54 protein-coding genes, 1 tRNA gene and 1 pseudogene (2 of these 56 only partly in view) are annotated in these 55,087 nt (G+C 67.7%); 36 read left to right on the top strand and 20 right to left on the bottom strand.

The features are described from left to right. Positions 1-178: the 3' portion of a hypothetical protein gene (locus BrevBR_RS00860; RefSeq protein WP_292062178.1), read on the top strand. It extends 1,001 nt beyond the left edge of the window; only the last 178 of its 1,179 coding nucleotides appear in the window; its start codon lies beyond the left edge, outside the window; it ends in the stop codon at positions 176-178. Positions 179-194: 16 nt separating this feature from the next. Here BrevBR_RS00860 and BrevBR_RS00855 read toward each other — a convergent pair whose 3' ends face one another. Genes BrevBR_RS00855 through BrevBR_RS00845 form a run of 3 tightly spaced genes read right to left on the bottom strand, consistent with a single transcriptional unit; the run spans position 195 to position 3,170 of the window. Next, positions 195-1,985, bottom strand: a complete 1,791-nt coding sequence (locus BrevBR_RS00855; protein WP_292062176.1) for a DUF2326 domain-containing protein — start codon at positions 1,983-1,985, stop codon at positions 195-197. Then, complete coding sequence (locus BrevBR_RS00850) at positions 1,982-2,182, bottom strand: ABC-three component system middle component 8 (RefSeq protein WP_292062174.1); 201 nt, start codon at positions 2,180-2,182, stop codon at positions 1,982-1,984. Before BrevBR_RS00850 ends, BrevBR_RS00855 begins: the two co-directional genes overlap by 4 nt. A gap of 31 nt (positions 2,183-2,213) precedes the next feature. Then, positions 2,214-3,170, bottom strand: a complete 957-nt coding sequence (locus tag BrevBR_RS00845) for an ABC-three component system protein (RefSeq protein ID WP_292062172.1) — start codon at positions 3,168-3,170, stop codon at positions 2,214-2,216. Positions 3,171-3,359: 189 nt separating this feature from the next. Here BrevBR_RS00845 and BrevBR_RS00840 point away from each other — a divergent pair, with 189 nt between their 5' ends. Together BrevBR_RS00840 and BrevBR_RS00835 are read left to right on the top strand one after the other, a co-directional pair. Next, the gene (locus BrevBR_RS00840) at positions 3,360-4,154 is read left to right on the top strand and encodes a hypothetical protein (RefSeq protein ID WP_292062170.1); all 795 of its coding nucleotides are present in this window, start codon (positions 3,360-3,362) and stop codon (positions 4,152-4,154) included. Positions 4,155-4,162: 8 nt separating this feature from the next. Then, a complete protein-coding gene (locus BrevBR_RS00835) occupies positions 4,163-4,516 on the top strand; it encodes a hypothetical protein (RefSeq protein ID WP_292062169.1) in 354 nt (117 codons plus the stop codon). Positions 4,517-4,755: 239 nt separating this feature from the next. Here BrevBR_RS00835 and BrevBR_RS00830 read toward each other — a convergent pair whose 3' ends face one another. The 3 genes from BrevBR_RS00830 to BrevBR_RS00820 form a co-directional block, all read right to left on the bottom strand. Next, positions 4,756-5,856, bottom strand: coding sequence for an SH3 domain-containing protein (locus tag BrevBR_RS00830; protein WP_339999642.1), 1,101 nt, complete (start codon positions 5,854-5,856; stop codon positions 4,756-4,758). 750 nt (positions 5,857-6,606) lie between these two features. Next, a complete protein-coding gene (locus tag BrevBR_RS00825) occupies positions 6,607-6,813 on the bottom strand; it encodes a helix-turn-helix domain-containing protein (RefSeq protein ID WP_292062164.1) in 207 nt (68 codons plus the stop codon). 111 nt (positions 6,814-6,924) lie between these two features. Next, positions 6,925-7,143 (bottom strand): helix-turn-helix domain-containing protein, encoded by a 219-nt coding sequence (locus tag BrevBR_RS00820; protein WP_292062272.1) that lies wholly within the window; start codon positions 7,141-7,143, stop codon positions 6,925-6,927. A gap of 124 nt (positions 7,144-7,267) precedes the next feature. Here BrevBR_RS00820 and BrevBR_RS00815 point away from each other — a divergent pair, with 124 nt between their 5' ends. From BrevBR_RS00815 to BrevBR_RS00800, 5 genes and pseudogenes are all read left to right on the top strand, one after another. After that, positions 7,268-7,771 (top strand): RNA polymerase sigma factor, encoded by a 504-nt coding sequence (locus BrevBR_RS00815; protein WP_292062162.1) that lies wholly within the window; start codon positions 7,268-7,270, stop codon positions 7,769-7,771. Positions 7,772-7,785: 14 nt separating this feature from the next. Next, positions 7,786-8,766 carry a FecR family protein gene (locus BrevBR_RS00810; RefSeq protein ID WP_292062160.1) on the top strand — a complete coding sequence of 327 codons (981 nt, stop codon included), beginning with the start codon at positions 7,786-7,788 and terminating at the stop codon, positions 8,764-8,766. 76 nt (positions 8,767-8,842) lie between these two features. Beyond that, positions 8,843-9,133: pseudogene (locus BrevBR_RS16535) on the top strand (STN domain-containing protein); the annotation flags it as partial. Positions 9,134-9,181: 48 nt separating this feature from the next. Next, positions 9,182-11,782 (top strand): TonB-dependent receptor plug domain-containing protein, encoded by a 2,601-nt coding sequence (locus tag BrevBR_RS00805; protein WP_339999641.1) that lies wholly within the window; start codon positions 9,182-9,184, stop codon positions 11,780-11,782. Positions 11,783-11,791: 9 nt separating this feature from the next. Next, entirely contained in the window at positions 11,792-14,281 is a 2,490-nt protein-coding gene (locus tag BrevBR_RS00800; protein WP_292062156.1) for an alpha/beta hydrolase family protein, read from the top strand. Here the strand turns inward: BrevBR_RS00800 and BrevBR_RS00795 are convergent. The 4 genes from BrevBR_RS00795 to BrevBR_RS00780 all read right to left on the bottom strand — a co-directional run bounded on the left by BrevBR_RS00795 (position 14,214) and on the right by BrevBR_RS00780 (position 17,371). Beyond that, a complete protein-coding gene (locus BrevBR_RS00795; RefSeq protein ID WP_292062153.1) occupies positions 14,214-15,965 on the bottom strand; it encodes an asparagine synthetase B family protein in 1,752 nt (583 codons plus the stop codon). The two genes, BrevBR_RS00800 and BrevBR_RS00795, sit on opposite strands and share 68 nt — an antisense overlap. Positions 15,966-15,967: 2 nt before the next feature. Continuing rightward, complete coding sequence (locus BrevBR_RS00790) at positions 15,968-16,612, bottom strand: lasso peptide biosynthesis B2 protein (RefSeq protein ID WP_292062150.1); 645 nt, start codon at positions 16,610-16,612, stop codon at positions 15,968-15,970. Positions 16,613-16,667: 55 nt separating this feature from the next. Next, on the bottom strand, positions 16,668-16,790 hold the full coding sequence (locus BrevBR_RS00785; RefSeq protein WP_292062148.1) for a hypothetical protein: 123 nt from the start codon (positions 16,788-16,790) through the stop codon (positions 16,668-16,670). A gap of 95 nt (positions 16,791-16,885) precedes the next feature. Continuing rightward, entirely contained in the window at positions 16,886-17,371 is a 486-nt protein-coding gene (locus BrevBR_RS00780) for a helix-turn-helix domain-containing protein (protein ID WP_292062147.1), read from the bottom strand. 233 nt (positions 17,372-17,604) lie between these two features. Between BrevBR_RS00780 and BrevBR_RS00775 the strand changes: the two genes are divergently transcribed. The 4 genes from BrevBR_RS00775 to trbB are packed head-to-tail and all read left to right on the top strand — an operon-like array spanning position 17,605 to position 21,498. Further along, a complete protein-coding gene (locus BrevBR_RS00775; protein ID WP_292062145.1) occupies positions 17,605-18,234 on the top strand; it encodes a GntR family transcriptional regulator in 630 nt (209 codons plus the stop codon). Next, complete coding sequence (locus BrevBR_RS00770) at positions 18,235-20,115, top strand: type IV secretory system conjugative DNA transfer family protein (RefSeq protein WP_292062141.1); 1,881 nt, start codon at positions 18,235-18,237, stop codon at positions 20,113-20,115. Then, entirely contained in the window at positions 20,102-20,542 is a 441-nt protein-coding gene (locus BrevBR_RS00765; RefSeq protein WP_292062138.1) for a hypothetical protein, read from the top strand. The genes BrevBR_RS00770 and BrevBR_RS00765 overlap by 14 nt, the downstream gene beginning before the upstream one ends. Beyond that, entirely contained in the window at positions 20,542-21,498 is a 957-nt protein-coding gene (gene trbB, locus BrevBR_RS00760; RefSeq protein WP_292062136.1) for a P-type conjugative transfer ATPase TrbB, read from the top strand. The genes BrevBR_RS00765 and trbB overlap by 1 nt, the downstream gene beginning before the upstream one ends. Before the next feature lie 184 nt (positions 21,499-21,682). Here trbB and BrevBR_RS00755 read toward each other — a convergent pair whose 3' ends face one another. Further along, entirely contained in the window at positions 21,683-22,009 is a 327-nt protein-coding gene (locus BrevBR_RS00755; RefSeq protein ID WP_292062134.1) for a hypothetical protein, read from the bottom strand. A gap of 163 nt (positions 22,010-22,172) precedes the next feature. Further along, on the bottom strand, positions 22,173-23,399 hold the full coding sequence (locus BrevBR_RS00750) for a Fic family protein (protein WP_339999640.1): 1,227 nt from the start codon (positions 23,397-23,399) through the stop codon (positions 22,173-22,175). Between the two features lie 750 nt (positions 23,400-24,149). Between BrevBR_RS00750 and BrevBR_RS00745 the strand changes: the two genes are divergently transcribed. From BrevBR_RS00745 to BrevBR_RS00670, 16 genes are all read left to right on the top strand, one after another. Further along, the gene (locus BrevBR_RS00745) at positions 24,150-24,470 is read left to right on the top strand and encodes a TrbC/VirB2 family protein (RefSeq protein WP_292062131.1); all 321 of its coding nucleotides are present in this window, start codon (positions 24,150-24,152) and stop codon (positions 24,468-24,470) included. Further along, positions 24,470-24,733: a VirB3 family type IV secretion system protein gene (locus tag BrevBR_RS00740; RefSeq protein WP_292062128.1), complete on the top strand. Its 264-nt coding sequence runs from the start codon at positions 24,470-24,472 to the stop codon at positions 24,731-24,733. Before BrevBR_RS00745 ends, BrevBR_RS00740 begins: the two co-directional genes overlap by 1 nt. Before the next feature lie 7 nt (positions 24,734-24,740). Next, positions 24,741-27,179, top strand: coding sequence for a conjugal transfer protein TrbE (gene trbE / locus BrevBR_RS00735; RefSeq protein ID WP_339999639.1), 2,439 nt, complete (start codon positions 24,741-24,743; stop codon positions 27,177-27,179). Continuing rightward, positions 27,130-27,876, top strand: coding sequence for a conjugal transfer protein TrbJ (locus BrevBR_RS00730; RefSeq protein WP_291838935.1), 747 nt, complete (start codon positions 27,130-27,132; stop codon positions 27,874-27,876). The genes trbE and BrevBR_RS00730 overlap by 50 nt, the downstream gene beginning before the upstream one ends. Before the next feature lie 12 nt (positions 27,877-27,888). Beyond that, positions 27,889-29,298, top strand: a complete 1,410-nt coding sequence (gene trbL / locus BrevBR_RS00725; RefSeq protein ID WP_339999638.1) for a P-type conjugative transfer protein TrbL — start codon at positions 27,889-27,891, stop codon at positions 29,296-29,298. 1 nt (position 29,299) lies between these two features. Next, positions 29,300-29,983 (top strand): conjugal transfer protein TrbF, encoded by a 684-nt coding sequence (gene trbF / locus BrevBR_RS00720; protein ID WP_292069277.1) that lies wholly within the window; start codon positions 29,300-29,302, stop codon positions 29,981-29,983. Continuing rightward, positions 29,962-31,014, top strand: a complete 1,053-nt coding sequence (trbG, locus tag BrevBR_RS00715) for a P-type conjugative transfer protein TrbG (protein ID WP_339999637.1) — start codon at positions 29,962-29,964, stop codon at positions 31,012-31,014. The genes trbF and trbG overlap by 22 nt, the downstream gene beginning before the upstream one ends. Further along, positions 31,011-32,177, top strand: coding sequence for a TrbI/VirB10 family protein (locus BrevBR_RS00710; protein ID WP_339999636.1), 1,167 nt, complete (start codon positions 31,011-31,013; stop codon positions 32,175-32,177). The genes trbG and BrevBR_RS00710 overlap by 4 nt, the downstream gene beginning before the upstream one ends. Continuing rightward, positions 32,174-32,683, top strand: a complete 510-nt coding sequence (locus BrevBR_RS00705) for a S26 family signal peptidase (RefSeq protein WP_339999635.1) — start codon at positions 32,174-32,176, stop codon at positions 32,681-32,683. Before BrevBR_RS00710 ends, BrevBR_RS00705 begins: the two co-directional genes overlap by 4 nt. Then, a complete protein-coding gene (locus tag BrevBR_RS00700; protein WP_339999634.1) occupies positions 32,677-33,279 on the top strand; it encodes a lytic transglycosylase domain-containing protein in 603 nt (200 codons plus the stop codon). Before BrevBR_RS00705 ends, BrevBR_RS00700 begins: the two co-directional genes overlap by 7 nt. Then, on the top strand, positions 33,276-33,563 hold the full coding sequence (locus tag BrevBR_RS00695; protein WP_292026911.1) for a hypothetical protein: 288 nt from the start codon (positions 33,276-33,278) through the stop codon (positions 33,561-33,563). Before BrevBR_RS00700 ends, BrevBR_RS00695 begins: the two co-directional genes overlap by 4 nt. Next, on the top strand, positions 33,556-33,762 hold the full coding sequence (locus BrevBR_RS00690; RefSeq protein ID WP_339999633.1) for a hypothetical protein: 207 nt from the start codon (positions 33,556-33,558) through the stop codon (positions 33,760-33,762). The genes BrevBR_RS00695 and BrevBR_RS00690 overlap by 8 nt, the downstream gene beginning before the upstream one ends. Next, a complete protein-coding gene (locus BrevBR_RS00685) occupies positions 33,759-34,178 on the top strand; it encodes a helix-turn-helix transcriptional regulator (RefSeq protein ID WP_339999632.1) in 420 nt (139 codons plus the stop codon). Before BrevBR_RS00690 ends, BrevBR_RS00685 begins: the two co-directional genes overlap by 4 nt. Before the next feature lie 231 nt (positions 34,179-34,409). Continuing rightward, positions 34,410-35,987: a Fic family protein gene (locus tag BrevBR_RS00680; RefSeq protein WP_339999631.1), complete on the top strand. Its 1,578-nt coding sequence runs from the start codon at positions 34,410-34,412 to the stop codon at positions 35,985-35,987. A 319-nt stretch (positions 35,988-36,306) separates the two neighbouring features. Next, the gene (locus BrevBR_RS00675; RefSeq protein WP_291838722.1) at positions 36,307-37,197 is read left to right on the top strand and encodes a DNA-processing protein DprA; all 891 of its coding nucleotides are present in this window, start codon (positions 36,307-36,309) and stop codon (positions 37,195-37,197) included. Further along, a complete protein-coding gene (locus tag BrevBR_RS00670) occupies positions 37,194-37,829 on the top strand; it encodes a hypothetical protein (protein ID WP_339999630.1) in 636 nt (211 codons plus the stop codon). The genes BrevBR_RS00675 and BrevBR_RS00670 overlap by 4 nt, the downstream gene beginning before the upstream one ends. Before the next feature lie 56 nt (positions 37,830-37,885). Here the strand turns inward: BrevBR_RS00670 and BrevBR_RS00665 are convergent, their stop codons facing one another. The 3 genes from BrevBR_RS00665 to BrevBR_RS00655 form a co-directional block, all read right to left on the bottom strand. Further along, on the bottom strand, positions 37,886-38,110 hold the full coding sequence (locus BrevBR_RS00665) for a hypothetical protein (protein ID WP_292026897.1): 225 nt from the start codon (positions 38,108-38,110) through the stop codon (positions 37,886-37,888). A 269-nt stretch (positions 38,111-38,379) separates the two neighbouring features. After that, positions 38,380-38,454, bottom strand: a tRNA-Val gene (locus tag BrevBR_RS00660). Positions 38,455-38,510: 56 nt separating this feature from the next. Next, positions 38,511-39,194 (bottom strand): HAD hydrolase-like protein, encoded by a 684-nt coding sequence (locus BrevBR_RS00655; RefSeq protein ID WP_339999629.1) that lies wholly within the window; start codon positions 39,192-39,194, stop codon positions 38,511-38,513. 66 nt (positions 39,195-39,260) lie between these two features. On the opposite strand from BrevBR_RS00655, the gene glmU reads away from it, so the two are divergent. Both glmU and rpiA read left to right on the top strand, forming a co-directional pair. Next, a complete protein-coding gene (gene glmU / locus BrevBR_RS00650; protein WP_339999628.1) occupies positions 39,261-40,616 on the top strand; it encodes a bifunctional UDP-N-acetylglucosamine diphosphorylase/glucosamine-1-phosphate N-acetyltransferase GlmU in 1,356 nt (451 codons plus the stop codon). After that, positions 40,613-41,299, top strand: coding sequence for a ribose-5-phosphate isomerase RpiA (rpiA, locus tag BrevBR_RS00645; protein WP_339999627.1), 687 nt, complete (start codon positions 40,613-40,615; stop codon positions 41,297-41,299). Before glmU ends, rpiA begins: the two co-directional genes overlap by 4 nt. A gap of 27 nt (positions 41,300-41,326) precedes the next feature. Here the strand turns inward: rpiA and BrevBR_RS00640 are convergent, their stop codons facing one another. Beyond that, a complete protein-coding gene (locus tag BrevBR_RS00640; protein WP_339999626.1) occupies positions 41,327-42,223 on the bottom strand; it encodes a hypothetical protein in 897 nt (298 codons plus the stop codon). 264 nt (positions 42,224-42,487) lie between these two features. Here BrevBR_RS00640 and gor point away from each other — a divergent pair, with 264 nt between their 5' ends. The 4 genes from gor (at position 42,488) to BrevBR_RS00620 (ending at position 47,039) form a co-directional block, all read left to right on the top strand. Then, a complete protein-coding gene (gene gor / locus BrevBR_RS00635; protein WP_332639943.1) occupies positions 42,488-43,870 on the top strand; it encodes a glutathione-disulfide reductase in 1,383 nt (460 codons plus the stop codon). A 196-nt stretch (positions 43,871-44,066) separates the two neighbouring features. Then, positions 44,067-45,440: a class II 3-deoxy-7-phosphoheptulonate synthase gene (locus BrevBR_RS00630; protein WP_332639942.1), complete on the top strand. Its 1,374-nt coding sequence runs from the start codon at positions 44,067-44,069 to the stop codon at positions 45,438-45,440. A 1-nt stretch (position 45,441) separates the two neighbouring features. Beyond that, complete coding sequence (locus tag BrevBR_RS00625) at positions 45,442-46,023, top strand: prephenate dehydratase domain-containing protein (RefSeq protein ID WP_332639941.1); 582 nt, start codon at positions 45,442-45,444, stop codon at positions 46,021-46,023. 293 nt (positions 46,024-46,316) lie between these two features. Next, positions 46,317-47,039 carry a chorismate mutase gene (locus BrevBR_RS00620; RefSeq protein WP_339999625.1) on the top strand — a complete coding sequence of 241 codons (723 nt, stop codon included), beginning with the start codon at positions 46,317-46,319 and terminating at the stop codon, positions 47,037-47,039. 15 nt (positions 47,040-47,054) lie between these two features. On the opposite strand, the gene BrevBR_RS00615 is transcribed toward BrevBR_RS00620, so the two are convergent. The 3 genes from BrevBR_RS00615 to BrevBR_RS00605 form a co-directional block, all read right to left on the bottom strand. After that, a complete protein-coding gene (locus tag BrevBR_RS00615) occupies positions 47,055-47,837 on the bottom strand; it encodes a DsbA family protein (RefSeq protein ID WP_339999624.1) in 783 nt (260 codons plus the stop codon). A gap of 19 nt (positions 47,838-47,856) precedes the next feature. After that, positions 47,857-49,272, bottom strand: a complete 1,416-nt coding sequence (locus BrevBR_RS00610) for a M48 family metalloprotease (protein ID WP_332639938.1) — start codon at positions 49,270-49,272, stop codon at positions 47,857-47,859. A 66-nt stretch (positions 49,273-49,338) separates the two neighbouring features. Further along, a complete protein-coding gene (locus tag BrevBR_RS00605; protein ID WP_339999623.1) occupies positions 49,339-51,981 on the bottom strand; it encodes an Rne/Rng family ribonuclease in 2,643 nt (880 codons plus the stop codon). Between the two features lie 437 nt (positions 51,982-52,418). Here BrevBR_RS00605 and BrevBR_RS00600 point away from each other — a divergent pair, with 437 nt between their 5' ends. Beyond that, positions 52,419-53,642, top strand: a complete 1,224-nt coding sequence (locus BrevBR_RS00600; protein ID WP_339999622.1) for an N-acetylmuramoyl-L-alanine amidase family protein — start codon at positions 52,419-52,421, stop codon at positions 53,640-53,642. A gap of 36 nt (positions 53,643-53,678) precedes the next feature. Here the strand turns inward: BrevBR_RS00600 and BrevBR_RS00595 are convergent, their stop codons facing one another. After that, positions 53,679-53,921, bottom strand: coding sequence for a hypothetical protein (locus BrevBR_RS00595; protein WP_339999621.1), 243 nt, complete (start codon positions 53,919-53,921; stop codon positions 53,679-53,681). 682 nt (positions 53,922-54,603) lie between these two features. Here BrevBR_RS00595 and BrevBR_RS00590 point away from each other — a divergent pair. Next, a protein-coding gene (locus tag BrevBR_RS00590) for a glutathione S-transferase family protein (RefSeq protein ID WP_339999620.1) crosses the window boundary here: on the top strand, positions 54,604-55,087 show its 5' portion. It continues 170 nt past the right edge of the window; only the first 484 of its 654 coding nucleotides appear in the window; it begins with the start codon at positions 54,604-54,606; its stop codon lies off the right edge, out of view.

Raw genomic sequence — 55,087 nt, 5'->3', positions numbered from 1 at the left:
GCTGCAGTGGGTCTGGGTCTGCCCGGCTGGCCGTCGGACGGGTGTCCTCAGATCGCGCTGGGCTGCGTTTCGCGCCGAGTTCGGAGATTTCCGTGTCGAAGGCCCGGTCTCTCCAGACATGCTGGCCTTCTTGGCCGCAGTAGAGCCCGATCGACACGCGATGGAGGCCGACGACTAATGGAGACTTCCGGGCCTCACCACGAAGGCATGCGGAAGAGCCGTCCTTGCTCGCCCTCGTCGTGCAGCCGGACAATGATCTCGGCGTCGTCAAACACGGGCTCATCTTCGGTCCGCTTGGGCAGGTCGGAATCGATCAAGGTGATGATCGACTGAAGACCTCTGGCCGCGTAAGCCCGGAGCACCGTCAGAAGGAGCTCCTTCTTCCGGTCATCAAGCGATTCCAGAACGCCATCGTGATAGGCGAAGCGCGGGAAGCGGTCGCTCAGGTGCACGCGGAGAACGGCCAGGTCGAAGGCCACGCAGAGCAGCTTGCGATAGGTGAAGCCCATGTCGGCGCTGGTCGCGTTCCCGCCTTCGTCGAGGATCTCCGCGCGGAACTCCAAGTGCCCTTTGGTGTTGGGAAACACGTTCAGGAGAGCCTTGCGATCGAGCACCTCTTCAATGATCTCATTGAAGAAGAGCCTGATCTGCGAGAAGCGGGACGTCGGCTGACGGTTCTGGGCCTCGACGTCCTGTTCGATGAGTTCCTGGAGCGCGCCATGCTCGGCGACCAGGGTTCGGATGTCGTGCCGCAGTTCCTGGAGGCGGCGCAAATGTCCGCGCTGACGCTCTAGGGACGTAATGTCGGCGCGCAACGTCACCGTCTCGGCGGACATTCGCTTGTAGCGGAGGAAGGCATCCGTATCGCTCAAGGCCCGCAAGGTCTCTGACCGCCGTTTGCCAAGCGCGGTGAGCTCGGTGTTCACCGACTTGAGCTCGACGTCGATCTCACCGCGCTCTTCCTCAAGATAGCCTTGTCGCTCCTCGGTGATCGCGCGGTTGAAGCTGAGGAGCTGATCGAAATCCCGCTTGATCTGGCCTTCGAACAGCACGCCGGCCTGGGCGAACATCTCTCGCGCTTCGTCCGGGCTGAAGAGGATCTGATCCTCCTTCAGCGATTGATCGATCTTCTTGCGGTTGGCCTGCAGTGTGTAGCGTCGACCGTTGAGATGCGCGATGCGCTGATCGACTTCGTCAACGAGCGCTCGGGTCTGCGCCTTGTCGTCGGTGCGGAAATCAAAGGCGTCGAGCAGCTCCTGCTTTCGGTCGAGATCCTGCTGCTTCAACAGGAGCATGCCCTCGATCTTGCTGACATCGACGACCGTTCCGCCGAGTTCGTTCTGAATCGTCTGTTCGATCCGCACCTTTTCGGCGAGTTCGTCTTCCTTGGCATAGTGCTGGGTGACCAGATCACCGTCGAAGCCGAGAAGATGCGCGAGGAAGGGCTTCCAGTCGGCGTGGGCGTTGGCGAACCGCTTGAGCTGGAACACGTCGCGGAAATCGTCCTGGGAGCGCAGGAAATAGCCGAGGCCCTTGCGGTATCCCCACGGCTTCAACGCGCGCCAGTCTAGCAGACTGTCGAGCAAATCCTTGGCGCGGTCGAAAGGGACGTCCCAGTGATCCCAGTTTCTCTCGCCCAGCGCCGAGAAATCCTGCTGACCGACGACGGCCTTCTTGAACGCGATCCGGGTGGCGTCCGCCACGCTGCGCCGAACCGTCAGATAGCTGCCGTCCTCAAGTTCGACCTCAAGGAAGAAGACGAAGGCGCTGAACTGGGGATAGCGGAACAGGAAGAATTTGGGATCCTTTCCGGCGAGGAAGCCGAAATCCAGGAGGCGGCCGAGTGTCGATTTGCCCAGGTTGTGGGTGTCGCGCTGCTGGTTCTCGGGCAGGCGGATTTCTGCCAGCACGACATTCAGCCCGGCGACGAAATCGATCGGGGAGAAGATTTCAGGCTGATCGCTATAGAATCGGGAAAGCCTCATTGCGGCCCCAGATACTCGATCGCGTCGGTCTTGGGTCGGTACTCGACCAGACCAAGGAGGAAAAGGAAGTTCAGGGACGGTAGGAAGAGGGTGTCGCCGCCCGCCACCGCCTTCTTGGCGAATGCGCGCAGTTCGCTGTAACCCTCCAGCCGGCGCGACCGCAGCCGCGCCAAAAGCAGGATGGCGACGTTGATCACCGTTCGATCCGGGTGAGCGTGTTTGCTCGGTCTAAGCATCCGCTTCCCTGCCTATGTCGCAGTTCCAGTACATGTAGAACAGCACTGCACGGGTCAATCGCTTGTGAGGTCGCTGGCGCAGGATGGGATCCCGCCCGAACAGGAGGGCGAGCAGATGCTCCATCACCTCGTCAAAAGTTTGGTGGCCCTTGCGCTTGGCGATAATAGCCAGCTCGAACTCTTCCACCACGCTTTCATAGGCCCTCAAAATCTCCTCGTTCTCGGGCGCCGCCAGAAAGGATCGGATCTGGGCGGTGTCCTTCAGATAGCGCTTACGCAGGGCTTTGGCGTATTCGTCCGTGAGATTGTTGACGGCGTTCTTGGCCTCGTAGCTAACGCGTGGAACGGGCGGGGTGTCCACGGCGTCGCTGAAGTGATCCTTGTTGTTCGCCAGTGCGGTGACGACCTCGGCAAGCTCGTCGGGGCTCACGATGAGGGGCGAATCCACCGGGTCCAGGTTGGCTAGGTCCGCGACCCCGGGATTGGCCTTGAGGAAGAGGTCGAGGTCGTCGATGCCGAACAGCGCGATGGACGACACTGGCAGATCGCAGGCGCTGGAAAGGTGGGCGCGGATCTTGGCGGCGGCGTCCGCCGGCAGTCGGCGATTGGCGAACAGCATATAGAAGTCGAGCTCCCCGGCGGCCCGAAGCGCGATGATCCTCGGCGTCTCTTCCGCAATGACCGTGTTGGCGCCCGTGGGGGTGAAGAAATCCGACTCGCCGAAGCTCTTGTTGTAGCCGATCGTGTGCTTGGCCTGGGCGATCACCGGCCCACTCCAAGGCGAGGCCGTGCTGGGATAGAGCTGGGCCGTGCCCACGAATTTCGCATCCCGCCCACCATCCGGCCCCTTCGCGAAGCCTTGCACGCCAGCGCCCAGCAAGACCTTGCAGATCAGGACCACGAGCGTTTCGAACTGTTCGGGGCTGAGATCCTCGTAGGCGTATTTCATTCGGTGTCCGCGGGAATCGCTCTCGCTTCGTCAGAAGCCTCTGCAGCATGGTCGCTGTTGGGCTCCCGCTAGTCAAAGTTGTTCTGTCTGGCCCCGACGTGGTCGGACGTTGCACGCTCCGCTGTGTCTCGTAAGTTCTGCGAACGCCGATCGGGGTCGCCGGGCGACGCTATGCGGGGACGAGGCGCGATGACCGAGCTGGCGAAGGCGGCCTCAACCGAAACGAACGTGGACGCCTTCTTTGAAGTGTTCCAGGTTTTGCGGCTGGCCGCCCAGAAGGCGCGAGAGTGGATCAGGGCTCATGAGCCCCTGCTGACCTCGCTCGTTGAAACCTGGGCCCGCTATCATGCCCTCGATCAGAGCGGCTGGCTTCCTCATCACACCACACCTTTCCATCTTCTGGACCCCTCGGAACCGGACCCTGCTGTCGCGGGACGGTTGGTCGGCGACTACTATGATGCGGAATGGCCGATGGTTGAGGCGGCTTTTCGGTTACGTATCGAGACCTACGCTTTCGATGCGGAGACGCTCGCGACGTTCGACGAGGCTCTTGTCGCCCACCGCAACCGCTTGTTCCGTGCAACGCCGCGGACCCTGTTTCCAGACATTGAGCGCAAGGCGCGAGAAACTCTGAACGGGGCCGGTGTGACGTCGCAGGCCAGTCTTCGCGATCTGCGGAATTCGGTGGGAGCGCTGGGAACGTCGAACCTGACCCGCACGGGCGTCCTGAGCTTCAAGCTATACCGTATGTTCGCCGACCATCTGTACTCCAACGTAAAGACGCCGGAGCGGCTGGCGCAGGTCGCGGCCGATCCCGTGCCCAATCGACATGCAACGCTTCACGGGCTGGTGGTCTATGCCAGCTCGCAGTCCAGCCTGAATGCCCTGATCATGGCGGAATACGCTCACCTCTCCATTCTGGCGGTCGCTCAGACGCTGGCGGACCGTGCTGATCCGCAAACACACCGGCTCCCCGCCGCCTGAAGGTTCAAATGACTACGCTGACGCTAGACGATCTCCGGACGGCAACTGAGGCGCTGCAATCCGCGCTTGAACGCCAGGACGCCTATGACGGCAACAATCCCAACAAACATCAGACCGCAGTGCGTCTGGCCCGCGAGCGTCTCGATGAAGTGACGCAATCCCTTAAGGCTGTCGGGCTTTTGGTTCGAACAGAGCACGAGACACTCGAGGCGAAACTCGATCTGGCGTTTCCCAACACCGTCAGCAAGACAGCCGTCGAATACGAGGGTGCCCGATATGAGCGTTGGTATAGCCCCGCAACCCGATCGCTTTCGGGGCACCCTATGACGTGGGCCAAGGGCTGGACGCGGCTGGAGCCGTAGGTGACGAACGCGCAAACGTGTCCGCTGAATGTCAACTTGCGGACTACCAGCCAACGACCGCTTCTGGCGCGTCCCGGATATTATCGGTACGAGCAGGAAGACCTAGTCAGGGCAATCGGAATCCCGCTCGTCTCTGGCGTGTCACGAGCATTGCGGTACGCTTAGCCGGGTGCGTTCCGCGATGCGAAAGCAGCTTTTCTGCTAGGGTGCCCCCCTTGCGAGATTGTGACCGGGGAACTTCAGCCCTCCCGGTGGACGATATATTTACGAGGCGTCCAGCCGGTGATCACGGCGTCCTGGCCGTACTGGTAGACTTCCACCTTGACCCAGTCGCCGCGCTCGTCTGTGACCCGGATCAGTTCGTCGGGGTAGACGGTCGTGATCGCCGGAGCATCACGGTCGGGAGCCGTCCTGGCCGTGCACGGCTCAGTGACGCGGCGCAGGCTGCGGGCGTCGTTCTGAAGAGCGTCCCGCGTCTTTTGTTGCTCCTCGCGCAGGACCGCATCGGAATCCTTCATCACCGTTTCAAGCTGGGCGGCCGTTGGACCCGACATGGCGATTTGAACGGCCATACCGGTCCCGACAACACCGGCCAGGCCTAGCGCGCAGGCGACCACCGCAACGAGACCGGCATTGCGGAGCTCCTCGGTCAGGCCTTCTCTCAGGGCAAGGAACTGGTCCCAGATGGTTTCTACGACTGCGACAAGTTCCTCTGGTGTCGTCTCTTGCGACCCTTCCGATGCATCGATCTGGTGAGCGATGGCGACGGCTGCGACGAGCAGTTCGTTCTCCAGGTCCTCCGCCTCGTCGTAGGTCGCCAGCACAGCGCGGGCGGCGGGCCGGGCGTCGTCGTGCGCCATGCCGATCGCGGCCGTGGCCTGCCAGCCGGGCCGCATGAAGGCGCTCAGCTCCGGCGGATGGTTCAGCGGCGAAGCCTGTATGGACGCCGCGGCGGCGAGTATCTGGGCCGTCAATCCAAGTCCGAGAACGGCGTTGATATCTTTCAGCCAGTCCGCCGGCCTCGGGATCGAGGCGAGGGCACCGGAAGCCGACAAATCCCGTAACGCGCCGCCGAGCAGTTGGTTATAGACGCCGCCCTGGGCGAGACCGAGCATCCCCTTCTGGGGTGCGGCCAGCAGGCCGGCGCTTCTGAGGATGCTTTCCTTCTGTTGCAGTGCGCCGAGCGCGCCACTCCGAAGATAGGCCGGGATCACGTCAGACCGGATGCCTGTCAGAAGTCCGGGACGCTGGACGAGCGCACCGATACCACTCGTCTGGCTGATCAGGCCCTTCAGCCGGTTGGACGGGAGATCCGCGATCATGTTGTTCAACTGGGCCAAGACTCGTTAGGCCGCTGAGGCTCCGTGCCTGGGCGAGGATCGAGGGTGTCAAACCAATGCGTGCGGCTTTGGAGACCTCAGCTGCAGCCTTGGCGGTCCGGTTTCGGCGGCCCAGCCTGGCGTCTTCGGCCGCCAAGGCGAGAACCCGGGCGAGCCGCTGGAGTTCGTCTTCGTCAGGTCCGGCCGTGATGTCCGCGACTTCGGCCGCGGTTCGTTCGCGGACCCCGCCGGGGTTTGACGGGGCCGGGTCCCGAATCCAGCGCGGCCTAAGGTGCGGTTCTGCAGCGGCGAGGAAGGCCGAGGCGCCCTCATGGACGGCCGTCATTCCGAGCCCGGCGACTACCTCCGGATCGAGTGGAGTGTTTTCTCCGGCGCGGCGGCCATGGTCGCGCAGCATCGACCGAAAGACCCCGGCACCGTCGGTGACGGTCAGACCGGAGAACCAGTCCGCAAAGCGCGTCGACCATAGTTCGATCTCGACATCGCCGACGGTGGGAACGTTGAAGAGGACGGAAGAGGAGGGCAGGGTCATGGCCTCGTCGTTATCGACTGACGCGAGCGCGGGGAAGCCGGGTTTGGTCCCGGTCCACTTCCGACGGCGGTATCCTTGCGCGCATCACGTCATTCAGGCGCTGGCGACAGGGCTGGTGTCTGGTTTGAGGCTCAGGGAACGTCTGATTTGCAGGCGGCCGCCAATGTCTGCTCATGGCGCATATGAGCCGCGAGCCGAGCCCGGCATGCCATAGGTGCCTAGGGAGCGAGGAGTTTCAGAGGATCCACACCTAACGCAATCGCGATGCGTTCCACCACTTTGAGGGTTGGGTTACGGCGACCGCGTTCCAGTTCCCCAACGTAGCTGTACGACAGCCCAACATCGTGAGCGAAAGCTTCCAGGGTGATCCCGGCGGCCTGCCGTCGCTCACGCACATTCCGTCCGAAATCTGCCGCTAGACCCATCCCGGCTAACACAGCCAGATCGGCAATTTGGGCCAGTTACTATAGTAACTTCGCTCGCGAACGTGGTGTGGGAAGGGAAGACACCGCACATGTGCGATGTGCCCGATAGCCTTATTGGGCCTCCAATGGCCGCAGAAGCAGATGCGGCTCCACCGCCAAGCTAACCGCGAGTCTTTCGATGACTGCCAAGGTTGGGTTTCTCAGCCCTCGCTCGATCTCGCCGAGGTAACTGTAAGACAGGCCAGCGTCCTCGGCCAATGCTTCGATCGTGATCTCTCGCCAGAGCCGAGCTCGCCGAACGTTCTGACCAAATTGAGCCCGCAACTCCATCGCCATAGGCGCACGGATTTGAGCGCATCGGGCCAGTCACTATAGTAACCATTCTGGCTGTCCGCTAGATTCTCGAACGGCCAGTTGAAGTGACTCGCCGATACGCTGTTAGGCGGAGACATCCGTGTCCCACGGCTCTGATCGACTAGGTGATCCCGGACGGGGGGGCATATCGGCCTTTTACGATCGTTACGCCGCTTGGCTGAAGGCTCGGCTGGTAAGGCGATACGGCGTTCAGGATGCGGAGGATTTGTTTCAGGAAACTTGGTTGCGGGTCGGCCCGTATCAAGCCGCTCAGGCCGTTCGGCATCCCAAAGCGCTCTTGCTGCGCATCGCTTCAAATCTGGCGGCGGACCTTTATGCCGGACGAGATCGTCGGGCTCGTTGCGCCCGAGAAGTTGGTCAACTGGACGGGTGGGGCTTTGAAATGCCTGCTCAGACCGATGAGGTGCTGGCGAAGCAGCTTGTTCTCAGCTTGCCTGTGCCCCTACGCGATGTCTTTGTGCTATCCCGGTTCGGCGGTCTGACGAACACTCAGATCGGAGAGCAGCTCGGGATTTCTCCCAAAACCGTTGAGTGGCGCATGACCAAGGCCCTGGCTCACTGCGCAGCCCAGCTTCGGCGCTAGAGATGGGGCGCATCATGACCAGCCCGACGGTCCGGGTTGAAACCACGGAGACGGAGGCGGCCGCCTGGCACGCCCGGCTGGGCGCGCGTAACGTAAGCACTGGCACGATCGAGGAATTCTTCGCCTGGCGCGCGGTGCCGGCGAACGCTGAGGCCTACCGCCGTGTCGAGAAGGTCTGGGCCGATACGGGCAAGCTGGCGGACGACCCCGCCATCCTGGAGGCCCTTGATGCGGCGATGTCGCGCAAGACCGGCAGCGGTCGCTCCCGTGCGGTGCCGCGCGGTCTTCTGGGCTTGGCTGCGGTCGGCGCGGCGGCGGCGCTGGCGATCGGCGGATGGTCCTGGATGCAGAGCAGGACCGTTTTCGTCACGGCCGTGGGCGAACAGCGCGTGGTGCAGTTGGCGGACGGTTCGTCGATCCGGCTGGATACGGCCTCGCGGGTCAGGGTTCGGTTCGCGGGTGATCAACGCCTTGTGGATCTGGAGCATGGACAGGCGCTATTTACCGTGGCGCACGACCGGACGAGGCCGTTCGTCGTCCAGGCGGGCGGGACGCAGGTAACGGCGGTCGGCACGGTCTTCGATGTTCGCCGCGACGGTGCCGCCGTCAGCGTGACCCTGGTGTCCGGCGTGGTCGATGTGGCGCCGGCGGGGGAGGGCAGGGCAGTGCAGCGGTTGGCGGCCGGCCAGCATGCCCGCGTAAGCGCTGGAGAGGTCGCCCTCCGTTCTGTCGATGTGCGGGCCGAGACCAGCTGGACGGACGGGCGGATCGTCTTCCGCGATACGCCGCTGCGTCTGGCCGTGGCCGAAGTGAACCGGTATCTGACGGCAAAGATCGAACTGGACGCCACTTCGCTGGACGCGGTCCCGGTCAACGGGGTGTTCAAAGCGGGGGACCGGGACGCCTTCGTCTCCACGGCCTCGCAGGTGTTCGAACTTGAAGTCTCTCCGGGGCCGGATGGAGCCGTCCGCCTCTCGGAGCGAAAAAATAATTGAGAAACCTCTCCGGGGTTACCCGGGGTCTGAACCGTCTCTTCTCTGACGCCATGTGGCGGGGAGGGGAGCCAAGAATATGAGTCGCTCGAGTCTTTTGTCCTGCAGTGCGCTGGTCGCCTGCGTTCTCGCCGTCGGGACGACGGCCTGCGCCCAGGAGGCGCGCGAGTTCAACATCCCGGCCGGGTCGCTGGGAGACGCGTTGAACCTGTTCGCGACCCAGTCGGACCAGCAGATATTTTTCACCGGGGATCTGGTCGCCGGCCTGCGGACGCCGGGGTTGAGGGGGCGGTATGCGCCGCAGGAGGCGTTGAACACCCTGCTACGAGGATCGGGACTGTCGTGGTCCCAGACGCGTCCGGGGGTCATTTTTCTGCGGCGAGGGGAGGGCGGTGCCCAGGCCGCGGAAGGCGCGGTCTTGCTCGACGAGGTGGTAGTCACAGGGACGCTGTTGAAATCCTCGGGCGATCTTGCCTCGCCGGTCGTGATGCTGGACCGCGACGCGTTGGATCGGCGGGGTTTCGGAACCGTCGCTGAGGCTCTGACGGACCTGCCCCAAAACTACGCCGGGTCGGCGACGCCTGTGGTTCAGCTGGCCGGATCTGATCGGGGAGGCTCGAATTCCGTCTATGCGACGGGGGTTAATCTCCGGGGGCTCGGACCTGCGTCGACCCTGGTGCTCGTCAACGGCCGCCGGTTGGCCGGAACGGGGTTCCGAGGCGAATTCGGGGATGTGTCCGCCCTGCCGTCGGCGGCGGTCGAGCGGGTTGACGTGCTGCTGGATGGAGCCTCGGCGCTCTATGGAGCCGACGCCGTCGCCGGGGTGGTCAATGTGATCATGCGCCCGTCGTTCGAGGGACAGGAAAGCCGGGTGCGGGTCGCCGCGGCGGAAGGCGGTGCCGAGGACGTCATGGCCTCGCATGTGGCGGGCCGGGCCTGGTCGTCGGGCTCCGCCTATATCTCCTACGAGTACCAGACGACCAATGCCCTGAACTCGCGCGATCGACCCTACACCGCCGACGGCGACCTGCGCCCGTTCGGCGGAACCGATCGCCGGGGGCTGTCCAGTTCACCAGGCAATATTCTCTCTTTTGACGCTGCGGCCGGAGCCTTTGTGTCGCGCTTCGCCATCCGTCCGAATGCAAGCGGCACCGCGCAGACGCCTGCGGATTTCATCGCGGGAAGCGCCAACCTTCAGTCTTCCATGCTGGGCGCGGACCTCGTCCCGGCCCTGGAACGACACAGCGTCTACGGCCGCGTGCGGCAATCCTTCGGCGAACGGTTCGAGACCACGGCCGACCTCCGCTACAGCCGACGGGCGTATGAGGTTGCGGGCGTGGCAAACGCGGGCGTTTTCACCGTGACCCAAGCCAATCCGTTCTTCGTCTCGCCCACGGGCGCAGCGTCGCACACCATCGGCTATTCCTTCCTCGGCGACCTCGGTCCGACACGCCAAGAAGGGACCTCGGAAAGCGTCGGCGCGACCCTGGGCGCGCGCTATGCGTTCGACGCCGACTGGTCCCTCGACGGTTATCTGGCGTTTGCACAGGAACGCGGTTTGGCCGGGGTCTACAATCGGGTGAACAGCCGCCTGTTGAACGAAGCGCTGGGCACGATCGCCGATGATCCGACGACATCGTTTCGCGCAAGCGTCGATGGCTACGCCAATCTTTTCGGAAGCGGGTCCGCGAACTCGCGCGCCGTTCTTGATTTCATCAGCGCCGGGTTCTCCGAGGCTCGCGACCGAAGTCGCGCGTCATCGGCCAATTTTCTAATCCAGGGCCCTTTGCTGACCTTGCCCGGCGGCTCGTTGCGGTTTGCTCTCGGTGCCCAGTTCCGCAAGGAGACGTTCGACACCGAGGTGACGTCGTTCCTTTCGACCGCCGCGCCCAGGTTCAGCCCCAGCCCCCAACGTGAAAGGTCCATCAGCGCCGTCTTCGCCGAAGCGCGTATCCCTTTGATCGGGCCGGATAACGCCAGACCCGGGGTACGCAGTCTGGAAGTCTCCCTGGCCGGCCGCTACGAGGAGTACGATGACTTCGGTTCGACGACCAATCCGAAGGTCGGGGTGGTCTGGTCACCGATCCAGAATCTGGGCCTTCGCGCCTCGTGGGGAACCTCCTTTCGAGCGGCGTCCCTGCCGCAGATCTATGATGCCGCCGGCGCATTCGGAACCTTCCTGACCCGCGCCGATGGCAGCTCCGCGCTGGCCCTCTTCCTGGTCGGCGGCAATGCTGACCTGGAGCCGGAGACCGCCGAGACGCTCACGCTTGGTTTCGACTATCGACCCCGAGGACGGCTCAATCTGAGCGCCAACTATTTCGACACAAGGTTTACAGACCGGATCGCCCAGCCCGTCGCCGAGAATCTCTTCGGCGTGCTCAGCGACGCGGCCTTGGCGCCGTTCGTGACCCTCGTGAACCCGGGGACGAACGCCGCCGACCTGGCGCTGGTCCAGAGCTATTCAAGCCTGCCGGGCTTTTCTCCTCTCTTTCCGGTCGCGTCTTATGCCGCCATCGTTGACGCGCGCTGGGTCAACACCGGCGACGTCAGGGTGAAAGGCTTTGACCTGTCCGGGGCTTACCCACTCCAGGTCGGCGACAGTCTGGTCACGTTCGATGCCTCCGCCTCCTATATTCTCGACTATGAGACGCGGCCCACGCCTGCAGCGGCGGTCCGACAGGTCGCGGGCCTGATTGGCTATCCGGTTCGCCTTCGAGCCCGCGTCGGCGCCATGTGGTCGCGCGGTGACTTCAGCCTCGGCCTCCACGCAAACCACGTTGACGACTACGAGGATCGCGTCGGCACCACGATCGAACGCTGGAACACAGTCGACGCCCAGGCGAACTGGATTCCGTCGTCGAGCCGGCTTGAGGGTCTGCGTCTGACCCTCAGCGTTCAGAATCTGTTTGACGAGGATCCGCCCTTCCACGACGCGCCGTCCGGATACGGATTCGATCCGGGACAGGGCGGACTTCTCGGACGTGTCGTCTCGCTTCAACTCACCCGGCGCTGGTGAGGGCGAGCCATGTTCAGTTCCCTTCACCGCCTTGTCTGGGCGGTCATGGCGCTCGCGTGTCTGGCGTCGTCATCCTTCGCCCAGTCGCGGCCCCTTGGGGTCGATGATGTTGTGACGCTCGAAGGATTCGGCCGAGCCTCCATCGCGCCGGACGGCGCATGGGCTGTCTACGAGAAGCGCGGTGCCTATGACACCACCCCGCGGTTCGACTTTGGAGGCCGCTCCACCTGGGCGATCACAGACCTCTGGCTTGCTGACCTGACGAGGCCCGCGGCTCCATCGGAGCGTCTGCTGCCGAACGAACCTGCAGGGCTGTTGCGCGGGGCCTGGTCGCCGTCCGGGACCCGAATGCTGGTCTACAGTTTTCGGGACGCCCGTCTGCAGATCGGGATCGTCACGCTCGCAGACAGGTCGGTTGAATGGACAGGTCTAACGCCGGAAATCCCGCTGACCGGCGCGGCGGCGGAATGGATATCCGACGATGAGATCGCGCTGACTGTCCGGCCCGATGGGAGCCTTCCTGCCATCCTGCGGTACTACGGCGGGAGCCAGGCTCGGGCGACCCAAGCCTGGGAGCGCACCGCGCTCGGCCGAGAGGCATCCCGCACGGTCGTCGAGACCCAAGGCGGCGTGGCGACGGCGGAAACCCCGGACGCCGTCCAGGCTCTGATTGTTCTCGATCTTCGGACTGGCGGGCGCCGGACGCTGGCTGAGGGCCGAATTGCTGATTTCGCGGTGTCACCGGATGCGCGGCGGGTCGCCGTGATCCTGGGCGAAGAGCGCATGGCCATCCGGCCCGAGTCCATCGTTCAGGCGGAGGGTTCGACCCGCCAGCGGCTTGCGATCATCAATCTGGTTGACGACGCAGTCGCCAGGCCGATGGACGCGTTCGATGTCGCGCCCCACCTCCTGCGATGGTCTTCGGATTCCAGCAGCCTTCTCGTATGGGCGCGTCAGGACGGAACGGACTGGACTGACGGCAGGCTGATGCACGTCGATCAGGCCGGCGCAGCCATGGTCCCGCTCGACGGGCTGACGCCCGGCGGAAGCGCCGACATTCTGAGGGGCGTCCGGGCGGAGTGGCTGGGTGGGACCCCGGTTGTATATGCGCGCCCGAAGGACGGAGAGCGTTTTGACTGGTACGCGCTTGCGGCGGGTGGACGACCGGCCCCGATGACCGGCGAATTGACATCCGTTCCCTCCCAGATTGCCGCCGTCGCCGGGGATGCGATTTTTCTGATCGCCGATGGCGGTTTGTGGACTGTGGGGTCGAAGGGCCTTCAACGCGTGGGACCGCCGGATCTGCTGGTGCGGAAGGTTGAGATCAGCGATATCGAGAAGCCGTTTCGGCTCAAGGTGAATGACGCGCCGCGTCAGAATTGGGTCGCCATGCTCGGACCAGAAGGCGAAAGCCTCGTCCTGACAGGCGCGGGCGCGGTGCGACGGATCGGTCCCGGTGTTGGTGAGGGAGGCCGGGTGGTTGCTGTGTCCTCGGAAATGGCGCTGGTTCTGGACCGCGTCGAACTCGTCGAAACCCTGCGCCTCAGGACGCCCACGGGCGTTTCCGACCTGGATCGGGTGAACGCGGGGCTGGCCGACGTCACCCTCGTGAAGCCGGTGGCGGTGGATCATCTGGACGCGCGGGGCCGCCACACGCGGAGCTGGCTATTCCTGCCCCCGTTGAGCGGGTCCGAAACGATCAAGGGCCTCGTGGTCCAAGTCTATCCCGGGTCTGTGGATGCCGGCGACTGGTCCGGACCGCAGACACTCACCTATGGCCTTCGGGCGGTGGTGATGGCGGGCGCAGGGTATGCGGTGCTGACGCCGTCGATTCCGATAGGCGAGGAGGGGACGACCGCAGTCGACTTCCTTGTCCGAAGTGTCGATGCGGCGGTTGATGCGACCCTGGCCGCCCATCCCGAACTGCCGCGCAACCGCATCGCCATTCAAGGCCACAGCTTTGGGGGCTACACCGCCTTGGCCGTCGCCACGCGATCGGCGCGCTACCAGTCCTATATCGCCTCATCCGGAATGTCGGACTGGTTCGGCGAATGGGGGGAGTTCATCCCCGCGACCCGAGTGATGCCTGAGGACGGCTTCATGATGATGAACCAGCAAGGCTATGTGGAGGTTGGGCAGGGCGAGCTTGCCGAGCCGCCCTGGGCCAACCCGGGAGCCTATATCGAACACAGTCCCTATCTTGCGGCGGACCGGATCACCGCACCGGTCATGCTGATCACGGCGGACAGGGACTTCATCCCGATGTCGCAGTCCGAACGGATGTTCAGCGCCCTTTACCGACAAGGGGGAACGGCGCGGCTCGTCACATACTGGGGAGAGCACCACCACGTTCTCAGCCCGGCCAACCTGCGCGACCTCTACGGTCAGGTGTTCGACTGGCTGGATCGGACCCTGCCGGGGTCGCCGATCATCAGTCCGGAGGCTTCAGACGTCGTTCCCATGCCCGGACCCAGCCCTCAAACGCCGCAGCCACAATGATGGTGGAATAGGCACCGCGCCATATCAGGCTCTCGCGAGTCAGAAGCTGATCGGCGGCGCTGCGGTCGAGGACACCGAGCGCCGCCAGCCGCCCGTCCAGAAGCCAGGGCCGCAATACGGCGAGATTGTCCAGGATCATCATGGCGTAGATCCGCGTCATGTCGCCTTTCGACCGGCGCTCGATGATCGCCCTCGGCAGTCGATCCCTGAAGGCGTACCTCGCCAGCCCTCGGTCGCGACCACCGAAAGTCAGGAGCGGGGTCGGAATCGCGAGGCACGCCTCGATCACGGGCTGGGCGCACATCGGGTGCCGCACATCGACGGTTTCGGTAAGCATCGAGGGCCCGTGTCGCGATACGCTGTCCAGGACGCCCGCGATCTGAAGTGTCTTGGCGGGACCGAACCCGTCGCAGTCGGCGAGCCAGGGATGCGCTACGGGTTGTTGGTGCGGGACAAGAATGCCCTCGTCTCGCACCGGAAGGCGCTGGCCCTCTCGGCCGTGGCGACGGGCCTCGCGGATCATCGACCAGACAGAAATTTCGTTTTCCGCAGCCAGGCGCGGGACATCGGGCGCAAAGAGGGCGCGCCAGCCCCGCGCCAGCCAGAGATCGGTGAAGACGTCGCTGGTGGAGCTTTGCAGAAGGATCGAATCCCCACCCTTGCCGGTCATCAACGCCGTCGCGCCGACGTCGTGCAGCCGGGCGGCCCAGTCCATGTCGTGAGGACGGTCGAGGGCATTGAGTCCGGGGCGAAGCCCTTGGGACGTGCGCTCTAGCCACGCTTCCGTCATGGCACCCGTGCGATGCGGCACGCATGTTGGGACGATCCCCAAGCCCTCGCCAAGCGCGGCAACATAGGCGCGTTCATCTGCTTCCGGTGTCGCGCCATAGGCGTTGAGCCAGAGGCTGACGTCGATAGAGGGGCTGCGTGTCAGGCTGGAAGCCACGAGGCTGGAGTCCAGTCCACCTGACACTTCCGCGGCAACGGGCCCTGAAACACTCGCCAGCCCCGCAACCGCTTCGTCTATGGCGGCGCGGATCGAAGCGGCAGCGTCCTCAAGCGAGGGCGGCGGGCCCAGGCTGCGATGCGCGACGTCGGCCGGGTGCCAGAGGGATCGGGCAGGAATGGACAAGGGGAGGGGCTGCACCGTTCCGGGGGCAACCGCGATGGGACCGTCCAGAAGCAGGGGGCCCGATGAGAGGAAGGGGTCCAGCAGAGCCTGCGATAGCCTGTCGACATTGATGCGCCAGGGCGGCTGGAGCTTCTCCACCAGCCAGTCCGGTGCATCCGAGGCGACGATCGTCAGGCCTTCGTGCGCCCAGGCGACGCATTCGAGCGCGCCGGAGGGATCCCGTAGGACCGACGCCAGTTGGGATTGGGCACCGAAGCGCACCCCGACGTACCGGCCCCAGAAGCGGGCGAACAGCTTGCGTTCATAGTCGTCTGGATCGTCTGCCCGGGTGGGGAGGACGGGTTGCCGCCGGTTGAACACGTCGCCGACCAGGGTCCATGGGCCGACCGCCAGGGTTCTCGGCGTATTTGGCCCTTTGACCCCAAGCCACGCGCGACCGTTGAGATCGGACACCACGAGGCCCTTGGACCGTGCGAGCTGTGCGAGTTCAGCGGAAAGGATTTTCGCCTCGGGATCGTCCGGACGTCGGACCACGATGAGGTAGTCGCCCACCGTCAGGCGACCATTATTGGCGTGTACCGATCCACGCGTTCGAGGGTGTCAGCGATGACGAGGTCGCCGATCTGCAGCCAGCAGTGTGCAGCGAACGGCCAGGTCCGCACCCCGAAGATCCAGTCGGTGTGGATGCCTTTGCCGGCCAGGACGCGTCTGAGCTGGAAGGCTCTCTGCAGGCATTCCCCTTCGAAAGGGACCCAAGGGAGCGCACCTCGAAAGGCAGCGACGGACCTGTCCAGACGAGCGTCGCCAACGGGTCCGCGCCGGGCAGAGGACGGAGCCGAAGTTTCGATGATCTGACGAAGCGTTCTATCCCGGAAGGCCATCGTCGCAGTGGCGAGCGCAAATCCGGTGTGGAAAAGGGTCCATTTGGGGGGGGACGACGCTGGCACCAACTCCCGTTGAGCCGCCTCTGGTGTGCGTCGTGGCGGCCCAGGGCGTTCACCAACGGCGATGCCGGCGGACAGCAGTTCAGTTGCAGCGGCCCTGTCGGGCACCACGACGGAACCGCTCTTGTCGACCACAATCCATTCCGCCGCATCCAGAAGGCAGTGGTACTGGTCGGCGTTCACATCCAGCATCACGATGTCTTCACGAACCTGCGCCAGGAACACGCCGTCAGCGCACCAGAGTTGAACCGTCATTTGTCTGTCCACCGCGCGTTGCGGACGATCGCCGTCGGCGACCGTCCGCTTTCGCTCAGGCCGGCTTGCGGCTGTCGAAGACGTTGATCTCCATATACTGGCCGCCCGTCAGGTCACGGGTCAGGGCCCTGGCGCTGCCGAGGGTGACGAGGCGCAGTTTGGGGGTGGGGGTTGTCATCACAGTCTCCTTGGGTTGGTCGCCACGGATGTGGCCTAAGGAGTGAGCGCGCGGCTCGACCGTCTGAAAAGCTATATCTGGAGTATATTGAGGGGTCAGCGTCCCGGTTTGGGGCGTTTGGAGAGCAACTCGGCCGCGCCCGTCTGTAACCAGGCCTGGGCCTGCTCGCTCGTCTCGTCGCCGTCCAGCAGGGTGTCGAACATCCCGGTGATCGCGGTGATCAGGGTGCGGGCGTCCAGGTCCATGAGACGATCCTGGATGGCCTGGTCGAACCGCTGGATCGCCACGGTGAGGATGGTCGCCATCTTGTTGTCGGCGCAGCGCCGGGCCAGCTCGGACGACCCGATCACGACCGAGAGAATGAGGGCATAGGGATCGCTGTTGGTCGCCGCGGCGAACCGGTGGATATGGTCGAGGTTCAGGCGGGTGGCACCCGACTCGAAGCGTTCATAGGTTCTGAGCGCCATGTTCATGGCGCTGGCGACCTCGGCCGTGGTCATGCCGCGATGTTTGCGGACCGCCTTGACCGCCGCGGAAAGCAACTCGCCGTCACGGGGCAGTTCAGGCGGCACTCCACTCATCGGCGAAACCTCTCAAACACGGGATGGTGCGACGGGACGCTTCAGTGGGCAACGCTCATCCTTTCGTTTCCGTACACAACCGGCGTTCGTCCGCCACAAAGCGGCGGGAGAACCGATGGCTCCCGGCGGATATCTCGACGTTTTATGGCGAAATTCGTGATTAGGGTATGCAACCGGTTGGCGAACCGGCCGGCCGCCGCCATCAATCCCGTGTTCCACTTCCGGAGACGGCCGTGACCCGAAAGCGCGATCCCTTCTTCCTTGCCCTGGAGAGCATTCGCCATCTGTCCGAGCAGGGCAACTATGCGCCCGGGACGCCCATCGTGATCATCGAGGAGGCCCGACGCCTGCGGCTGTCGACCACGCCGGTGCGCGAGGCCCTCGCCTGGCTGTGCGGCGAGGGCTTGGTCGAACGCGCGCCCTTCGGCGGCTATCTGGCCTCGCGGATCGACGCGGCCCTGGTTCGGGACCGGTTCGCCTTCCGGCTCCATTGCCTGACGACAAGTCTGAACCTGGCCGAAGCCGTGCAGGACCGTGATGAACCCGTTCCCTCGTCCGCCGCACCGGAAAAGCGGCTGGCCGAACGTCTCGGCCGCATCGTCCGGGGCGCGGGCAATCAGGTCCTGGCCAAAGCCTTCGAGCGGGTGGGCCGCCAGCTCCTGCCGCTGGCGCAGGCGGAACGGCGGATCCTGCATGATCGTGAAGCCGAGGCCGTCTCGATCCTTCAGCTAGCCGACTCCGCCTCGATGCCGGCGCTCCGACAGGCGCTGGTCGCCTATCACCAGCGCCGGATGGATGCCGCGCCGCTGCTGGTCCTCGATGTCTCCGGAGAGCGGCGGGATCCTCCCGGTGAGGCGGGCTAGGTGCCGGCGCGGCTGGCATGCCTCGGTCTGGGTCTGCTGCTGGGATTGCAGGCGGCGACCCAGCTGTTCGCCTGGACCTATCACTGGGCCGCGGCGCTTGGCCCGGCGATGCGGCTTCATCCCGACCTGGCGCTCTATCCGCCCTGGGCGATCCTGGCCTGGCGCGGGGAGTTCGGCGACGAGGCCCGGACAGCGGTCTCACGCAGCGCGCCGCTGATCCTGTTGGGTGCGGCGAGCGGCCTGGGGCTGGGATCGCTAGTCAGCGGCGATCGAACGGCGCGTCGGATCCGGGGATGGGGCGGCTGGGCCGAGGCTCGCCGCGCGGGCCTGCTCAGTCCCGCCGGCGCGGTCCTGGGCGTATTCAGGGGGCGGCTGCTGGCGACGGCCGATCTTCGGCCGACCCTCGTGACCGGCGGGACCCGCAGCGGCAAGGGGCGGGGCCATGTGACCCCGACCCTGTTGTCGTGGACCCCGAGCGTCCTGGTGCATGATCCCAAGCGCGAACTGTGGCGGATCACGGCCGGCTGGCGTTCGCGGTTCTCGCATGCCTCCTATTTCGCGCCGCGGGATCCGGCGTCCGCGCGCTGGAATCCGCTGGCGGAGATCCAGCCGGGACCGGGCGAGCTGGCGCAGGTCCAGCGTCTGGTGGCCATACTGTCCGATCCCGGGGGCGCAAGGGACGATGAGGCGATCTGGGACAAGGCCGCTTCGGAAATCCTCGAAGCCGTGATCCTGCATGTCCTCTACACCGCCGAGGACGCCGACAAGACCCTGCTCAAGGTGCGGGAGCTTCTGGCCGATCTCGACGATGCGGCCGACGGGATGATGAAGACCCTTCACCGGTCGGGGGCGGACGGGAAGCCCGAGACCCATCCGTTCATCCGGACGGCGGTGAAGGGCTATGCCGCCATGCACGACCGGTTCCGGACATCGGTGCAGGGGACGGCGCGGTCCTACCTGAAATGGCTGGCCGGCGAGGATGTGGAGCGGGCGCTGTCGGCGTCCGACTTCGCCATGGGCGATCTGATGTGCGCCGAAGCGCCGGTGTCGCTCTATGTCCAGGTGGCCCCGGCGGACGCCGCCGCGCTGCGGCCGCTCGTGCGATTGATGTTCTATGCGGCCGCCCAGGCCCTCACGGCGGAGGAGACCAGGGACGCGACCGGCCGGGAGAAACGCCACAAGCTTCTGATGGTCATGGACGAGTTTCCGCTCCTGGGGCGGCTGGCCTTCTTCGAGAAGTCGCTGCGTCTGATGAGTGGTTACGGGGTCAAGGCGATGTTCGTGGCCCAGTCGCTCAATGACATCGTCGAGACCTATGGTCAGCACAACACCATTCTCGACAACTGCGCGGTCTATACGGCCTTCTCGGCCCTGGATCCGTTGACCCAGGACAAGGTCTCCAGGCTGACCGGCTCGGTGACCGAAACCCGCACCAGCCGGAGCGGCCCCGCGGGACTGGGAACAGGCCGCAGCTCGGTGTCCCGCGCGGAGATCGAACGGCCCTTGCTGGAGCCGGGCGAGATTCGGTCGCTGCCGGACGATCAGCAGCTGGTGTTCGTGGCGGGGCATCGGCCGCTGCGAACCGAAAAGCTGCTCTATGACCGGCGCGAACCATTCCGGAGCCGCGCGGGGGAAACCCCGCCCGATCAGGGCCGGCAGCTCGACGTTCCGCCCCGCGCCCCTCATCCGTGGGCGGGACGCCGCAGCCTCGGGGAGGACGCGCAGGCCAGTCTGCCGCTGTTCAAGGAGGTGGCGGCGGCCATGGACGACAAGAAGGTCGCCGCCCGGGCGGCCGATATCTACGGGCGGGTGGCGCAGGAGATGGCCGCGCAACAGGCGGTCCTCGATCAGTTGCAAGGACCAGGAAATGCCCAGGACTAACCCCCAGACCGCCCGCGTGCAGGTCTATCTCACCGATCCCAAGCTCGCGACGGCGCTTAATCGCGAGGCGCGGGCAGGCCGGATGCCGCTCAGCCAGGCCGCCGGGCGGGCGATCTCGCGGGGGCTGCAGAAATCGCCTCATGCTGATCCCGAGGATCGGCTGCTGCAGCTCGAACGCTCGCTGAGGGACCACATGCGGTCGACGGCGAGAGACATGCAGATCGTCCAGGAGCTTCTGATCGAGGTGGCGCGGGCTTTCTTCCTGCGGCTGCCGGACGCCGTGGTCGATCAGGACCCGACGGTCCAGGCGGCCGTGGACCGGCGGATCGAACGGCTGCTCGACGCCACGGCCGCACGGATCGTCGCGGGCCGAACCGCGACCGACACGGTCGCCGGCGAACCCCGCTCCTTTGACCCCTCGACCTGATGGCGGTCCATCCAATCGTCGCGGAACGCAAGCTGGAGGCCTTGCGGCACGCGCTGGGGCCGACGGTTCTCGCCGCCCTGGAGGAGCCCGCCGTCGTCGAGATACTCGCCAACCCGGACGGGCGGCTGGTGCTCGACCGGAGCGGGGAGGGCCGTCGCGACGCCGGCGAGACCCTGTCGCCGGAGGCGCGCGAGCGCGCCATCAAGCTCATCGCCGACTATGTCGGAGAGACGGTGGCGCGCGAGGATCCGCGTCTGTCCGGCGTCCTGCCGGGGACGGGCGAACGGTTCCAGGGATTGCTGCCGCCGATCGTTGCGGCGCCGGCCTTCTCGATCCGCAAACGCCCCGCAGTGATCTGGGGGCTGGCCGACTATGTCCGCGACGGCGTGATGACGGAGGCCCAGGCGGACGCGCTGCGACAGGCGGCGGCCGAACGCCGCAACATCCTCATCTCCGGCGGGACCGGCTCGGGCAAGACCACCTTGGCCAATGCGGTGCTGGCCGAACCCGCCTTCGCGCGGGACCGGGTGATCCTGATCGAGGATACGCCGGAATTGCAGTGCTCGGCCTGGGACGTGGTCGCGGTGCTGACCCGGCGCGCGCCGGTCGCCATCGGCGTGGTCGATCTCGTGCGCGACGCGCTGCGGATGCGGCCGGACCGGATCGTGGTCGGGGAGATGCGCGACGGCGCCGCCGCGCTCGAGACCCTGAAGAGCTGGAACACCGGCCACCCTGGAGGACTGTCGACGATACATGCGAACTCCGCCGAAGACGTCCTGCGGCGCGTCGAGGACCTGCTTACTGAAGTGGTCGCCCAGCCGCCCCGGCGCGCGATCGCCCAGGCGGTCGACCGGATCGTCCATATCCGGCGCACGGCCGAGGGACGACGGGTGGAGGCCGTGCTCGCCGTCGAGGGTCTTGAGGCGGATCGTTACCTGCTGACGCCGCTCGCGTGAGGACAGAGCGCGCCGGCGCTATGCTGCTTCCTGGTGTGTCGCTGGCATCGCGACGCCTGGAGAAGCGCTTCGCCGCCGCGGCCCGTTGATGCGGGCGCGGCCGGCGGCGCGGCCACGCGCAGGTCCGGTCAGTCCGGTCAGGAAGGCGACGTCCGGGCGTGGTCGTTCCGGTTGCGGCGCCGCTTTACGACGGCCAGACGGCGCGCAGCCCTTCCACCAGGCGGTCGCGCCGGCCGGGCCCGAGCTGGTCCAGATTTCGTTGCTTCCAGCGTACCGCCGGCAGGTCGGCGATGCCCGGCAGGCCGACGAGAGACCAATCCGGTTCGCCGCTTTTGAAGCCGATCAGGAATTCGCGATGCTCGGTCGGCATATCATCGACGATGATCGTGATGAGGGCTTCGCGCGCGGCGATCAGTTCGACGAGGCTGACCGGCTCCGGCGTCATGCCGACGAAGCCCTGCCGAAACTCAGATAGGCGATGTTGGCTTTTCCAGACCCGCTGTTTGAGCACCCGGAGTGTTCAAACTCCCGTATTGCCAAACGACCAGCCTTGGAACCTTGGCCGGGTCTGGGGAGAAGGGATGAAGACAAAAGTCCAATCATGCCGGCGCAAGGCGGCGTCGCCGTCAGCTGGCCTGATCCCGCGCGGCGACCCGGCCCCGCGTCCGTGATCGCTAGGCGTAGAGGCGTGGAAACAGGACGTCGAGCGTATCGGCCGGGAAGCGAAGCGAGACGGGTCCTTTCGGCGTATCGGACACGAGGAGCTGGCGTTCCGTCAGTTCCTTGAGGATGCGCCGGGCGCTGCGTTCGGGAAGGCGGGTCACGCGCTCGGCCTCGCCGCGGTCGAGTTCCCCCCGGATCAGGGTTTCCTGAAGCAGGGCATTGGCCTCCGCCGGGAGACCCGAGATCAGAACATATTTCGTGAGGCGGTCGGACAGGCCGTTCAGTTCGAACAACTCTCCCATGTACCGGACCTGCTCGAGACAAACCTCCAGGAACCAGGCGGTGAAGGACTCGAGTTGAGTCAGGGACAGATGCCCCCTCCCGTCACGGTCCCCGCGGCGGACCTCGTCGGCTCGCGCCATGTGACGCTTGTACTCGGTCCGTCCTTCCGGTCCCGGATCAAGGCCCCGAGCCAGTCCCCGCGAGATCGACCACAGTCCGTGAGCTCCGATTCCGGCTTCATGCGCCATGGCGTGACTCATCAGCCGTCCAACGCGGCCGTTGCCGTCGGGAAACGGATGGATCCAGGCAAACCTGTGGTGGGCGGTGGCCATCGCGACGATCCGGCTGGACCGGCCCGGGCCCACGCTGATCAGCTCCTCTCCGGGCGCCGGCTGGAAGGCGAACCGGCGATGGAAATGGGCCATGAACGCCGGCACCTGCTCGGAGGCGGGCGGGAGATGATCGCCCACCTCGACATCCTGGTCGGCGCCACGGCGCCATTCTCCGGGCGTCATGAGGAAGGTGTGGCGAGCCCCCTTGATGGTCAGCATGGCCTCGGACGCATCCGCATAGAAGTCTCGGTGAAGACGCTGCAGGAATGCGGGATCTGCGGGATCGGGGAGCATGTGATCGGCGGCCAGGCGATCGATCTCCTGCTGAACGCGATAGTGGGCGACCGCCTCCGCCTGGAGATCCCGCTTGTCCGCATCGGAGACCCCGGCCAGCGCCCTTTCGATATCCCGGGGACGGGTGTTATGGCCCTCGATCAGGTTGCTGTAATAGGTGTTCATGATCCGGACGAGATCGGCCAGGTGACGCGCGGTCTTCGGATGGAGGCCCACGCCGAGCTCCGCCGACCGCGCGGCGAGGTCGGCGACGAGATCGGCGATCCTCGCCGGGAGCGTTTCGAGACGAGCGGGCTCGATACGGGTTGGAGACTCGGGAACTTCTGGCATTTTGGCCGATCTTTCCACGCGGAGTGATCCGCCACCCTTATCCCGGCAGTGTCTATAATGTAAGGCGTTTGAGGCTACAGAAGGTTCCGCCTTGCCAGTTTGGCCGATCTTCTGGCCTATCTTCTGGCCGATCTTCTGGCCGATCATTGACGCGGTCGACAGGGTTAAGGCGATCAATCGGAACGTCTGCAGACGGCCGTCCACGGCTTTGGGCAATGGATCGCCGGGACCGGGCTCGTTCTGGGCCGGCCGTCGCCAGGCCCAGCCGGGGAATATGGCGCGCGCAGCCCTGCGTGTTCCCCCGCGCCCCGAACTGCCGCTTCCGAACGCCGGGAGGACCAGGCGCACGGTCAGGGCTGCGCCCAACGCCATCGACAACAGGGAGGCCCGCGAATCGACACCGTGGTTCGCGCCTCTGTGAAGCGCGCGGATCCGAAGGCGGGGTCCCCGTTGAAGGGACGGCCCGATCGCCGGGACCGGCTGTTCTGAACCGTCGATATCGGAAGGGAGGCCGGCCAAAGTCCGGCTCTGCCGAGGTTTGGTCAAACGTCGCCGAAAGTCGTCGGACGGGTCGGGAAAGGTCATGGCCACGACCCTGGCAAAGTCGTTTGCCGAGTTAAACCAAGTCGTCAGCAAGTCGCATACAAGTCGTTGAAATTATTTGATCAAATGACGTTGACAGGCGGGGATTTTATCTGCTTGCAATGAGTCGCGGCGCGGTGACCTGCGCTGAAACAAAGGAAGCAGATCATGCAATGGAGACTGGGGCGCCGCCTGTTCGGCGCAGCGATGACGTGCGGCCTGATGCTGGCCGGACCGGCCCTGGCGGGAGGCTCCGGCATGCCGTGGGAAGGGCCGCTGCAGCAGGTGGTGCAGTCGATCACCGGACCGGTGGTCCAGGCCGCCGCCGTCGTGGCCGTGGTCGTCTTCGGCGCCGGCATCGCCATGAGCGAGAACGGCTCCTCGATGCGGCGCGGCCTGGGCATCATGTTCGGCCTGTCGATCGCTTTCGCGGCCTCGACCTTCTTCCTCGACTTCTTCGGCTTCGCCGGCGGCGCGGAGATCGGGTGATGGACCCGCGGCCGGACGGGTGGGAGCTGCCGGTGGCCCAGGCCCTGGCCGAACCGGTGCTGATGGCCGGCATGCCGCGCGACTACGCGATCGCCATGGGCACGATCGCCCTGGTGCTGGGCCTGGCGCTGCGGATCTGGTGGCTGGGCCTGCTGTGGTGGGCTGTCGCCCATGCGATCGGCCTGTGGGCGGCGCGGTCCGACCGGCGGTTCTTCGATGTTCTGCGCCGGCATCTGGCGATGCCCGGTCATCTGGACGGGTGAGGGCGCGATGCGGTTCCTCGACGAACATCGCCGCCGTCCCGCCGCCCTGGCCGACCACCTGCCCTGGGCCGCGCTGGTCGCGCCCGGGGTGGTCCTGAACAAGGACGGGTCCTTCTTGGCCGCCTTCCGGTTTCGCGGGCCCGACCTGGAGTCCTCGACCGAGGACGAGCTGATGGCGGTGCGCGCCCGGCTCAACAACGCCCTGAAGCGGCTGGGATCGGGCTGGTGTCTGCATATGGAGGCGCGCCGCCGTCCCGCGACGGCCTATCCGGAGAGCGCCTTCGACCTCGAGGTCGCCTGGCTGCTCGACGCGGAACGACGCAGCCGCTTCGAGACCGCCGATCCCGCCTTCGAGACGGACTTCCGGCTGGCCCTGACCTGGTTGCCGCCCGCCGACGAAACCCGCCGCATGGAGCGCTGGCTGTTCGACGGTCTGGCCAGGGGCGGCCACGACTGGCGGGTGTCGCTGGAGGCTTTCGGCCGCGAAGCCGATACGACGCTCGACCTGTTGTCCGACGCCCTGCCGGAGATCGAACGGCTCGATGACGCGGACCTTCTGACCTGGCTGCATGACAGCGTCTCGCCCCGGGCCTTCGCGGTCCGGCCGCTGGAGACGCCGATGTTCCTCGACGCCTGGCTCGCCGACGCCGGCCTGACGGGCGGGGTCGCGCCCCGTCTCGGCGATCGCTGGCTCAAGGTGGTCTCGGTGCGGGGCCTGCCGTCGGCGACCCGGCCCGGACTGCTCGATGCCCTTGGCGCCCTGCCGTTCGAGTACCGCTGGACGGCGCGCTGGATCGGCCTCGACAAGCCCGAGGCCGAGCGGGAGATCGTCAAGCTGAGGAAGCGCTGGTTCGCCAAGCGCAAGGGCGTCGGCGTCCTGTTGCGCGAGGCCATCACCAAGGAGGAGGTGCCGCTTCTCGATACGGATGCGGCGTCCAAGACCGAAGAGTGCGACGGCGCCCTCGCGGCGCTCGGCGCGGAGTCCTGCGCCTTCGGCTATCTGACTTTGACGGTCACCGTTCTGGACGCCAGCGAGGCGGGGGCGGCGGCCAAGGCCCGCGCGATCGAGGCGGCGCTGAACGCGCAGGGGCTGGTGGCCCGGATCGAGGATCTCAATGCGGTGGAGGCCTGGCTGGGCTCTCTGCCCGGCGAGCCTTATGCTGACGTGCGTCGGCCCCTGGTCTCGACTCTGAACCTGGCCGATCTGCTGCCGGTTTCCGCCGTCTGGGCGGGGCCGGCCGGGGACGCCAACCTGGACGGGCCGCCGCTGGCGACGGCGCGCACGACCGGCGCGACGCCGTTCCGGCTGGTGCTGCATGTCGGCGACGTCGGCCACGCCATGGTCGTCGGGCCGACCGGATCGGGCAAGAGCGCCCTGCTGTCCTTCCTGGCGCTGCAATGGTTCCGCTATCGGGACGCCCGGGTGGTCTTCTTCGACAAGGGCCGGTCGGCGCGCGCGGCGACGCTGGCGGCCGGCGGCCGCTGGCGGGCGCTGGAGCCCGGGGCGCGGTTTTCGCTCCAGCCGCTGGCCCGGATCGACCGCGAGGACGAGCGGGCCTGGGCGGCGGAATGGATCGCCGAGACCGTGCGCCTGGCGGGGCTGGAGCCGGTCCCCCGGGTGAGGGAAGAGATCTGGGTGGCGCTGTCGGCGCTCTCTGAGGCGCCGGTCGCGCAGCGGACGCTGACGGTGTTCTGCGCCCTGGTTCAGGACAAGACGGTCGCCGCCGCCCTAGAGCCCTTGACCCTGAAGGGCCCGCACGGCGCGCTGCTGGACGGGGCGGGCGAGACCCTGGCGCCCACGCGGTTCGACACCTTCGAGCTGGAGACCCTGATGGGGACCCCGTCGGCCGTGGCGCCGGTGCTCTCAGCCCTCTTCCACCATCTCGAACAGGGCTTCGACGGCCGGCCGACCCTGTTGGTCCTCGACGAAGCCTGGTTGTTCCTCGGCGAGACCGCCTTCGCGGCCCGGATACGGGAATGGCTGAAGACACTGCGCAAGAAGCGGGTCTGCGTGGTGTTCGCCACCCAGAGCCTGGACGACGTGGCGGCCTCCTCGATCGCGGCCAGTCTGATCGAGAGCTGCCCGACCCAGGTCTTCCTGCCCAATCCCCGCGCCCTGGAGCCGTCGTCCGCCGAACTCTACCGGGGCTTCGGCCTGAACCGGCGCCAGCTGGAGCTGATCGCCTTCGCCACGCCCAAGCGGGCCTACTACTGGCGCCAGCCGCGCGGCCGGCGGCTGTTCGATCTGCGTCTGACCGGCGTGGCCCTCGCCCTGTGCGGCTCGAGCGCGCCGGAAGACCAGACCCTGATCGACTCCCTCCTGGAGCGATCGGGACCTGACGACGGTCGACCGGGCGGCTTCGCCCGCGATTTCCTCAAAGCCAAGGGAGTGCAAAATGTGGATTCCGTTTTCGACGCCTTCGCCGGCCCGCTCGCGGCCGAATAGGTCCATCCAGATCGTCGCCGTCGGCCTCGTCGCCGTCAGCCTGCTGGGCGCCACGCCGGCGCCGGCCCAGCAGGTGGTGTTCGACCCGCGCAATCACATCGAAAATGCGCTGCAGGCGGCGCGTCAGCTCGAGAGCCTCGCCAACGAGGCGCGCAGTCTGGCGGCCTCGCCCTACAGCCACCTGACGCAATCCAGCCAGTCGCTGCGGGACATGGCCGAGCTGGCGCGGACGGCGCGCGGGATCGCCAGCTCGGTCAGCGGTCTGGAGCAGCAGTTCCGGAGTTTATACCCCGACGACCTGTCCGGCTCGGACATGCTGAGCCTGCTGGAGCAGGGCGAGGCGCGCACGGCCAACGCCCGGCGCACCGCCGAGGACGTGGCGCGGACGGCCGCCGAGCTGGAACGGCTGGGGCAGGGCCGGTCGCAGAGGCTGGCCGGGGCGCTCTCCGCCAGCCAGGCGGCGACCGGCCAGACGGCGGCGGTCCAGTCGTCCAACCAGCTTCTGGCCGTGCTGGCCGAAGACCTGGCGGCGCTGCGCACCATCATGCTGGCCCAGTCCCGGCTGATGGCCGAGGCCACGGCGCGCGACGCGGCGGACCGCGCCTCCGGAGACGCCGCCCGGCGCCAGCGGTGGGGCCGTCAGGCCGCCGCGCCGGCCGCGCCGCGCTTCGATCCCCTGTCTCACGCGAACGACTGAGGGAGCGGGGCGATGACGGTCGGAGTGGAAACGCCCAACGAGCTGATGGTGGTGTTTTCCGACACCATCTCGGCCGGGTTCGACGCCCTCCAGGGTTCGGTCAACGGCGTGTTCGGCCTCCTCATCGTCCTGGTCGTCGCCCTGACCGGCATCCAGTGGGCGCTGTCCTCCAACCGGGAGGTGCTGGCCTCGGGCTTCGGCAAGGTGCTGCTGATCGGCGCCTTCGCCTGGCTGATCAACGACTGGCAGCGGCTGTCCGAGACCCTCTATGCCGGCTTTCTGGAGCTGGGGCTGACGGCTGGCGGCGGCTCCCTGAGCCGGCAAGAGTTCCTCAACCCGGGGGCTATCCTCGCCCAGGGCTGGGAGATCGTGAAGGCGCTCGGGGAGACGCCCGCGCCGGTCGACAATCCGCTCGACGTCGTCGGCAACATGGCGGACGCCCTGATCCTGGGCCTGGCCATGATCGGCATCATGCTGGCCTTCGCCGTGCTGGCCCTGCAGATCATAGTCTCCCTGCTGGAGTTCAAGATCGTCACCCTGGGCGGCTTCGTGCTCCTGCCGTTCGGGATCTGGAACAAGTCCGCCTTCCTCGCCGAACGGCCGCTGGGTTATGTCGTCTCGTCCGGGTTGAAGGTCCTGGCCCTGGCGATCGTGGTTTCCGGCGCGCGGACGATCTTCGATCAGCTCCAGCCCTCGGCCAATCCCGATATCTACGAAGCCCTGACCATCCTGGTGGCGGCCATCCTGCTGGCCATGCTGGCTCTGTTCATCCCCAACCTGGCCTCGGCCCTGGTGACCGGAGGACCGGCGCTGGGCGCCGGCGCGGCGCTCACCGGAGCGCTGGCCGTCGGCGGGGGCGGCGCCCTGGCCGGGGCAGGGATCGCCGGCGCCGGCGCCATGGCGGCCGGCGGGGCCGCCCGCCTCGCCGCACCCGCGCGCGCCGCTGCGGGGGCCGGGTCGGGACGCCCGCCCGCGCCGCCGAACCCGCAGGGCCCGTCGACGCCGAAGCCCTCGAACGACAACCCGCCGCCGTCCGGTCCGCGCCGTTCGTCAGGCGGAGCCGTGACCGCCTCGGCGGGGACGAGCGGTGTCGGCGAGCGCGCCGTCGCCTGGCGACCGCAGACCGCGTCGGACAGCGCCGCGAACGGAACGGCCGCGGACGAAACCCCGCCGGCGAGCGGGCCGGGGGCCTCGAAGGACGCGCCAGGCCGTTCGCCCGGGACGATTGCCGGGGAGGCCCAGGCCGCCAGGGCGGACTTTCACCGGGCCGCGTCGAGGCCGGCGACGGCCACGGGCGGAGGCCCGCGGGGGCGGTCCGCGGCCCTGCAGGCCTTCTTCGTCGCCAACACCGGCCGCGGTCTGCTCCCGGCCGGGGAAACCAGCGGCGTCCTGTCGCCCAATCTGAAGACCGAGGAGTCCTGAGATGCACCCCTTCTTCCGGCCCCGGCGGGCCCTGGCGTCCGCGCCCGACCAGACGCCGTACCAGCGCGCCGGCCAGGTCTGGGACGACCGGATGGGCCTGTCCCTGGCCCATGCGCGCAATTGGCGCCGCATCGCCCTGGCCAATCTGGCGCTGGCTGGTTTCCTGGGCGCCGGCTGGTGGGTCCAGGCGGACCGGGCCGTGGTGAAGCCCTTCGTGGTGGAGGTGTCCGACTGGGGCGAGACCCAGAGGATCACCGCCATCGGCGGGCGCTATGAACCGAACGAGGCCCAGATCGGTCACGCCCTGGCCGGCTGGGTTCGCGATGTCCGTTCCAAGAGCATCGATCCCATCGTCATCCGCCAGAACTGGCTCCGGGCCTATGACCTGATGACGCCCAGGGCGGCGTCCTTTCTCAACGCCTGGGCCCAGACCCACGACCCGTTCGCCGAGGTCGGGCGCGAAGCGGTCAATGTCGAGATCCTGAACGTGGTCCGCCGGACGGACCGGACCTTCGACCTGCAATGGCGCGAGACCCGCTTCGTCAACGGCCAGTCGGCCGGGGCCGAACGCTGGCGGGCCCTGATCACCACCACGATCCAGCCGCCCCGCACGGAGGCCGAGCTGATGAAGAACCCCCTTGGACTGAAAATCGAGGACGTATCATGGACCCCCGACGCCTCCTGATCCTGGCCGCCCTGGGCCTGTCGCTGTCCGGCTGCGCGGTCTTTCGCGATGGCCTGCGGCCGGCGGCCGCCCTGATGGGGCGCACGACCGCTTCGACGCCCATGGACGTCCTGGCATCGACGCCGGTCATCGAACCCGAACCGGCCCTCGCGGTGGCCGAGGGTCCGCAAGGCCGCTCGCCGACGGAGCGGGCCTATGAGGCGGCGCCCGTCCGCGCGGCGCCGGCCGCGACGGTCCCATCAGACGCACGGAATGTGCCGGCCGGCGCGACCGGGCGGCAAGCCATCGCCGCGGCCAATGCGACGGCGCGCGCGCCGTCCCGCCAGGACGCCTTCGTCGGCGGGGTCCAGGTCTTCACCTGGTCGCCCGGACGCGTGTTCGAGATCTGGACCGCGCCTCTTCGCGTCACCACCCTGACCCTGGCGCCGGGGGAGACCCTCGTGGCCAAGGCGGCGGGGGACACCGTGCGCTGGCAGATCGGCGAGGCGGTCTCCGGCGAGGGGGCGGGCCAGCGGACCCATGTGCTGCTCAAGCCCCTCGAGCGGGGCCTGGAGACAAACCTCGTCCTGACGACGAACAGACGGGTCTATCTCATTGATCTGAAAAGCGGCGCGACCGACGCATTCAATGCCGCCGTCGCCTGGGACACGGACGCGATCCTCGCCGGCGGCGCCCCGGAGGCCGCCATGGCGTCCGTCCCGGCGCGCGGCGGCGAGCCCGTCGTGATGCCGGAGGGCGAACTCGACGCCCGCTACCGGATCGATCCCCAGGGCCGGCGTCCGCGCTGGACCCCGACCTCGGTGTTCAACGACGGCCGGCGGACCTTCATCACCTTCGACGCGGACCTTCAGGTGGACGAGGCGCCTGTCCTGTTCGTCATCGCCCCCGACGGAGAGGCCCAGATGGTCAACTACCGGCAGGTCGGCGGCCTCTATGTCGTCGACCGGGTGTTCGACCGGGCCGAGCTTCGCCTGGGCGGCCGCCGGCCCCAGATCGTCCGCATTCGCCGTCTCGCAGGAGCCCGGTCATGACCAACCTCGATCCTGTCCACACGGCCCGGCCCGACGTTGCGCCCAAGGAGCCGGCGCCGGGCCTGAGCACCCGGGCGCCGCGCCCCCACGCCGTGCGCCTGCGCAAGTCCGTGGTCCAGCTCATCGTCATCGGCGGGGCGGTGCTCGTGTCGGGCTCCCTGGCCTGGGCCTTCGTGGTCCAGCCGGAACTGCGCGACAGCGCCCGCGCCCGTCAGGCCGAGGCGCGGGAGGACCAGGCGCGCGGCGTGGTCCGCCCTGCGGAAGCGGTGACGGACCAGCCGGCGACCTACGATCGCCTGCCCGAGCCGCGCACGGCGGACCACCCGCCGGCGACCGAGGCCGCCGCGACGCCGGGCCCGTCCAGACGGTCCGCCGACGCCTATGCGCCCGCCTACCGGCCCGCGTCGGCGCCGAACGCCCGCGGACCCAGCCCGCGCGAGCAGGCGGCGCGGTCCGGGCTGTTCTTCGAGGACGCGCGAGCCCAGGCGGCGGGCTCAAGGGCGGCCGCGCCGGCGCCGGGCGGCGATCGGTCGCCGGTCGCCAACCCGGACTATGGCGCGATCTACAACGGCCATGCGCTCGTGGCGCCGCTTTCGCCGTTCGAACTCAAGGCCGGCGCCATCGTGCCCGCGGCGCTTCTGACGGCCGTGGACACCTCGCGCGCCGGACCCGTCATCGCGACGGTCACGCAGAACGTCTATGACTCCGTAAGCGGCCGTCACCTGCTGCTGCCCCAGGGCACGCGGCTGGTCGGCACGTCCGAGGGCGAGAGCGCCTACGGGGATCGGCGGGCCTTCCTCACCTGGGAACGGTTGATCCTGCCAAACGGCAAGAGTCTGATCCTGACCGGCGAGCCTGGCGTGGACGCGCAGGGCGCGATCGGCGTCCGGGGCCAGGTTGATCGGCGGCTGTGGCCGCTGCTGGTGGGGACGCTGTTCGCCGGCGCCATCACCACGCTCGGCCAGATCGCCCGCGACGACGACGGGGGTTCGGGCGGCCTGCTCGGCGACGCCGGCGACGCGGCGGCCATCGAGGGCGCCCGGGTCGGGGGGCGGCTGGTAGACCGCGAGCTGGAGGTCCGGCCTTCGATCCGGCTGAGGGCCGGCGCGCCGGTGCGGGTGATGATCACCCGGGACCTGATCCTGGAGCCGTACCGTCCATGACCCGGCTCCTGAAATCGGTCCGGCTTTGGGGGGCGATCGCCGCCCTCGGGCTTTTGGCCGGCGCGGCCAAGGTCGCCGATCGGAGCCCGGCCCTGGCGCTGGTCAACGAGAGCCCGAGCCTGCCCCGCGGCGTCTATCTGAGGCGGCCGGGGGCCGAGCCCGGCCGGGGCGCCGTCGTGGCCATCCCGCAGCCGGCCGGGGCGCGGCCCTATCTGGCGGCGCTCGGCATGCCGGCGGACGTGCGCCTGATCAAGCGGGTCGCCGCGGTCGGCGGCGACGCGGTCTGCGCGGACGACGGCGTGGTCCGCACGCCGGCCGGTCGGGTGCGCGCCCTGGCGCGCGATCGCCGGGGCGCGCCCCTGGCCGCCTGGGCGGGATGCCGGCGGCTGGCCGACGGCGAGCTCTTCCTGCTGGGCGACACCGCCGGGAGTTTCGACAGCCGTTATTTCGGGCCGGTCGCGCGATCGGGGGTGGACGGCGTCTACCGGGAGGTTCTGACATGGTGAAACTGGCCTGCCTGGCCGCGATGGCGGTGGCGGTCGCGGGGCCGGCGTCGGCCCAGGCCGTGAACTGGCGCGACGCCGGCGGCGATCTGTTCGGCCGGCCCGCCGAGGCGGTCGCCGAGGAGGTCCCGGACAGCCTTGAAGCGGCGTGGATCGCACCCCTCAGCCAGCCTTTCCAGGAGGCCGTCGCCGCGGCCGCGGCGAGGCACGGCCTGGATCCCAAGCTGCTCCACGCCCTGGTGGTGACCGAGAGCGCCTACAGGCCCGACGCCCTGTCGCCGGTGGGCGCGGGAGGACTGACCCAGCTGATGCCGGGCACCGCCGTGGAGCTGGGGGTCCGCGACCGCTTCGATCCCGTCGAGAACCTGCGCGGCGGCGCGGACTATCTGGCGCGTCAGATCCGGCGGTTCGGTGATCTGCGGCTCGCGCTGGCGGCCTACAATGCGGGTCCGGCCCGCGTCGCGCGGCTGGGGCGAGTGCCGGATATAGCCGAGACCCAGGCCTATGTAGCGACGGTCGTGGACTGTTACCTGGCGCTGACGGCGGGGCAGGGGATCACCAGCTCGACCCAGTGTCGCCCGCGCGGAGCGGGGCGATGATCGGGGAAACGGGGACGGAGGCCGGACCCGGGGTCCCGACGTGCGGGGACGAGGACCTGCTGACGCGGGCGGAGGCGTCGGCCTTCCTGGCCCAGTTCGGCATCCGGCTGAAGCCGTCCACCCTCGCGCGGCTGTGGTCGACCGGCGGTGGCGGTCCGCCCTGCCGTCACGTGCGGTCCAGGCCCCATTATCCGCGCGGCCTGCTGCGGGAGTGGGCGCGATCGCAGATCACGGACGTCCGCACCGCCGCGCCGCCGGCGGCGAGAGGGCGCCGCCGTGGCTGACCATGGGATCAGAACGCTGCCGCCGCCGCCGCCGCCGACGGTCGCCGGTCTGCTGGCGGACCCGGCCGCCAGCTTCGCGATCAAGGATGTGGCCCGGCGATGGGCGGCGCGCGACTGCGTGGACGCCGCGACCGACGCCCGAGTGCTTTGTCAGGTGTTCGAGGCGGCGGCCGACCGGATGTTCGGAGGCGCGTCGTGACGTTCGAACCTGAAGGCGGGCCGGTCGAGACGGGCGGGCCGGAAGACCGCTTGCTGCCCTGGGATCGGGTCCGCGACGTCACGGGCCTCAGCCGGTCCACCGCGTGGCGTCTGCAACAGGTCGGGGATTTTCCCGAACCCGTGCGCATCTCCCCCAATCGGGTCGGCTGGTGGGAAAGCGAATTGACCGCCTGGAAGGCGACACGCAAGACCCGCGGGCTCCCCTGTCCCAGACCGCTGGCCCGGCCCCGGGAGCCCAAGCTCATCCAGACCGCGCGATCGCCCCGTCGTCAGCCCGACAAGGCCGCTGCCGCCCCGGCGAACGTCGTGCCGGAGGCTGCAAGCCCTGTGACGCCGGCGGCCCCGCCCCGACGGAAACGGCAGGCCTCCGCCGACCAGATCGATTTCGGATTCTAGGGCGAAGGGCCTGGCGACGGGTTTAGAGGCCGCCCCTGCGGATTTTGCCCATCGCAGTCGCACAAAGAGAGGCTGACGGACATTTCAGCACGATAAGGGAGTTTTACGGACATTTGGCCTTTGGCTGGCATCTTAAGTGAAACTACGTTAAGTGACGATGGCGGACATTATTGCGATTTAAGGGACCGTGGCGGACATTTCCTGTATTTCGCGCGGTCTTGGGAGACGGTCATGGCTGACATCCTCTTCACGCCTTCGGGCAGCGAAGCGACCGACAGGAAGATCCGCCGCGATCATGAAGGCGGCAAGCTCGTTCGCATCGCGACCGGCGTCTATGTCGAACCCGGCGCCGAGCCGGTCGACGCCGTCGTGCGTCGAAAATGGTCGACCATCCTCGGCAGGCTCGTTCCCGACGGCGTCGCCACCGACCGGACGGGCATGGAAAGCCAGCCGTGGAGGGACCGCTCCAGCGGCGCGCCGACCGGGGTCGGCCACGTCTTTGTCAGCGCGCCGCGGACCCGCGATGTGATCACCCTCCCGGGTCTTGAGATTCACATCCGCCAGGGTGTTGGACCCGTCGACGGCGACATCCCCTATCTGGGCTCCTGGCTGGCCGGACCGGTCCGAAAGCTGCTCGACAACCTCAGTCCGTCGCGCGCCCGGAATGGACCGGCCCGCACCCTCGGCAAGGCGGGGGTCGAAGCCGCTCTTGAAAGTCTGTGCTCGACCCACGGCGAAGAGGGCCTGAACCATATCCGGGACCAGGCCCGGGTTCTGGCGCCCGTCCTCCAGCGGGAAAAGGAATTCGAGGTCCTGAACGGTCTGATCGGCGCGCTGCTGCGGACCCGCCAGGACAAGCTCAGCACGGTCCAGGGACGGGCCCGCGCCGCCGGCGCGCCTCTGGACCCCGCCTGCGTCGGTCGCCTCGTGACCCTGGCGGATCATCTTCAGGCCCGCGCCCCCCTGTCGATCGCCGATCGGGACGCGACGCCCGGCCGCAAGACGAGCGGCGCGTTCATGGAGGCTTATTTCTCCAACTTCATCGAAGGCACGGAGTTCGCCGTCAGCGAGGCCGTCGAGATCGTCTTCGAAGGCAAGATGCCCGATGCCCGGCCGGAAGACGGGCACGACGTCCTGGGCGCCTATCTCCAGCTCGTCGATCTGGGGCCGCGCGCGGCCGTGCCCCGCGGGGCGGACGCCTTTCTCGCCGAGATCCAGGAGCGGCACCGGATCCTGATGGACGCCCGGCCGTCGGTCCGGCCGGGTCAGTTCAAGACGCGAACCAACAAGGCCGGGGATACGACCTTCGTCGCCCCTGACCGCGTCGAGGGAACCCTGCGGGAGGGCGTATCGATACTCGAGACCCTGAAGGACCCGTTCTCGCGCGCCGTGTTCGTCCATTTCCTGCTGTCGGACGTCCATCCTTTCAATGACGGGAACGGGCGCCTGAGCCGCATCATGATGACGAAGGAGCTCATGGCCGGCGGCCTGTCCCGCATCGTGATCCCGACGGTGTTCAGGGAAGACTACCTCGACGCCTTGCGCGCCCTGTCGCGGCGGAACGACCCCTCCATCCTGGTGCGGTCGCTCGAATTCTGCCAGCGCGTGAGCGCCGCCTGCTCGGAGGAGACGACGGAGGCCGCCATCACGACGTGGGCGCGCGCCTATGCCTTCTGCGAGAGTCCGCGTCACGCCCGGCTGACGATGCCGAACCCGGCCCTGGTCATCGAGACGCATGACGGCACGCCGGCGCCTGCAGACTATTGGCAGGCGCTCAGGCGCGACCAGGGCGCGCCGATGCCGATCTGATCCGTGAACCGTGTCGACCAGGGTTCTGCCTCGCGCTTGGGAGCTCGCCATTTAGCGGACGCCGGCAGGCCCTACGAACCGGCCCGCCGGGCCAATGTCCGCTTACGACCGCCCTGAGCGGAGATCGCCGCTGGCGCCGCCGGACGTCTAGAACTGACCTTTCGCAACGTCCGCTGCCCGAAAAGCGCTCGCCTCGGTCCTGGAGGGCGTTCCTAAGACGTGCCCGCCCTGATCCGGCGCAGCATAATGTGACGCTCACCGACCTCAGGCGTTGATCCTTCGGGACAGTTGATTCAATCTCTGTCAAACGGACTTCAGAATGAACCTGGCATTACGTGCAGATGGAGCGGCCCTGGCGCCGATTTCGCCGCGCCTCGAGCTGGGCGCGTACGAATCGTTGTGGCTGGAGCAGGGCGCGACCTTCAAGACGCTCGCAGACCGTTTCGCTCGGGACCCGTCGGCTCTTCCGTCCGATTTCGTGTCCCGCTCCGCCGCCGAGGCGGCTGCGGACGAGGTGTTCGCCCGGCTCAAGAAGTCGGGCGTCCATCGGTTCGGCGTCCGGATCAACCATGCCGGCGACTATCCCGAACGGCTTCGCGACGCGCGCCACCCGATCGAAGTCCTCTACTACCAGGGGGCATGGGAGCTCACCGAGACCCGCTCCATCGCGGTCGTAGGGGCGCGGAAAGCCACAGAGCAGGGCACCCAACGTGCAGCCCAGATCGCCAAAGGCCTGGTTGAGCGTGGCTTCACCGTCGTGTCCGGGCTGGCAGAGGGTATCGACCGCGCGGCGCACACCGCCGCCTTGGGATGCGGTGGCCGCACTATCGCCGTCATCGGAACACCGCTTGGACAGTACTATCCGAAAGCCAACAGGGACCTTCAGGACCAGATCGCCACGGATCATCTGCTGATCTCGCAGGTGCCGCTGTTGCGCTACGGCAAACAGGGGCCCCAGCAGAATCGCCTGTTCTTCCCCGAGCGAAATGTGACGATGAGCGCCCTCACCGAGGGCACCGTTATCGTGGAGGCGAGCGACACGTCCGGGACCCTCACTCAGGCACGCGCCGCCCTTCACCAGGGCCGCAAGCTCTTCATCCTCGACAGCTGTTTCGACCCGTCGCTGAAGCTGACGTGGCCCCGGAGGTTCGCAGACCTGGGCGCCATTCGCGTTCGCTCGATGGATGACATCTGGAACGCCCTTGCATGACGATCCGCTTCAGGCAGATCGATGACAGCAACCGCGGCGATCACTACCACCTGACGCCGGCGGACGCCTGCCTGTACCTCCTCGAGTTCACGTCGGGGCAGGGCTATTCGTACAGCAAGGCGAACTCCCTGATTTCCAATCTCAAGAAGAAGCCCACGGCATCAGCGGCCGAGCTTGGCTACAAGCGGGAAGCGATCGGGAAGTGCGCCGGCGCGCTCGGAAAGGCGCTGAACCACGACTGGATCCGGCAGTCCGTCATCGTCCCTATTCCGCCCTCGAAAATGGTGGGCGACCCGGCTTACGACGACCGTATGTTCGACATGGCAGCGGCGATCCAGCCTGCCGCTGATGTTCGCCGGCTCATCCGCCAAACCCGGTCCATGACCGCTTCTCATGAAGCGGGGAGCGTTCGAAACACGGTCGAGGATCTCCTGGGAGCCTACGAGATTGACGAGTCTCTTGCCGTCGCGCCCTTCGGCCAGATCGGAATTCTGGACGACGTCCTGACGGCCGGCACCCATTTTCGGGCGGCCCACACGATCCTGTCGCGCAGATTTCCAGGCGTGGCTATCACGGGCATCTTCATCGCGCGCCGGGTCTTCGCCAATCCATTTGCCGCCGCCCAGGGCTGAGGGTCTGGAGCCGGCCGCCGGAACCGCCGGCGGATCGCGCGTCTGCGAAGCCTTCCTTAAAGGGCTGTCTCTCGGCCGGAAACGCCAGCGAGTTCGTTGAAGCGAAGGCGGGCCTTGGCTTCGTCGTAGAGAATCTCGCTCTGCCGGGGCGGCGCGACGACATAGTACATCGTGACCGGCGCCAACGTCAGACGCTCGCGACGCCAAAGCGCGAACCCCTCCCGACCCTCCAGGCGGGTCCAGGTTCCGGCGTCGTTGGGATGGTCCGGGATCAACGCCATGGGAGCTCTTTCGATAGCGGGTCGCGGTGGATGGAGGCCGGGAGACGGATTTGGATGAAACGCCCTGCAAAAGGCCGCGGCCGAGCGGGGTCGAATCAGCCCCGGTCTCGGTTCCAATCAATGCTTTTCAGGGCGCTTTGTCTCGTTTCGGGCGGTAGCTTTGCGCGGCGACTGCCCCACTACTGCCCCACTAACTCGATTTTGCCCAAAAAATCATCCGTATGCGGAGGGTGGCTCTCCGCCAGATGTATGTTTTTGTTCAGGAAAAGTGGTGGATGCGACAGGGATTGAACCTGTGACCCCCTCGGTGTGAACGAGGTGCTCTCCCGCTGAGCTACGCATCCATCTATCGCGGAGGCGGCGACATAGCCCGGTCATACGCCCCACGCAAGACGTCAGATCAGGCGATCAGCCGCTGGATCACGGCCGGGAGCTCGTCGAAATGGGCGATCATGGCGTCCGCGCCCAGTTCGGCGGCCGGGATGTCGGTATAACCGAATGTCGTCAGGATGCAGGGCACGCCGGTCGCGCGGGCGGCGTCCAGATCGGTGATGCTGTCGCCCACCATAATGGCCCGGAGGGGGTCGCCGCCGGCCAGAAGCACCGTCTCGCGAATATGGGCGGCGTCCGGCTTCTTCGCCGTCACCGACTGCGGGCCGCAGATGACGGCGAAACGGTCGGACAGGCCTATGGCGTCGAACAGGGCGACGGCCAGATCGGTGGGCTTGTTCGTCGCCACACACAGGACGGCGCCGCGCGCCGCCAGATGGTCCAGCGCCTCGACCGATCCCGGATAGGCCGTGCTGTGGTCGGCGATATGCTCGAGATAGTCGGCGAGGAAGGCCTTGAGCAGGCTTGGGGAGGCGGCTTCATCCCAATGGGCGCCGGCCGCCTCGAACCCCCGCCTCAGCAGGGCGACCGCGCCGTGGCCGATCAGGTTGCGGGCCGACTCGAGCGGGACGGGCGGCAGGTCCTGCTGCGCCAGCAGCCGGTTCAGCGTGCCAACCAGATCGGGCGCCGTCTCGATCAGCGTCCCGTCCAGATCGAAGGCGAGGGTCCAGCCTTCGAGGTCGCGCATCGTCATTGGCGTCTCCCGCCGGCCGCCGTGATGGGCTAGACCGCTGGCGACGACTAGCCGCCGGACCGATTCATGACCAGCACCGCCCATCCGAGAGCCGCTATCATCCTCGCCGCCGGCCAGGGCACGCGGATGAAATCGGCCCTGCCCAAGGTGCTGCATCCGATCGGCGGCCGCGCCATGCTGGACCACGCCATCGACGCGGCCGAGGCCCTGGGCTGCGAGCGGATCGTGGTGGTGGTCGGCGCCCATTCGCCCGAGGTGCGCGACCATGTGGTCAAACGGCTGGGCGAGGACGCCATCGCCGTTCAGGATCCGCCGCTCGGCACCGGCCACGCGGTCCGCGCCGCCGAGGCCGTGCTGGGCGATTTCGTCGGTCAGGTGGTCATCACCTATGGCGATGTGCCGTTGCTGCGCGCCGCCGACATCGAGCCCGTCTTCGCCGCGCACGCGGGCGTGACCGTGATCGGCTTCGAGGCTCGCGACCCGGGCGCCTACGGCCGGCTGGTCATGGAGGGCGATGTTCTCGCCGCCATCACCGAGGCCAAGGAGGCGTCTGCAGAGGTCCTGGCCCTCACCGCCTGCAACTCGGGCGTCATGGCCGCCCCGGTCGGCCTGCTGTTCGAACTGCTCGCCGAGGTGAAGAACGACAACGCCAAGGGCGAATTCTATCTGACCGACGTGGTCGAACTGGCCCGCAGGCGCGGCGCGCCGACGCGCGCCGTCTTCGCCGATGAGGACGCCGTCATGGGCGTCAACGCCCAAGGTGAACTGGCCGTGGCCGAGGCCCTGTTCCAGAGGGTTCAGCGCGAGACCTTCCTCGCGGCCGGGGTGACCATGCCAGCGCCCGAGACGGTGCATTTCTCGTTCGATACGGAAGTCGGGGGCGGGACGACCATCGAGCCCTATGTCGTCTTCGGCCCCGGCGCGAGGATCGCCCCGGGCGCCCGCATCCGCAGCTTCAGCCATATCGAGGGGGCGAGCGTCGCCTCGGGCGCGGAGGTCGGCCCCTATGCCCGCCTTCGTCCCGGCGCCGATCTGGGCGAGGGGGCCAAGGTCGGGAATTTCGTCGAGGTGAAGAACGTCCGTATGGGCAAGGGCGCCAAGGCCAACCACCTGGCCTATCTCGGCGACGGCGAGGTAGGTGCGAAGGCCAACATCGGCGCCGGCACGATCTTCTGCAACTACGACGGCTTCTTCAAACACCGCACCACGGTGGGCGAGGGGGCCTTCGTGGGCTCGAACAGTTCGCTGGTCGCGCCGGTCACCGTCGGGGCGGGGGCGATGGTGGGTTCCGGCTCCGTCATTACCCGCGACGTCGCGCCGGGTGATCTTGCTCTGGCTCGCGGCGAGCAGCAGGCCAAGACCGGCTGGGCCGGGCGCTTCATGGAAAAAATGCGGGCGAAGAAGGCGTTGAAAGCAAAATGAGCGCGGACGATCAGAAGAAACGCGCCGGCGAAGCCGCCGCCCTCCGCGTCGAGGCGGGCATGACCGTCGGCCTCGGCACCGGCTCCACCGCCGCCTGGTTCGTCAAGGCGCTCGCCGCCCGCGACCTCGCCAACCTGCGCTGCGTTCCCACCTCCGAGGCCACAGCCGAACTGGCCCGCGAGCTGGGCCTGCCGCTTTCCACCCTCGAGGATACACCCCGCATCGACCTGACCGTCGACGGCGCCGACGAGGTCGGTCCCGGCCTCGCCCTGATCAAGGGTGGCGGCGCGGCCCTGCTGCGCGAGAAACTGGTCTGGGAGGCCTCGGCCCGTTGCCTGGTCATCGCCGACGCCGCCAAGGTGGTGAAGACGCTCGGCGCCTTCGCCCTGCCGATCGAGGTCGTCGCCTTCGGCCACAAGACCACCGCCAATCGCATCGCCGACGTGCTGTCCGACCATGAGATCGCCATGCCCGCCCGGGTCCGGACCGCCGAGCGCGGACTGGTCCGCACCGACGGCGGCAACCTGATCTATGACGCGAAATGCGGTGTGATCCACGACCCTGTGCGGCTGGCCGACGACCTGAAGCTGATCACCGGCGTGGTCGAACACGGCCTGTTCCTCGACCTCGCCGATGAGGCGATTATCGGCAGGGACGACGGGGTCGAGGTGCTCGCCCCCTGATCAACCGGCGATCGGCCCCCGGGCGAGTCAGTCCGTCTCCTGCTCCTGCAACTCTCCGTGCGCCCGACGGATTGAGGAGACGATCTCCGAGCGGCCCGCCCGACCGTTCTTCAGGGTCCGTTGCGCGTCGTAGAGACCCTGCAGATAGGCCGTGTCCCAGTCAGTCAGCCCGGCCGCGGCGTCCGGCGTTTCGAACACGTTCAGGATCGACGCATACTGACGGGTCTCCGCTTCGGGGTCGATCTGGGCCAACGTCACCATGGCCACATAGTCCGCCAATTGCTGCAGCGAGACCTTGTCGACCTGGTTCACATCCAGGATGACGATGGTCCGGAAAATGGTGTCGACGATCTGGGTCGTCAGCCGCGAAGCCGCGAAGACGTTGATGATCGGCGCCGAGTCCAGCGGAGACGAGCAGGAGCCCTGACATTCCCCCGGGATGCGTACGGCCCGTTCGCCGGTTTCGGAATTCGTCGGCATGCTGACCTGCCACCAGCGAACGGGCTCCTCCGATGCTTCGAAGGCGCGCAAGGCCGCGCCGCCGCGGTCCATGCCCGACCCGCCCATACGAAAGGCGCGGCGCCGTTCCTCGACCATTTCCCGTGCAAGGGCGGAGGGATTGTCCGATGCGACGACGATGACGTTCGGCGTGCACCCGGGCTGGCCCGCCTCCAGCCCGATGTCCTCCGCAATTGTCGAGACGCGATCGGCTATATATTGCGCCGGTTCAGTCCTCAGATTGACCACGCCGATGCAAAGTCTCTTGTCCCACCGCGCGAGACCCCGTCCACGGTTCGGGGCCGCGACCTCGTTGACGAAATTCCTGATCAGGGAGTTGAGAGGCGTCCCCGTCACCTCGACATCCTCGAGTTCGACAGGTTCCGCGTCGGCGCCCGGCTGCTGGACGGGGCCGGCCTGCCCCACAGGGCCGGCTTGTCGCTGGGACAGAGCTGTCGGATCCCCGAGCGGGGTCGCCAAAAGCGCGGCGGCGACGGCAAAGACAATCATCGGTTACGCCCCTGGGTGTCGATATCGCGCGACGGTATGCCTGACCCAGGACGGCGTCAATCAGTCCAAGGCCTTCAGGGCGGTCCATATTTGCCTATCGTGAAGCGGGCGCCTAACTGGACGGCGTCGCCTTGAACAGGAGCCGTCGCTTTTCCCGCCGGCGAGGGCGTGGAGTCCGAAATGTCGGCATCGTGGGACTACGACCTCTTCGTCATCGGCGCTGGCTCAGGGGGCGTGCGCGCCGCGCGACTGACGGCGCTGGGCGGCAAGCGGGTCGCCATAGCCGAGGAGTTCCGGGTCGGGGGCACCTGCGTGATCCGTGGCTGCGTGCCGAAGAAATTCATGGTCATGGCCTCGGACTTCTCCCACCAGTTCCATACGGCCGAAGGCTACGGCTGGACCATCGACGCCAGTTTCGACTGGCCCGAATTCATCCAGGCCAAGGATGTCGAGATCGCCCGGCTCTCCGGCATCTACGCCGCCAATCTGGGCAAGGCGGGCGTCGATCTGGTCCACGGCCGCGCCGTATTGAAGGATGCGCACACCGTCGAGATCATCGGCAAGAACCAGACGATCACGGCGGAACGGATCCTGATCGCGACCGGCGGCCGTCCGTGGATGCCCGCCGACCTGCCGGGGGTCGAACACGCCATAACCTCGGAAGAAGCCTTCCACCTGCCTGAACTGCCGAAGCGCGTCCTGATCGCGGGCGGCGGCTACATCGCCGTGGAGTTCGCGGGCATCTTCGCCGGTCTGGGCGTCGAGACCACCCTGATCTATCGCGGTCCAAACATTCTGCGCGGCTTCGACGACGACGTGCGCGCCCACCTGGCCGGCGAGATCGAGAAGCGCGGGATCAAGGTCATCCTCGGCTGCCAGCATTCGGCCATCGAGAAAACCGCAACAGGCCTGGTCAACAAGCTCGAGAACGGCATGGAGATCGAAACCGACGTGGTCATGTTCGCCACCGGTCGCGTCCCGCATGTCAAGGACCTCGGGCTCGAAGCGGCGGGCGTGGCCCTGAACGACAAGGGCGCGATCCAGGTCGACACTCTGTCGAAAACCACCGCCGACAACATCTGGGCCATCGGCGATGTCACCGACCGGATGAACCTGACTCCGGTCGCCATCCGCGAGGCGGTGGCCTTCCACGAGACGGTCTTCCGCAATAACCCGCAGCATTTCGACTACGAGGCCGTCGCCACCGCCGTCTTCAGCCAGCCGCCGGTCGGAACCGTGGGCCTGTCCGAGAGCGAGGCGCGGCACTCCTGCCCGGGCGCCGTCGACGTCTACGTCACCCGCTTCCGGCCGATGAAATACGCCTTCACCGGTTCGGACGAGCGGATGCTGATGAAGCTGGTCGTCGACGCCGAGAGTCAGAAAGTGGTCGGCGTCCACATCGTCGGGCCCGAAGCGCCCGAGATGATCCAGCTGGCCGCCATCGCCGTGAAGGCCGGTCTGACCAAGGCCCAGTGGGACGCCACCTGTGCGGTCCATCCGACGATGGCCGAGGAACTGGTCACGCTGAAGGAAAAGCAATCGACCAATACGTCGGCAGGGTAGGGTGCGTGCGATAGTGACGTACCAGTGTGCCGGGCTGCATGGATGTCCGCAGCGTCTCCCTCGCAGACCGATCGAACAGACTGAGCAGACGCTGTAGACTGTGTTTTCGGGAGCGGGCCGGGCGGGCCCGGCGCCATTTCATCGCTGCGACATGGCCTTCGTTGTCCCGGACGGTGCGAACGCCTATTCTCAGGGCATGAGTATGCGCTGGACCCCCGATAGCTGGAGACAAAAGCCCGTCGTGCAAATGCCGACGGACTATCCGGACATGGCCGCCCTGGGCCGGGTCGAGGACGAACTGCGCGCCCTGCCGCCGCTGGTCTTCGCCGGCGAGGCCCGTCACCTGACCGCCAAACTGGCAGAGGTCGAGGCCGGAAACGCCTTCCTGCTGCAGGGCGGCGACTGCGCCGAGAGCTTCAAGGAGTTCTCGACCGACAACATCCGCGACACCTTCCGCCTGATCCTGCAGATGGCGGTGGTCCTGACCTTCGCCGGCGGCAAGCCGGTGGTGAAGGTCGGCCGCATCGCCGGCCAGTTCGCCAAGCCGCGCTCCTCCTCGCTGGAGACCATCGGCGACGAGACCCTGCCCAGCTACCGCGGCGACATCATCAACGGCATGGCCTTCACGCCCGAAGAGCGCGTGCCCGATCCCCAGCGCCTGCTGCGCGCCTACAACCAGTCGGCCTCGACGCTGAACCTGCTGCGGGCCTTCGCCGGCGGCGGCTACGCCGACCTGTACAACATCCACCGCTGGACCATGGGGTTCGCGGCCGACAGCGCCTATGGCCACAAATACCGCGAGCTGGCCGACAAGATCACCGAGGCCCTGACCTTCATGGAGGCCGTCGGCGTCACGCCGGAGAGCCATCCTGACCTGTCGCGGGTCGAGGTCTTCACCAGCCACGAAGCCCTGCTGCTGAACCTGGAAAGCGCCCTGACCCGTCTGGACGGGGCGACCGGCGAATGGTTCGACACCTCGGCTCACATGGTCTGGATCGGCGAACGCACCCGCCAGCTGGACGGCGCCCACGTCGAGTTCGCCCGCGGCATCAGGAACCCGATCGGCCTGAAGTGCGGGCCGACCATGGAGCCGGACGATCTCCTGCCGCTGATCGACGCCCTGAACCCGGACAATACGCCCGGACGCCTGACCCTGATCGGCCGCTTCGGCGCGGACAAGGTCGGCGACCGCCTGCCGCGTCTGATGAAGGCGGTGAAGGCCGAGGGCCGGCGTGTGGTCTGGTCGATCGACCCCATGCACGGGAACACGCTGAAGGCCGGCAACGGCTACAAGACCCGGCCGTTCGAACGCATCCTCGCCGAGGTCCGCGGCTTCATCGACGTGGCCGAGGCCGAGGGCGTCCACCCCGGCGGCGTCCACCTCGAGATGACCGGCCAGAACGTCACCGAATGCCTCGGCGGCGCCCAGGCCCTGACCGAAGACGACCTGTCCAGCCGCTACCACACCCATTGCGACCCGCGCCTGAACGCCGACCAGTCGCTTGAGCTCGCCTTCCTTGTCGCCGAGCGGCTGAAGGCCGGCCGCCGGTCGCGATCGGAGGCGGCCTAGGATGGACGGCGTCGGCAGACCCGCGGGCGACGAGGTTGGCGGCCGCTGCGCCTATCAGGGCGCGCCCGGAGCCTTCAGCCACGAGGCCTGTCTGGATCTGCGCCCCTGGGATGAGGCCGTCCCCTATGACTCGTTCGAGGGGGCCATAGCGGCCTTGAAGGCGGGCGAGGTCGGTTGCGCCCTGATCCCGGTCGAGAACACGACCATCGGCCGGGTCGAGCCGGCGGCCTCCCTGATCGAAGCCGCCGGCCTGAAGGTCGTTTCCGAAGTCTGGCGTCCGATCCGGCTGGCCCTGATGGCGCCTCCGGGCGCGACCCTGCGCAGCGTGAAGACGGCCGAGAGCCATCCCGTCGCCCTGCGCCAGTGCCCCGAATCCCTCGCGGCCCTGGGCCTGACGCCGGTAGAGGCCTTCGACACCGCCGGCGCCGCCCGCGCAGTGGCCGAAGCCGGGGACCTGACTCGCGCCGCCGTGGCCCCCACCCGCGCGGCCGAGGTTTATGATCTGTCGATCCTGCGCAACGATATCCAGGATTCCGAGGATAATCTGACGCGATTTGTCCTCCTGAGCGCCAACCCGGGTTGACGTCGCACGATCCATGCGGCCTTTGAGGCCCATGGTTCGCTCGCAAGCCATCGCTGCGACTGCATTCGCCCGCGTTTTCGCGGCTGCGGACCTGTATTTCTACGGCTTTCGATACGCCGGCTGAGGCGTCGGGGACATCGTCCTGACGGCCTCGCCGGCGACCGCCCCGCAACGGGGCGGCGGCTCGCAAAACCCCTCATCGCCGTGATCGAAATCGAAAGTCCTCTCCCGTGTCCCATTCCAGTACCAAGCCCGCCCTCCAGCAAGTCTGGCCTTCACCGGGCGTTGCGCCCGTGACCGACATCTCGCCTGAACACATGGCCCTCGCGGCCCTGCGTCACGAGATCGACCACCTTGACGACGAATTGCTGGCCCTGTTCGAGCGCCGCCTCGCCATCGCCGCCCGCGTCGGGCAGGCCAAGGACGCGCCCGCCGGGCCCCATGTGAAGCTGCGTCCCGACCGCGAGCAGGCCGTGCTGACGCGGATGCTCGCCAGGGCCAGCCCGGACAACCGCGAGGCCGTGGAGTCTCTCTGGCGTCAGATTGTCGGCTGGGGTCTCGCGCGCCAGGGCCGGATCAAGGTTCAGGTCTGGTCGCCGATCGAACCGACCCGCGCCTTCGACGGCGCCCGCCTGCGCTTCGGCGCCGCCGCCGACATGCGCGCTGTCCGGGATCCCGAGACCGCCCTGGCCTGGGCCGCGGAGGGCCACGGCGTCGCCGTGCTGGCGGTCAACGCCGACAGCGCCTGGTGGATCGGCCTGCGCCGCGACTGGTCGATGTTGAGCGTGTTCGATGGCTTCGGCGGCGCGACGCCGACGGCGCTGGCGGTCGGGCGGATCGATCCGGCGGCGCTACCGACGGGCCGGCGCGTCCTGGTCGACGCCGGCGGCGACGCCGGAGACGGCGGCGGCATTCGCCGGCGCGGCCTGGCGACCCACCACGGCTGGACGCTGTCCCTGACCGACGCGGTCCTGCCGGTCGGCGGGGACGAAGGCTGCGTCGGGGCGGTCGGCTAGGGCCGGCGGGCGAGCTCAGCCCGCTTTTGCCGCCCGAATGGCGCGGTCGATGTCGGCGGGCTGGATGCTTGGATTGGCGCGGCCGTTGACGAAGAACGTCGGCGTGCCGAGCAGGCCGAGGCCCGCGGCCGAGGTCTGCACGTCCGCCAGATGGCGGGCCGTTTCCGGACTCGACATTGCGGCCTGCGCCGCGGGCGCCGCGACGCCATTGGCCGCAAGGATGCGGTCGACGCCGGCCTTGCTCAGCGCGGGTTCAGCCATCAGGGCGCGGAACACGGCCAGGTATTTGCCTTGGCGATGCGCGGCCTGGGCGGCGCGCGCGGCGTAGTGCGAGACGTCGTCGGCGCCGCGATCGAGGATGGGCCAGTCCTTGAAGACGAACCGCACATCGGGGTGGGCCTGCATCAGGCGCAGGACGTCCGGCGCCGTCGCCTTGCAGCCCGGGCAGCGGAAGTCGAAGAATTCGATGACCGTCACCTTGGCGTCGACGGGGCCGAAGGCTGGATCCTGGGCGCTGACGGCCAACAAGGAAGGGCTGGCCGCGGCGCGCCCGTTGATCGCATCGGTGCGCGCGCCGTCTTCCTTGGCCTGCAGGGCCGCGCTGACCTCCTGCAGGATTTCCGGGTTCTTGAGCAGATAGGCGCGCACCCGGGCGTCGAAGTCGCCGCTGCCCTGGGCATACGGCGCCGCCGCCAGTCCGAGCGCGACGATCGATACGGCCATGGAGGCCATCGCTGCGCGAGGACGATCGAAAAAGCCGCTGCTTCGCGCGGGCGTGGGTTCGGGCGCGTCGGTCATATCGGTCTCGAAAAAGGGGTCAGCCGGCGGCGGGTATGACGCCGCCGCGGTCGCGGCGGCTGTTGCGGCGGTCGACGGCGTCGATGTCGTCCTGGGTCGCGCCGGAAGCGAAGACGATGTCCATGGCGCGGGTCCATTCGGCCGTGCCGGGCGTCAGCATGTCGCGCGCGCGCAGGGCGAACTGGGTCGCCTGCCGTTCGGCGCCCATGGCGAAATACATCTCGGCCGAAGCCAGACGCGCCTCGCCCTCCTTGTTCTGGCTGGCGTAGGCCTGGCTGAGCAGCCGCCAGCCCATGGTGTTGTCATGCTCCAGGGCCGTGGCGCGCTTCAGCTGGTTGACGGCCTCGTCGAGCCTGGCGGGGTCGGCCGTTTCGATCAGGGCGTGGGCCAGGTTGATGCGCAGCAGAGGGGCGTCAGGCTTCAGTTCGACCGAGCGCTGGTGGGCGCCGATGGCCTCGGCCGGCCGGCCTTCCTCGAACAGGATCTGGCCCTTCAGTTCCCAGAAATAAGGGTTCTCGGGCTGTTCCGTCAGGAAGGCGTCGACGGCAGCCAGCGCCCGGTCCGTCTGACCGTCGCGATACCAGGCGATGGCCCGCGCATACCGGGCGGGGAAGGACGTATCGCTCTCCGGATAGTCCCGCAGGGTCTGGTTCGGGGCGTCCATGAAGGCGTGAATCTTGGCGAGGATCAGCGCATGTTCGGCGATGCGCTCGGGGCTGTCCTGACGGTTGTAGTTCGACTGTTCGGCGACGAACCGGCGCAGGTTCTCGATCCGGTCGGACGACAGGGGGTGGCTGCGGAAATAGGGGTATCGCCGTGCGTCCGAGAAGACCTCCTGAGACCGGAAATTCTCGAAGAAAGTCAGCAGGCCGCGGCCAGATTCACCGGCGTTCTCCAGCGCGCGCGCGCCGGTGTTGTCGGCCTCGCCCTCCTGGTGCGTCATGTAGCGCAGAGCGCTGAGGGTGCCGAAATACTGGCTGTTCCCGAGCAGGACGGCCCCGGCGTCCGGCGCGCCCGCGGCGATCGCCAGCGCGCCCAGAGCCATGGTCATCAGCATGGGCTGCATGCCCGCACCCTGGGCCCCGTCGCGCAGGGTGTGGCGGTTCTTGATGTGTCCCGCCTCGTGGGCGAGGACGCCCAGAAGTTCGTTGGCGTTGCGGGTCTTCAGGATCAGGCCGGTGTTGACCCCCATGATCCGTCCGCGCGTTGCGAAGGCGTTGAGGTCATTCTCGTTGATCAGAAGGATTTCGATCTCGGACGGCTCCAGTCCCATGGCGACGAGCACAGGGTCCGTCCACTCATGGATAATGCCTTCGATCTCGGTGTCGCGAATCGCGCTCTGGGCCGCGGCGGGCGAGGCTGTGGCCAACACCAGGCCGACGGCGGCGACGGCGCCGGACAGCCGGACGGCGGCGTTTCGGGACAGCCAGTTCACTGCGAACTCCTCATACCCAACTATACGCCCCCGCCCGGCCGATGGTCACAACCTAATCACGGCCTTTCAGCGGCGCCACCATCCGCGCTTCGGCTTCTCGGGCGGGGCCACGATCTGGTTCGGGTCTTCCGCGATCAGGGCGGCGACGTCGACCTCAGGCTGGGGAGCGGCGACAGGTGCGGCCACAGCGGCGGGTTTCGCCCCCGCAGGAGCGGGATCCTCGACCGCCTCGGCGGGCGTGACGTCCAGCACCGCGGGCGGGGCTTCCGGTTCGGCCTCATTAGGCTCGATCGGCGCGGTCACGGCTTCGGCTTCCGACTCAGCCGTGGCGCTGGCCGAGACCTTGCGGCGGACGCGCCGGCGCTTGGGCTCTTCGGCGATGGCGGCCGGCGCGGCGTCGGCATCGGCGTCGATGACGACGGCCATCGGCGTATCGACCGAACCGTCGGGCGGCATGCCTTCATTGGTGGCGCGGGTCTCGACCTTGGTTTCGTGGGTCAGGCCCTGTTCGCTGCCGCGATCCCGACCGCGACCGCGTCCGCGACGGCGGCGCGAGCGGGGTCCGCGTTCGCCGCCAATCTCGCCCTCGGGCCGTTCGCCGACGACTTCATCGACATCGCCAGCCGGGGTCGCGTCCGCTTCCGCGCGCGGTTCGACGCGTTCGGGATTGATGGGATCGAACCAGACGTAGGGATCTTCCAGCGACGGCGTGCGGCCGCGCACCCAGTTGAACCCGTCGCGTTCGCCGCCTTCTTCACGCACCCTGCGTCCGCCACGGCGTCCGCGACGGCGGCGGCGGCCGCTTTCGCTGTCGTCGTCGTCCTCGCCGGCGGCGAGGGCAGGGGCGGGAGCGGCTTCGTCGGTCGAGCCTTCCGAAGCATCGCGACGTCCGCCGCGACGGCGGCGGCCACGGCCGCGGCCATTTTCGCCTTCGGCGCGTTCGGCGCGTTCGCGGGGTTCGTCGTCGTCCGTATCCTCGCGGTCGAGGGCGTCGTCGTCGGCGATGAATTCGTCGTCGTCGCCGTCGTCTTCATCCTCGAAGGCGCTGTCGTCGAAGCCGTCGTCGAGGTCGATGAAGGCCTCGGGGCGTTCCTCGGGAACGAAGTCCTCGTTGGTTTCGGTGCGTTCCAGGGCGTGGTCGCCCTGGCCGAGCGTGTCATCGATCAGAATGACGACGTTAAGGCCGCGCTGGGCCAGCAGGCGCTGCAGGTAATCGCGCTTGTGGTTCAGGATGTAGAGGGCGACGGCGGTGCACAGGCGCAGGTTCACCGAGCCCGCGCCGTTCTTGCCGGCCTCTATGTCGACGGCGCGCAGGGTCATCAGCGCGGCGCTTTCGGCCGAGCGGACGCGTCCGGCGCCCTGGCAGTGCGGGCAGACCTCGGTGGCGCCCTCGATGACGCCGAGACGGCGGCGCTGGCGGCTGATTTCCATCAGGCCGAAGCTCGAGATGCGGCCCATCTGGATGCGGGCGCGGTCCTTGGCCAGGGCGTCCTTGAGCACCTTCTCGACGGTGCGGTTGTTCTTCGACTCATCCATGTCGATGAAGTCGATGACGATCAGGCCGGCGAGGTCGCGCAGACGCAGCTGGCGGGCCGCCTCGACGGCGGCTTCCATGTTCGTCTTGGTCGCGGTGGCCTCGACGTTGCGTTCCTTGGTCGAACGGCCCGAGTTGACGTCGATGGCGACCAGGGCCTCGGTCTGGTTGATGACCAGATAGCCGCCGGACGGCAGCGGCACGACCGGCTGGTGGATCTGGGTCAGCATCTCCTCGATGCCGTTGGTCGCGAACAGCGGCCGCGCGCCCTGGTACAGGTGCACCTTCTTCGATTGCGAAGGCATCAGCACGCGCATGAAGTCGCGCGCCTCCTTGAAGCCCTCGACGCCCTCCACCTGGATGCCGTCGAAATCCTTGTCGAACATGTCGCGCACGGCGCGGCGGACGAGGTTTTCTTCCTCATAGATGATCGAGGGGGCGTTCGACTTCAGCGTGGTTTCGCGGATCGTCTCCCACAAGCGCAGCAGATATTCGTAGTCGCGCTTGATCTCGGCCTTGGTGCGCTTGGCGCCGGCGGTGCGGATGATCAGGCCCATGCCCTGCGGCACGTGCAGGGCGGCCGCGGCGGCCTTCAGGCGCTTGCGGTCGGTGGCCTGGGTGATCTTGCGCGAGATGCCGCCGCCCTTGCCGGTGTTGGGCATGAGCACGCAATAGCGGCCGGCCAGCGACAGCCAGGTGGTCAGGGCCGCGCCCTTGCCGCCGCGCTCGTCCTTGACGACCTGGACCAGCATGACCTGACGCCGCTTGATGACGTCCTGGATCTTGTAGCGGCGCATCAGGCGGCGCTTGAGGCGTTCCTCCTCGGCCATGCCGCCTTCGGATTCGTCGTCGGCGTGGTCGCGGGCGTGTTCGTCGTGATCATCATCTTCCGAGTGCGCCTCGGCCATGATGGCTTCGCGGTCGGCGACGGGGATCTGGTAATAATCCGGGTGGATTTCGCTGAAGGCGAGGAAGCCGTGGCGGTTGCCGCCGTATTCCACGAACGCAGCCTGCAGGCTGGGCTCTACGCGAACGACCTTGGCGAGGTAGATGTTGCCGCGAAGCTGACGCTTCGCGCGGGATTCAAAGTCGAATTCCTCGACCTGACGGCCCTCGACGATGGCTACGCGGGTCTCCTCCGCGTGGGCGGCGTCGATCAACATGGTCTTTGACATGGAAACAGTCTTTCTGGCGCGCTCGGCCATCCCCGCGAAGGGGGCAGGCGGCTCGCCGAATGGGATTGCGGGCAGGCGCAGACGCAGTCCCGTCGCCGCGGCGAAGGCCGCGGGCGAGGTCGGTTGTTTCAAACCGGAAGGGAGCGCAGGCGATAGGGCCCATGGGGGTTCAGTACGGTCCTGGGGCCGGACGCGCCGTCGAAAGGGCGTCCCGGTCCCGTCTTCAAACCGGCGGGTGCTACCCCGGCCAGTCCTCGGATCAGTGAAAACACGCCGCGAGGAGGGCGCGCCCGGCCTGAAATCAGGGGGCGCGATCGTTCGCGGACAGATCAAGCATAGGCATTGCGCGTATGAATTAAAAGCGTTGCGCGCTTTAACCCGTTGTCGACGACGTTGAGTCATCATGGGGCCAACCAAGAAGGTGGGTTCCCGTCGAAATGCACGGACTGTCGCGTATCAACCTGGCGCACTGGCGCGTTCGCGAGTGGGCGACGGCGGCTCTGGCCGCCGCCGTCTTCTGCGTCGCCGTGTTCGCGGCCGGGCGCGGCCTGGCTTCGGGAGCCATGGGCGAGGTGCTGCGCGTCCGCTTCGGCGGCGACGCCGAACACACCCGCGTGGTGGTCGATCTGGACCGGACCGCGCGCGGTCAGGTGATCCAGGCCGGCGATCAGGGACAGGTGGTGGTGTCGCTGGCCGGCGTGGCGCCGCAGCGCGGGCTGAACGGCACGGGCACGGGACTGGTGCGCGGCTGGCGCGTCGCGGGCGCCGGCGTGGCCTCGCGCGTCGAGCTGGATCTGGCCACCAGCGCCGAGATCGAACGCCGCTTCCTGCTGCCGCCCGGCGACGGCATCGCCCACTACCGCTATGTGATCGACCTGAAAGCCACCGGCCGGGCGCCGGCGCGCGCCACGCCCCGGACCGCGCCACCCCTGCCGACCCGCGGCGCCGAAAGGCCCCTGATCTTCATCGACGCCGGCCACGGCGGCCGCGATCCGGGCGCCCACGGCGCGAACACCAATGAGAGCGCCGTCACCCTGGCGGCGGCCCAGGCCCTGAAGCAGGAGCTGGAGCGCACCGGCCGGTATCGCGTGCGGCTGACCCGCGAGAGCGACGCCTATGTGGCCCTGTACCGCCGCGTGGCCATCGCCCGTCAGGCCGACGCCGACCTGTTCATCAGCCTGCACGCCGACGCCGGAAGCGACCCGGCCACGCGCGGCGCCAGCGTCTACACCCTGTCCGAACAGGGCGCGGGCCGGGCGGTGCGCGAGTTCACGCGCGGCGAGAACTGGCACCGCAGCCTGAATCTGCCCGGCCGCGACCCGTCGGTGGACCGCATCCTGCTGGACATGACCCAGCGCGCCACCCAGAACCGCTCGGCCCGGCTGGCCCGGACGCTGCTGGGTGAACTGGAGGGCGTCGACCATCCGCTGCTGCGCCGCAGCCACCGCGACGCCGGCCTGGCCGTGCTGCTGGCGCCCGACGTGCCGGCGGTGCTGCTGGAGATGGGCTTCATCACCAATCCCGAGGACGAGCGGCTGCTGAACGACAGCCGCGCCCGCCGCCGCCTGATGCGCGCCGTGGCGGAGGGTATCGACCGCTATTTCCGCGAGCCCGCGGGCGGGATGCAGATGGCGTCGAACGGGGCCTCGGGGCAGCCGTAGGGCTGCACGCACCGGCCTTCCGAACGGGGCGACTGTTCAGTATCGCGACTCGTCATATCCGGGCGGCGGCTGAATTCCCTGATCGACGAGCGAACGACGGGCCGCGTCGTACTGTTCCGGGCCGCAGCGGTTGCTTCCGACAGCCCTCACCAGCCGCCAGGCTTCGTTGTTGACGGCCTCCTTCCATCGGATGAGCGCCCAGTTCTCCCGCACGAGGCGGACCAGTTCGGGATCGGCGCGCGGCGGGGCCGGGGGGCGGGACGGGCGGGGTTTGGGCATCGGGGTCTGCTCGCTGAATATGCCGACATGCGGAAACGACCCCGCACCGGACGGCGCGAGGGGCGGGAAGGCGTGCGGAGCGCCGGACCGAAGCCCGGAGATCAGATGAGACGAACCGTTTCGGCCAGGGCCTGACGCTCCGCGCGGAGATTTGGTCGGAAGCTTGCGTCCGGTGGCGGTCTTATCGCCTTACCGCAGCGCCTCCGGCGGGCGGGCCGTGCTTGCGACACGGTCCCCGGACCGGACGAGTATCCCCCTCGTCCCTGACGTCCCGATCGGCGCTTTGCGACCGATCCGGCCCCGGGCGTTGGCTGTCTTGCTTGAACAGCCGGGAACCGGGCCCCGCTTCTCCACATCCCGCCGCCAAAGATCGCAAGGCCTCTGCGCCCTCCCTGCGACGGGACGGGAAGAGTGTCGCACGGGTCCCGACCAAGGCTACGAAATGACGCTGGGCGTTCCAAGAAAACGAATAATAACAGTATATTATAGGATAAAGATGGTCTGGCTGGGAGCAAACGGGTAGCATTCGCCGCGGTGGTCAGCCCCCATGTCACGCGCCCGACGGCCGGCCGCCAACCGGGCCGACCGCCTCAGCGGGGCCCGCCCGTCGCTTCCTGTTCGACACAGGATCCGCCCCTCGGGTATCCCGTCGATCATCCGTTCCAGAGCTGAAGGGTCTCCCATGCCGCCCGTCATCACCGCCTTTGAAGCCTCCCCCGACCGCGGCCGCGGCCTCGCGCGGGACATGCGGGTGCGGTGGGCGCTGGAGGAGGTGGGGCAGCCGTATGAGGTGCGGCTGGTGTCCTTCGCGGCGATGAAGGAGCCGGCGCACAAGGCGGTTCATCCGTTCGGGCAGATACCCACTTACGAAGAGGGCGAGCTGGCGCTGTTCGAGACGGGGGCGATCGTCCTGCATGTCGCCGAGCGCCATCCCGGGCTGTTGCCGGAGGATCGGGACGCGCGGGCGCGGGCGGTCATGTGGATGTTCGCGGCGGTGAACACGATCGAGGCGCCCATCGTCGAGCGGTCCAACGCGGTGCTCACCGAGCGTGACCAGCCCTGGCACGCGGAGCGGCTGCCGATCCTGGATGCGCGGGTCGATGCGCGGCTGGGCGATCTGTCGCGGCGGCTGGGCGACGCGGACTGGCTGGACGGAGCGTTCAGCG

The organism is Brevundimonas sp. BR2-1 (assembly GCF_037626195.1).
Classification (GTDB): domain Bacteria; phylum Pseudomonadota; class Alphaproteobacteria; order Caulobacterales; family Caulobacteraceae; genus Brevundimonas.
The sequence above is the reverse complement of the archived record's forward strand: the minus strand, read 5'-3'. Positions and strand labels throughout refer to the sequence as shown.

Excerpts from the sequence above, each read along its gene's own strand:
- BrevBR_RS00695 (WP_292026911.1), top strand. The coding sequence starts at position 33,276 with ATGATCGGGGAAACGGGGACGGAGGCCGGACCCGGGGTCCCGACGTGC.
- BrevBR_RS00630 (WP_332639942.1), top strand. The coding sequence starts at position 44,067 with ATGAGTATGCGCTGGACCCCCGATAGCTGGAGACAAAAGCCCGTCGTG.
- BrevBR_RS00765 (WP_292062138.1), top strand. The coding sequence starts at position 20,102 with ATGCCCAGGACTAACCCCCAGACCGCCCGCGTGCAGGTCTATCTCACC.
- BrevBR_RS00665 (WP_292026897.1), bottom strand. The coding sequence starts at position 38,110 with ATGGCGTTGATCCCGGACCATCCCAACGACGCCGGAACCTGGACCCGC.
- BrevBR_RS00730 (WP_291838935.1), top strand. The coding sequence starts at position 27,130 with ATGTGGATTCCGTTTTCGACGCCTTCGCCGGCCCGCTCGCGGCCGAAT.
- BrevBR_RS00710 (WP_339999636.1), top strand. The coding sequence starts at position 31,011 with ATGACCAACCTCGATCCTGTCCACACGGCCCGGCCCGACGTTGCGCCC.
- BrevBR_RS00595 (WP_339999621.1), bottom strand. The coding sequence starts at position 53,921 with ATGCCCAAACCCCGCCCGTCCCGCCCCCCGGCCCCGCCGCGCGCCGAT.
- trbE (WP_339999639.1), top strand. The coding sequence starts at position 24,741 with ATGCGGTTCCTCGACGAACATCGCCGCCGTCCCGCCGCCCTGGCCGAC.
- gor (WP_332639943.1), top strand. The coding sequence starts at position 42,488 with ATGTCGGCATCGTGGGACTACGACCTCTTCGTCATCGGCGCTGGCTCA.
- trbF (WP_292069277.1), top strand. The coding sequence starts at position 29,300 with ATGCACCCCTTCTTCCGGCCCCGGCGGGCCCTGGCGTCCGCGCCCGAC.
- BrevBR_RS00670 (WP_339999630.1), top strand. The coding sequence starts at position 37,194 with ATGACGATCCGCTTCAGGCAGATCGATGACAGCAACCGCGGCGATCAC.
- trbG (WP_339999637.1), top strand. The coding sequence starts at position 29,962 with ATGGACCCCCGACGCCTCCTGATCCTGGCCGCCCTGGGCCTGTCGCTG.
- BrevBR_RS00835 (WP_292062169.1), top strand. The coding sequence starts at position 4,163 with ATGACTACGCTGACGCTAGACGATCTCCGGACGGCAACTGAGGCGCTG.
- BrevBR_RS00785 (WP_292062148.1), bottom strand. The coding sequence starts at position 16,790 with ATGACAACCCCCACCCCCAAACTGCGCCTCGTCACCCTCGGCAGCGCC.
- BrevBR_RS00840 (WP_292062170.1), top strand. The coding sequence starts at position 3,360 with ATGACCGAGCTGGCGAAGGCGGCCTCAACCGAAACGAACGTGGACGCC.
- BrevBR_RS00820 (WP_292062272.1), bottom strand. The coding sequence starts at position 7,143 with ATGGAGTTGCGGGCTCAATTTGGTCAGAACGTTCGGCGAGCTCGGCTC.
- BrevBR_RS00800 (WP_292062156.1), top strand. The coding sequence starts at position 11,792 with ATGTTCAGTTCCCTTCACCGCCTTGTCTGGGCGGTCATGGCGCTCGCG.
- BrevBR_RS00845 (WP_292062172.1), bottom strand. The coding sequence starts at position 3,170 with ATGAAATACGCCTACGAGGATCTCAGCCCCGAACAGTTCGAAACGCTC.
- BrevBR_RS00745 (WP_292062131.1), top strand. The coding sequence starts at position 24,150 with ATGCAATGGAGACTGGGGCGCCGCCTGTTCGGCGCAGCGATGACGTGC.
- BrevBR_RS00780 (WP_292062147.1), bottom strand. The coding sequence starts at position 17,371 with ATGAGTGGAGTGCCGCCTGAACTGCCCCGTGACGGCGAGTTGCTTTCC.
- BrevBR_RS00810 (WP_292062160.1), top strand. The coding sequence starts at position 7,786 with ATGACCAGCCCGACGGTCCGGGTTGAAACCACGGAGACGGAGGCGGCC.
- BrevBR_RS00680 (WP_339999631.1), top strand. The coding sequence starts at position 34,410 with ATGGCTGACATCCTCTTCACGCCTTCGGGCAGCGAAGCGACCGACAGG.
- BrevBR_RS00705 (WP_339999635.1), top strand. The coding sequence starts at position 32,174 with ATGACCCGGCTCCTGAAATCGGTCCGGCTTTGGGGGGCGATCGCCGCC.
- glmU (WP_339999628.1), top strand. The coding sequence starts at position 39,261 with ATGACCAGCACCGCCCATCCGAGAGCCGCTATCATCCTCGCCGCCGGC.
- BrevBR_RS00855 (WP_292062176.1), bottom strand. The coding sequence starts at position 1,985 with ATGAGGCTTTCCCGATTCTATAGCGATCAGCCTGAAATCTTCTCCCCG.
- BrevBR_RS00750 (WP_339999640.1), bottom strand. The coding sequence starts at position 23,399 with ATGCCAGAAGTTCCCGAGTCTCCAACCCGTATCGAGCCCGCTCGTCTC.
- trbB (WP_292062136.1), top strand. The coding sequence starts at position 20,542 with ATGGCGGTCCATCCAATCGTCGCGGAACGCAAGCTGGAGGCCTTGCGG.
- BrevBR_RS00625 (WP_332639941.1), top strand. The coding sequence starts at position 45,442 with ATGGACGGCGTCGGCAGACCCGCGGGCGACGAGGTTGGCGGCCGCTGC.
- BrevBR_RS00675 (WP_291838722.1), top strand. The coding sequence starts at position 36,307 with ATGAACCTGGCATTACGTGCAGATGGAGCGGCCCTGGCGCCGATTTCG.
- BrevBR_RS00825 (WP_292062164.1), bottom strand. The coding sequence starts at position 6,813 with ATGGGTCTAGCGGCAGATTTCGGACGGAATGTGCGTGAGCGACGGCAG.
- BrevBR_RS00790 (WP_292062150.1), bottom strand. The coding sequence starts at position 16,612 with ATGACGGTTCAACTCTGGTGCGCTGACGGCGTGTTCCTGGCGCAGGTT.
- BrevBR_RS00605 (WP_339999623.1), bottom strand. The coding sequence starts at position 51,981 with ATGTCAAAGACCATGTTGATCGACGCCGCCCACGCGGAGGAGACCCGC.
- BrevBR_RS00740 (WP_292062128.1), top strand. The coding sequence starts at position 24,470 with ATGGACCCGCGGCCGGACGGGTGGGAGCTGCCGGTGGCCCAGGCCCTG.
- rpiA (WP_339999627.1), top strand. The coding sequence starts at position 40,613 with ATGAGCGCGGACGATCAGAAGAAACGCGCCGGCGAAGCCGCCGCCCTC.
- BrevBR_RS00655 (WP_339999629.1), bottom strand. The coding sequence starts at position 39,194 with ATGACGATGCGCGACCTCGAAGGCTGGACCCTCGCCTTCGATCTGGAC.
- BrevBR_RS00600 (WP_339999622.1), top strand. The coding sequence starts at position 52,419 with ATGCACGGACTGTCGCGTATCAACCTGGCGCACTGGCGCGTTCGCGAG.
- BrevBR_RS00700 (WP_339999634.1), top strand. The coding sequence starts at position 32,677 with ATGGTGAAACTGGCCTGCCTGGCCGCGATGGCGGTGGCGGTCGCGGGG.
- BrevBR_RS00615 (WP_339999624.1), bottom strand. The coding sequence starts at position 47,837 with ATGACCGACGCGCCCGAACCCACGCCCGCGCGAAGCAGCGGCTTTTTC.
- trbL (WP_339999638.1), top strand. The coding sequence starts at position 27,889 with ATGACGGTCGGAGTGGAAACGCCCAACGAGCTGATGGTGGTGTTTTCC.